This window comes from Amycolatopsis sp. NPDC005003, from assembly GCF_053600695.1.
Window position 1 is genome coordinate 113714 of the sequence record NZ_JBSGAI010000019.1, and the last position, 57003, is coordinate 170716.

47 protein-coding genes and 2 tRNA genes (2 of these 49 only partly in view) are annotated in these 57003 nt (G+C 72.8%); 27 read left to right on the top strand and 22 right to left on the bottom strand.

Going from position 1 to position 57003, the window contains the following annotated elements; genetic code table 11:
* Positions 1 to 145, bottom strand: partial view of an aldose epimerase family protein gene (locus ACWED2_RS22870; protein WP_449692513.1) — the 5' end (the start) only. It extends 947 nt beyond the left edge of the window; the window shows 145 of its 1092 coding nt (coding positions 1–145); its start codon is at positions 143 to 145; its stop codon lies beyond the left edge, outside the window.
* Positions 146 to 229: 84 nt separating this feature from the next.
* Positions 230 to 1486 (bottom strand): PucR family transcriptional regulator, encoded by a 1257-nt coding sequence (locus ACWED2_RS22875; protein ID WP_449692514.1) that lies wholly within the window; start codon positions 1484 to 1486, stop codon positions 230 to 232.
* Between the two features lie 283 nt (positions 1487 to 1769).
* Here ACWED2_RS22875 and ACWED2_RS22880 point away from each other — a divergent pair, with 283 nt between their 5' ends.
* The 7 genes from ACWED2_RS22880 to ACWED2_RS22910 all read left to right on the top strand — a co-directional run bounded on the left by ACWED2_RS22880 (position 1770) and on the right by ACWED2_RS22910 (position 17325).
* Positions 1770 to 3770: an MMPL family transporter gene (locus ACWED2_RS22880; RefSeq protein WP_449692515.1), complete on the top strand. Its 2001-nt coding sequence runs from the start codon at positions 1770 to 1772 to the stop codon at positions 3768 to 3770.
* Positions 3767 to 5152 (top strand): MFS transporter, encoded by a 1386-nt coding sequence (locus ACWED2_RS22885; protein ID WP_449692516.1) that lies wholly within the window; start codon positions 3767 to 3769, stop codon positions 5150 to 5152. The genes ACWED2_RS22880 and ACWED2_RS22885 overlap by 4 nt, the downstream gene beginning before the upstream one ends.
* 93 nt (positions 5153 to 5245) lie before the next feature.
* Positions 5246 to 6991 carry a fatty acyl-AMP ligase gene (locus ACWED2_RS22890; RefSeq protein WP_449692517.1) on the top strand — a complete coding sequence of 582 codons (1746 nt, stop codon included), beginning with the start codon at positions 5246 to 5248 and terminating at the stop codon, positions 6989 to 6991.
* Positions 6988 to 13524, top strand: a complete 6537-nt coding sequence (locus tag ACWED2_RS22895) for an SDR family NAD(P)-dependent oxidoreductase (protein WP_449692518.1) — start codon at positions 6988 to 6990, stop codon at positions 13522 to 13524. The genes ACWED2_RS22890 and ACWED2_RS22895 overlap by 4 nt, the downstream gene beginning before the upstream one ends.
* The gene (locus ACWED2_RS22900; RefSeq protein ID WP_449692519.1) at positions 13524 to 15101 is read left to right on the top strand and encodes an acyl-CoA carboxylase subunit beta; all 1578 of its coding nucleotides are present in this window, start codon (positions 13524 to 13526) and stop codon (positions 15099 to 15101) included. Before ACWED2_RS22895 ends, ACWED2_RS22900 begins: the two co-directional genes overlap by 1 nt.
* Before the next feature lie 9 nt (positions 15102 to 15110).
* A complete protein-coding gene (locus ACWED2_RS22905) occupies positions 15111 to 16085 on the top strand; it encodes an alpha/beta hydrolase (protein ID WP_449692520.1) in 975 nt (324 codons plus the stop codon).
* A gap of 19 nt (positions 16086 to 16104) precedes the next feature.
* Positions 16105 to 17325 (top strand): lipase family protein, encoded by a 1221-nt coding sequence (locus ACWED2_RS22910; protein ID WP_449692521.1) that lies wholly within the window; start codon positions 16105 to 16107, stop codon positions 17323 to 17325.
* Positions 17326 to 17368: 43 nt separating this feature from the next.
* Here ACWED2_RS22910 and ACWED2_RS22915 read toward each other — a convergent pair whose 3' ends face one another.
* Both ACWED2_RS22915 and ACWED2_RS22920 read right to left on the bottom strand, forming a co-directional pair.
* Positions 17369 to 18028 (bottom strand): cutinase family protein, encoded by a 660-nt coding sequence (locus tag ACWED2_RS22915; protein ID WP_449692522.1) that lies wholly within the window; start codon positions 18026 to 18028, stop codon positions 17369 to 17371.
* 178 nt (positions 18029 to 18206) lie between these two features.
* Complete coding sequence (locus ACWED2_RS22920) at positions 18207 to 18884, bottom strand: TetR/AcrR family transcriptional regulator (RefSeq protein ID WP_449692523.1); 678 nt, start codon at positions 18882 to 18884, stop codon at positions 18207 to 18209.
* Between the two features lie 140 nt (positions 18885 to 19024).
* Between ACWED2_RS22920 and ACWED2_RS22925 the strand changes: the two genes are divergently transcribed.
* The 8 genes from ACWED2_RS22925 to fgd all read left to right on the top strand — a co-directional run bounded on the left by ACWED2_RS22925 (position 19025) and on the right by fgd (position 26347).
* On the top strand, positions 19025 to 20239 hold the full coding sequence (locus ACWED2_RS22925; protein WP_449692524.1) for a PucR family transcriptional regulator: 1215 nt from the start codon (positions 19025 to 19027) through the stop codon (positions 20237 to 20239).
* Positions 20240 to 20317: 78 nt separating this feature from the next.
* A complete protein-coding gene (locus tag ACWED2_RS22930) occupies positions 20318 to 21085 on the top strand; it encodes an SDR family oxidoreductase (protein ID WP_449692525.1) in 768 nt (255 codons plus the stop codon).
* A complete protein-coding gene (locus ACWED2_RS22935; RefSeq protein ID WP_449692526.1) occupies positions 21082 to 21966 on the top strand; it encodes an SDR family oxidoreductase in 885 nt (294 codons plus the stop codon). Before ACWED2_RS22930 ends, ACWED2_RS22935 begins: the two co-directional genes overlap by 4 nt.
* Positions 21966 to 22706, top strand: coding sequence for an enoyl-CoA hydratase family protein (locus tag ACWED2_RS22940; protein WP_449692527.1), 741 nt, complete (start codon positions 21966 to 21968; stop codon positions 22704 to 22706). The genes ACWED2_RS22935 and ACWED2_RS22940 overlap by 1 nt, the downstream gene beginning before the upstream one ends.
* Entirely contained in the window at positions 22696 to 23559 is an 864-nt protein-coding gene (locus ACWED2_RS22945) for a CoA transferase subunit A (RefSeq protein WP_449692528.1), read from the top strand. Before ACWED2_RS22940 ends, ACWED2_RS22945 begins: the two co-directional genes overlap by 11 nt.
* Entirely contained in the window at positions 23556 to 24287 is a 732-nt protein-coding gene (locus ACWED2_RS22950) for a CoA-transferase subunit beta (protein WP_449692529.1), read from the top strand. Before ACWED2_RS22945 ends, ACWED2_RS22950 begins: the two co-directional genes overlap by 4 nt.
* Complete coding sequence (locus ACWED2_RS22955; protein WP_449692530.1) at positions 24284 to 25339, top strand: NAD(P)H-dependent flavin oxidoreductase; 1056 nt, start codon at positions 24284 to 24286, stop codon at positions 25337 to 25339. Before ACWED2_RS22950 ends, ACWED2_RS22955 begins: the two co-directional genes overlap by 4 nt.
* Positions 25340 to 25342: 3 nt before the next feature.
* On the top strand, positions 25343 to 26347 hold the full coding sequence (gene fgd / locus ACWED2_RS22960) for a glucose-6-phosphate dehydrogenase (coenzyme-F420) (protein ID WP_449692531.1): 1005 nt from the start codon (positions 25343 to 25345) through the stop codon (positions 26345 to 26347).
* On the opposite strand, the gene ACWED2_RS22965 is transcribed toward fgd, so the two are convergent.
* The 3 genes from ACWED2_RS22965 to ACWED2_RS22975 are packed head-to-tail and all read right to left on the bottom strand — an operon-like array spanning position 26348 to position 29420.
* Complete coding sequence (locus ACWED2_RS22965) at positions 26348 to 27499, bottom strand: acetyl-CoA C-acetyltransferase (RefSeq protein ID WP_449692532.1); 1152 nt, start codon at positions 27497 to 27499, stop codon at positions 26348 to 26350.
* A gap of 8 nt (positions 27500 to 27507) precedes the next feature.
* Entirely contained in the window at positions 27508 to 28278 is a 771-nt protein-coding gene (locus ACWED2_RS22970) for an SDR family oxidoreductase (RefSeq protein ID WP_449692533.1), read from the bottom strand.
* On the bottom strand, positions 28275 to 29420 hold the full coding sequence (locus tag ACWED2_RS22975) for an acyl-CoA dehydrogenase family protein (RefSeq protein ID WP_449692534.1): 1146 nt from the start codon (positions 29418 to 29420) through the stop codon (positions 28275 to 28277). The genes ACWED2_RS22970 and ACWED2_RS22975 overlap by 4 nt, the downstream gene beginning before the upstream one ends.
* An 82-nt stretch (positions 29421 to 29502) precedes the next feature.
* Between ACWED2_RS22975 and ACWED2_RS22980 the strand changes: the two genes are divergently transcribed.
* The 5 genes from ACWED2_RS22980 to ACWED2_RS23000 are packed head-to-tail and all read left to right on the top strand — an operon-like array spanning position 29503 to position 34970.
* On the top strand, positions 29503 to 31035 hold the full coding sequence (locus tag ACWED2_RS22980; RefSeq protein WP_449692535.1) for a FadD3 family acyl-CoA ligase: 1533 nt from the start codon (positions 29503 to 29505) through the stop codon (positions 31033 to 31035).
* Positions 31032 to 31877 (top strand): enoyl-CoA hydratase, encoded by an 846-nt coding sequence (locus tag ACWED2_RS22985; protein ID WP_449692536.1) that lies wholly within the window; start codon positions 31032 to 31034, stop codon positions 31875 to 31877. The genes ACWED2_RS22980 and ACWED2_RS22985 overlap by 4 nt, the downstream gene beginning before the upstream one ends.
* Positions 31877 to 33007 carry an acyl-CoA dehydrogenase family protein gene (locus tag ACWED2_RS22990; RefSeq protein ID WP_449692537.1) on the top strand — a complete coding sequence of 377 codons (1131 nt, stop codon included), beginning with the start codon at positions 31877 to 31879 and terminating at the stop codon, positions 33005 to 33007. The genes ACWED2_RS22985 and ACWED2_RS22990 overlap by 1 nt, the downstream gene beginning before the upstream one ends.
* Positions 33004 to 33924, top strand: coding sequence for an acyl-CoA dehydrogenase family protein (locus tag ACWED2_RS22995; protein WP_449692538.1), 921 nt, complete (start codon positions 33004 to 33006; stop codon positions 33922 to 33924). The genes ACWED2_RS22990 and ACWED2_RS22995 overlap by 4 nt, the downstream gene beginning before the upstream one ends.
* Complete coding sequence (locus ACWED2_RS23000; protein ID WP_449692539.1) at positions 33921 to 34970, top strand: acyl-CoA dehydrogenase family protein; 1050 nt, start codon at positions 33921 to 33923, stop codon at positions 34968 to 34970. Before ACWED2_RS22995 ends, ACWED2_RS23000 begins: the two co-directional genes overlap by 4 nt.
* A 155-nt stretch (positions 34971 to 35125) precedes the next feature.
* On the opposite strand, the gene ACWED2_RS23005 is transcribed toward ACWED2_RS23000, so the two are convergent.
* Positions 35126 to 35866, bottom strand: a complete 741-nt coding sequence (locus tag ACWED2_RS23005) for a sigma-70 family RNA polymerase sigma factor (RefSeq protein WP_449692540.1) — start codon at positions 35864 to 35866, stop codon at positions 35126 to 35128.
* Positions 35867 to 35963: 97 nt separating this feature from the next.
* Positions 35964 to 36386: a VOC family protein gene (locus tag ACWED2_RS23010; protein ID WP_449692541.1), complete on the bottom strand. Its 423-nt coding sequence runs from the start codon at positions 36384 to 36386 to the stop codon at positions 35964 to 35966.
* Positions 36387 to 36430: 44 nt separating this feature from the next.
* Between ACWED2_RS23010 and ACWED2_RS23015 the strand changes: the two genes are divergently transcribed.
* On the top strand, positions 36431 to 37087 hold the full coding sequence (locus ACWED2_RS23015) for a GntR family transcriptional regulator (RefSeq protein ID WP_449692542.1): 657 nt from the start codon (positions 36431 to 36433) through the stop codon (positions 37085 to 37087).
* A 3-nt stretch (positions 37088 to 37090) separates the two neighbouring features.
* Here ACWED2_RS23015 and ACWED2_RS23020 read toward each other — a convergent pair whose 3' ends face one another.
* The 3 genes from ACWED2_RS23020 to ACWED2_RS23030 all read right to left on the bottom strand — a co-directional run bounded on the left by ACWED2_RS23020 (position 37091) and on the right by ACWED2_RS23030 (position 41376).
* Positions 37091 to 39016 (bottom strand): DNA/RNA non-specific endonuclease, encoded by a 1926-nt coding sequence (locus ACWED2_RS23020; RefSeq protein ID WP_449692543.1) that lies wholly within the window; start codon positions 39014 to 39016, stop codon positions 37091 to 37093.
* Between the two features lie 129 nt (positions 39017 to 39145).
* On the bottom strand, positions 39146 to 40771 hold the full coding sequence (locus ACWED2_RS23025) for a CocE/NonD family hydrolase (RefSeq protein ID WP_449692544.1): 1626 nt from the start codon (positions 40769 to 40771) through the stop codon (positions 39146 to 39148).
* Positions 40768 to 41376, bottom strand: coding sequence for a TetR/AcrR family transcriptional regulator (locus ACWED2_RS23030; protein ID WP_449692545.1), 609 nt, complete (start codon positions 41374 to 41376; stop codon positions 40768 to 40770). Before ACWED2_RS23030 ends, ACWED2_RS23025 begins: the two co-directional genes overlap by 4 nt.
* Positions 41377 to 41456: 80 nt before the next feature.
* Between ACWED2_RS23030 and ACWED2_RS23035 the strand changes: the two genes are divergently transcribed.
* Positions 41457 to 42470, top strand: coding sequence for a zinc-dependent alcohol dehydrogenase (locus ACWED2_RS23035; protein WP_449692546.1), 1014 nt, complete (start codon positions 41457 to 41459; stop codon positions 42468 to 42470).
* 87 nt (positions 42471 to 42557) lie between these two features.
* Here the strand turns inward: ACWED2_RS23035 and ACWED2_RS23040 are convergent, their stop codons facing one another.
* Complete coding sequence (locus ACWED2_RS23040) at positions 42558 to 44114, bottom strand: adenylate/guanylate cyclase domain-containing protein (RefSeq protein WP_449692547.1); 1557 nt, start codon at positions 44112 to 44114, stop codon at positions 42558 to 42560.
* 107 nt (positions 44115 to 44221) lie between these two features.
* Between ACWED2_RS23040 and ACWED2_RS23045 the strand changes: the two genes are divergently transcribed.
* The gene (locus ACWED2_RS23045) at positions 44222 to 45124 is read left to right on the top strand and encodes an AurF N-oxygenase family protein (protein WP_449692548.1); all 903 of its coding nucleotides are present in this window, start codon (positions 44222 to 44224) and stop codon (positions 45122 to 45124) included.
* 1 nt (position 45125) lies between these two features.
* The gene (locus ACWED2_RS23050; protein ID WP_449692549.1) at positions 45126 to 46592 is read left to right on the top strand and encodes an FAD-dependent oxidoreductase; all 1467 of its coding nucleotides are present in this window, start codon (positions 45126 to 45128) and stop codon (positions 46590 to 46592) included.
* Between the two features lie 160 nt (positions 46593 to 46752).
* Here the strand turns inward: ACWED2_RS23050 and ACWED2_RS23055 are convergent, their stop codons facing one another.
* The 3 genes from ACWED2_RS23055 to ACWED2_RS23065 form a co-directional block, all read right to left on the bottom strand.
* Complete coding sequence (locus ACWED2_RS23055; protein ID WP_449692550.1) at positions 46753 to 48966, bottom strand: hypothetical protein; 2214 nt, start codon at positions 48964 to 48966, stop codon at positions 46753 to 46755.
* A 25-nt stretch (positions 48967 to 48991) separates the two neighbouring features.
* Positions 48992 to 49064, bottom strand: a tRNA-Asn gene (locus ACWED2_RS23060).
* 8 nt (positions 49065 to 49072) lie between these two features.
* Positions 49073 to 49142, bottom strand: a tRNA-OTHER gene (locus ACWED2_RS23065).
* A 136-nt stretch (positions 49143 to 49278) separates the two neighbouring features.
* Here ACWED2_RS23065 and ACWED2_RS23070 point away from each other — a divergent pair.
* Positions 49279 to 49887 carry a TetR/AcrR family transcriptional regulator gene (locus tag ACWED2_RS23070; RefSeq protein WP_449692551.1) on the top strand — a complete coding sequence of 203 codons (609 nt, stop codon included), beginning with the start codon at positions 49279 to 49281 and terminating at the stop codon, positions 49885 to 49887.
* Here ACWED2_RS23070 and ACWED2_RS23075 read toward each other — a convergent pair.
* The 3 genes from ACWED2_RS23075 to ACWED2_RS23085 are packed head-to-tail and all read right to left on the bottom strand — an operon-like array spanning position 49841 to position 51222.
* Positions 49841 to 50716 (bottom strand): class I SAM-dependent methyltransferase, encoded by an 876-nt coding sequence (locus tag ACWED2_RS23075; RefSeq protein WP_449692552.1) that lies wholly within the window; start codon positions 50714 to 50716, stop codon positions 49841 to 49843. The two genes, ACWED2_RS23070 and ACWED2_RS23075, sit on opposite strands and share 47 nt — an antisense overlap.
* Before the next feature lies 1 nt (position 50717).
* On the bottom strand, positions 50718 to 51062 hold the full coding sequence (locus ACWED2_RS23080) for a VOC family protein (protein ID WP_449692553.1): 345 nt from the start codon (positions 51060 to 51062) through the stop codon (positions 50718 to 50720).
* A 1-nt stretch (position 51063) separates the two neighbouring features.
* On the bottom strand, positions 51064 to 51222 hold the full coding sequence (locus tag ACWED2_RS23085) for a ribbon-helix-helix protein, CopG family (RefSeq protein ID WP_364281141.1): 159 nt from the start codon (positions 51220 to 51222) through the stop codon (positions 51064 to 51066).
* A 136-nt stretch (positions 51223 to 51358) separates the two neighbouring features.
* On the opposite strand from ACWED2_RS23085, the gene ACWED2_RS23090 reads away from it, so the two are divergent.
* A complete protein-coding gene (locus tag ACWED2_RS23090) occupies positions 51359 to 53266 on the top strand; it encodes an RICIN domain-containing protein (protein WP_449692554.1) in 1908 nt (635 codons plus the stop codon).
* On the opposite strand, the gene ACWED2_RS23095 is transcribed toward ACWED2_RS23090, so the two are convergent.
* Positions 53263 to 54381, bottom strand: a complete 1119-nt coding sequence (locus ACWED2_RS23095) for an alpha/beta hydrolase family protein (RefSeq protein ID WP_449692555.1) — start codon at positions 54379 to 54381, stop codon at positions 53263 to 53265. The two genes, ACWED2_RS23090 and ACWED2_RS23095, sit on opposite strands and share 4 nt — an antisense overlap.
* Before the next feature lie 298 nt (positions 54382 to 54679).
* Here ACWED2_RS23095 and ACWED2_RS23100 point away from each other — a divergent pair, with 298 nt between their 5' ends.
* Complete coding sequence (locus ACWED2_RS23100) at positions 54680 to 56356, top strand: SIR2 family protein (RefSeq protein ID WP_449692556.1); 1677 nt, start codon at positions 54680 to 54682, stop codon at positions 56354 to 56356.
* Positions 56357 to 56373: 17 nt separating this feature from the next.
* On the opposite strand, the gene ACWED2_RS23105 is transcribed toward ACWED2_RS23100, so the two are convergent.
* Entirely contained in the window at positions 56374 to 56532 is a 159-nt protein-coding gene (locus ACWED2_RS23105; protein ID WP_449692557.1) for a hypothetical protein, read from the bottom strand.
* Positions 56533 to 56978: 446 nt separating this feature from the next.
* A protein-coding gene (locus ACWED2_RS23110; protein WP_449692558.1) for a snapalysin family zinc-dependent metalloprotease crosses the window boundary here: on the bottom strand, positions 56979 to 57003 show its final stretch. It continues 527 nt past the right edge of the window; 25 of the gene's 552 nt are visible here — the last part of the coding sequence; its start codon lies beyond the right edge, outside the window — the gene reads right to left on this strand; its stop codon occupies positions 56979 to 56981.

Here is a 57003-nt window from a genome sequence, read left to right on the forward strand (position 1 = left end):
GGTCCGGCGCCTCCAGGGACTGGATGACGCCGCCGTAGTCGAGCACGCGCACGACCGGCCCGCCGGGACGGCCCAGCGTGTACCGGTGCACGTCGGTGCCGTCGGCCTGGCCGAACAACTCCCGGGTGAGTTCGGGTGCGGTCATCGGTGGCTCCTCCCGCCGACTGTTAGCGCTAACAGTCTGGACCGACCTTAGATTCGCCGCCGCGCACGGTCAAGGACGCCCCGGTCAGCCCTGGTCGCGGCCGGCCGCCGGCGGGTGGGTGCCGAGCAATTGGTGGGCGCGCAGCGCCATCTGGATCTCCAGGCGCCTGGCCGGGTCCGCCAGCCGGTCGCCGAACAGCTCGCTCAGCTGGCTCACGCGGTAGCGGACCGTCTGCGGGTGGATCCGCAGCGCCTGCGCGATGTCCGGCGTGTTCCCGTTGTGCTCCAGCCAGCTCAGCAACGTTTCCGACAGCCTCGTCCGCTGCTTCACCGTCAGGCCCGCGAACGGGGCGAGCGCCGTCGCCGAAAGCTCGTCCAGCAGGAAGCGGTCGATCAGCAGCCAGTGCGTCGCCAGGTGGTCGGCGGTGTGCGTCACCACGTTGTCGCCGGCCACGCCGCGGCGGACCAGGTCGAGGGTGCGGCGGGCCCACCGCAGTGACGTCGCCGCCTCCGCCGGGCGGACCCGGGGGCCGACCGCGGCGCGCCAGCCCGGGAGGCGGACGTCCAGGCCCCGCAGGTCGCGGTCGGGGTTCGGGGTCAGCAGGCACGGCTCGGGGCCGTCGAGGTCCAGCAGCACGTCGGCGGGCAGCTGCGGGGACGGCGGCGGCTGCTGGTCGGTCCGCGGGTCTAGGGCGACGACCGCGACCCGGTCGGGGATCGCCCACTGCGCCGCCGTGGCCATCGTCGCCAGCGTGGCCGGGGACGACGGCGGGGTGGCCAGCAGCAGTTCGAGGAGCCGGCGTCGCCGTCGTTCGAGCGTGCCGGCCGCCATCGCCTGCGCCAGGGTGTACCCCTCGACCGAGTACGAGGAAATCTCTTCGACGTAGGCGAAGATCGCCTCGGCGCCGACGCACAGCACGGCCGTCGGGAACCGGTGGGCCTGCCCCAGTTCGGCCACGTAGCGCCACGCCGCCCGCCCGCCGGCGCGGTAGGCGGCCTGCAGGGAGTTGAGGCTGCCGCCGTCGTGGTGCACGCGCTTGCCGACCTCGACGAACAGCTCCGCCCAACCGTCCTGTGTGGACGCCAGGTTCTCGATGCTGTCGATGCAGGCGAGCACGGCCTGCTCGATCGCGAGCACGATCATCTTGCCGAATTCGCCTTCGAGGGGCTTGGCGTACTCGGGGACGGACTTCTGGACCTCTTCGAGGATCCGCCGGGCGAGCGGGTCGGCGTGCGCCCGGAAGCGCCCGGCGAGTTCCGTGGGCAGCGAGCACCACAGCTGGCGCGCGCGGCCGGTGCCCCGCGGGTGCGGGATCGCCGCCTGCGTGATCGTCCGGCTCATCGCTCACACCCCTTGCCGCGCCGCGTGGAGAGCTCGCGCCGCCGTCGGCGCGAACGTCATGTACTCACACGGGATCGGACTTGGCAACCGGCGTCCCTGCCCCGGGAGCGGGTTCTGTCACGCCGGGACCAACGGCCGCACCGGAGTTTGTCACCTGCCCGACAAAGCCGGAACACTAACCGCGGCAAAGGTTTCCGGGATCCGATTTGTGAACTCAGGCGGTATCTTCGCGCCCCGGCCGGTTGTTAGCGTGATCAACCGGCATGCGTGAGGAGAAAACCCGATGACGGCGCTTGTTTCCTGGTGTTTCCGCCGGGCCGGCGTCGTGATCGCGGTGTGGCTGCTGGCGCTGGGCGCGCTGGTTTCCGCCGCGCTGCACACCGGCACGGCCTTCCGCGACACGGTCGTCCTCCCCACCGCCGACAGCACCCTGGCGGCGAACCTGCTGCGCGCCGGCGGTGCCGGTGGCGCCGCGGAACGCGTCGTGGCGTACTCCCCGGACGGCCCGATCGACAGTGGTACGGGCCTGTTCCGGCTCGACGCGCTGGCCGCCCGGCTGGCGGCGCTGCCCCACGCGGTGTCCGTCGATCCGGCGCCCGGGCAGGTGTCCGCCGACCGGCGGACCGCGGTGCTCACCGTGCGCTTCGACGCCCCGGCCGCGGAGCTCGGGCAGGGGACGGCCGACGCGCTGGCCGCCGCCGTCCGCGACGGCGGGGGCCTCACCGCGGGGGCGTCCGGCGAACTCGCCGCGATGACGGCCGCCGCGCCCGGCCTGGGCAACGCCGGGCTCGGCCTGCTCGCCGCGGCCGTGGTGCTGCTGATGGTCTTCCGCTCGGTGACCTGTGTCCTGCTCCCGCTGGCCACCGCGGCGGTTTCGGTCGGCTGCGCGCTGGCCGCGGTGACCCTGTTGTCGCACGTCATGACCGTGCCGAAGATCAGCACCGAGATCGCCGCGCTGCTCGGGCTCGGCGTCGGCGTCGACTACGCGCTGTTCGTGCTCACCCGCTACCGCCAGGGCCGCCGGGACGGCGCGGCACCGGCGTCGGCGCTGGCCGTGGCGGCCGCGACCTCCGGCCGCAGCGTGGTCTTCGCCGGTGTCACCGTGTGCGTGTCGCTGGCCGGGATGCTGACCGTCGGCCTGCCGTTCCTGGACGGGATCGCGGCCGCCGCCGCGGTCTCGGTGCTGCTGACCGCGTTCGCCGCGCTGACCCTGCTGCCCGCGTTGCTGCGGTGGCCCGCCCGCCGGATGCGCGTGCGCCCGGACGGCGGGGACGGCCGGTGGGCCCGGCTCGCGCGGTCGGTGACCGCGCGCCCCGGCCCGTACACCCTCGCCGCCCTGCTGGTCGTGGCCGTGCTCGCACTGCCGATGGCCGGGCTGCGGCTCGGCGTTCCGGATGCCGGCCTCGACCCGCCCGGCAGCGTGACGCGGACCGCCGCCGAGCTGCTCGAAGCGGGGTTCGGGCCGGGTGCGGACGCCCCGCTGCTGGTGGCCGGGACCGACGGTGACGCGGTCGGGCTGTTGCGGGGAGCGCTGCTCGCCAGCGCCGACGTCGGCCCGCCTGCCACGCTGCCCGGGGGCGGCTGGCTGCTCACGGTCGTCCCGCGGACCGCGCCCGGCGATCCGGCCACCGGTGCACTGCTCGCTTCGACGCGGGTGATGGCCGGAGAAATCGCCGGCCCGGACACGTACGTCGGCGGGGTCGTCGCGGCCCGGGCCGACTTTTCCGCGGCGATCACCGCGCGCCTGCCGCTGTTCCTCGCCGCCGTCGTCGGGATTTCGGTGCTGCTGCTGGCGTGGGTGTTCCGCAGCGTGCTGATCCCGCTCACCGCGGCGGTGATGAACCTGCTGACCGCGGCCGCGACCACCGGCGCGGTGGTGTTCGCCTTCGGTGCCCCGGTCGAGCCGTACCTGCCCGTGTTCCTGTTCGCCGGGCTGTTCGGGCTGTCGATGGATTACGAGGTCTTCCTCATCGCCCGCATCCAGGAGGCGTGGCGCCACCACGGCGACACCCGCGCGGCCGTCGTCGACGGCGTCGCGGCGACCGGCCGGACCATCACCGCGGCCGCGCTGATCATGGCGCTGGTGTTCGTCTCGTTCGCCTTCGTCGACGCGCGGGTGGTGCGCGAAGCGGGCGTCGGGCTGACCGTCGCCGTGCTCCTGGACGCCGTCGTGGTCCGGTGCGTGCTCGTGCCCGCGGTGATGGCCCGGCTCGGGGCGGCGAACTGGTGGTTCCCGCGCCGCCCGGCCGCGGCGGCCGCCGACCTGGTGGGGAGCACGCGATGACCCGGCGCACCCTGGCCGTGCTCGCGCTGGGCGCGTTCGTCACGACACTGGACAACACGATCGTCGCCGCGGGCGCGCCCTCCGTCGCGCGAGACCTCGCCCTCGACGTCGGCGCCCTGCAATGGATCGCGCTCGGGTACATGCTCCCGTTCGCCGGGCTGCTGCCGGTGGCGGGCGCGCTGGTCGACCGCTGGGGCCGTCGCCCGGTGCTGACCGGTGCCCTCCTCGCGTTCGGTGCCGGCGCGGCGGCGGGCGGGCTGGCGGGTTCGGCGTGGCTGCTGGTCACCGCGCGGGTGCTCCAGGGGCTGGCGGCCGCGTTCCTCGTGCCGGGCCTGCTGAGCCTGCTGCGGACCAACCTCGACGCGCGCGGCCGGACGCTCGGCGCGGCGGTGTGGACGGCCTGCCTGGCGGCCGCGCTGGCGCTGGGCCCCGCGCTCGGCGGGGTGCTGAGCGAATACTGCGGCTGGGGCTGGATCTTCTTCGTCAACCTGCCGTTCGTGGCCGCGATGCTGGTGCTGCTGCCGTCGACCGTGCCGCCCGGCCGCGACGAGGGGACCCGCGCGCCACCGGTGTCGGCGATGGTCCTGGTGACGGCGAGCCTGGTGCTGGTCACCACGGCGCTGGCCGAGCCCGGGCTCCGGGTTCCGCTGCTGGCCGCGGGTGCGGCGGCCGGGGTGGCGTTCCTCGTCCGGGAACGGCGGGCGCGGGCCCGGCTGGTCCCGCCGGCCCTGACCGGGAACCGCGTGTTCGTGGGCTCGCTCGGCCTGCAGCTGCTGTGGGGGCTGGGGATCTCCGGGATCTTCTTCTTCACGCCGTTGCTGCACCAGGAGTTCCTCGGTCTCGGCCCGGCCGGCGCCGGGCTGCCGCTGGTCCTGGTCGCGGCGGCCGTCGTGGCCGCGACGCCGCTGGTGCCGGCCGCCGCGGCCCGCCACGGTCCACTTCGGACGGTGGCGGCCGGGCTGGTCGTGGTGGGCGCGGGGCTGCTCGCCCTCGCCGCGGTGAACCACGTGCCCACGCTCTGGCCGCGGCTGCCCGGCATGGTCCTGATCGGCGCCGGCGCGGCGTTCACCGTCCCGATGACGTCGCACGCGCTCGACGTGGTGGCGCCGCGGTATTCCGGCACGGCGTCGGGATTGCTCACCGCGGCCCGGGAACTGTCGAGCGCGCTCGGCGTGGCGTTGATCGGCGCGGTGCTCACGTCGGTGCGCGCGGTGCGGCTCGACGCGGGTGTCCCCGCCGGGGCGGCGCTGGCCGGCGGCTACACCGCGGGCCTGCTCACCGCGGCCGGGTTGACGTTCGCCGGCGCGCTGCTGGCCGTGCGCGTGCCGGCGGCCCGGCTCGCCGAGACCTCGTCGCCACATGACAAACGTGCTGTCCCGTAACCCGTTTCCCCATGAGTATCCGAGTTCGAATCGTTGACAACCGCACCGGGGCGGATATTCACTGCGCCGGTAAACGCTCTCTGCGAGGATGCATTGGAAACCATTCCCCGGCCGGTTCCCGTCACCGGTGCCCCCGTCGCCGCGGGCGAATCGTTCGCGACCCTGCTGGGTCACTGGGCGCGCCGCCTCGGCGACCGGATCGCCGTGACCCACCTCGACCACCGCGACGGCGGCGACGGCCGGGCCGTCACGCTCACCTGGCGCGAACTCGACGAGCGGGTCGAGGCGGTCGCGGCCCGGCTGTCCGAAGTGGCCGGTCCGGGCGAGCGGGCGGCGGTGCTGGCCGGGCAGTCCACCGGGTACGTCGTCGCGTTCCTCGGCGCGCTGCGGGCGGGACTGGTCGCCGTGCCGTTGTTCGCGCCCGGCCTGCCCGGGCACGCGGGCCGGCTGGCCGCGGCGCTCGCCGACTGCGGCCCGCGCGTCGTGCTGACCACGGCCGGGGAACACGAGGCGGTCGCCCGGTTCCTCGCCGGGGCCGCGGTCGACCCGGTGGTGGTCGACGTCGACGCCGTGCCGCCGGCCGGGGCGCGCGAGTGGCCCGAGCCGGAGCCCGACGCCCCGGCCTACCTGCAGTACACGTCCGGCTCGACGCGCTCGCCGGCCGGGGTCGTGCTGACCCACCGCAACGTGCTCGCCAACGCCCGCCAGGCGTGCGCGGCCTACGGTGCCGAGAGCGGGACCACGTCGACGGTCAGCTGGCTGCCGCTGTTCCACGACATGGGCCTGATCCTCGGCATCGGCGCCCCCATGGCCGGCGGGCTGGAGGCGGTCCTGATGGACCCGCTGGCGTTCCTCGAACGGCCCGCGCGCTGGCTGCGGGCGCTCTCGGCCAGCCCCGGCGCGATCAGCGCGGCCCCCAACTTCGCCTACGCCTACTGCGCTTCCCGCGTCACCGAGGCCGACAAGGACTACCTCGAGCTGAGCCGGGTCGTCTCGCTGATCAACGGCAGCGAGCCGGTGCTGCCGGCGACGATCGCGAAGTTCCACGACGCCTTCGCCGGGTGCGGGCTGCGGCCGGAGGTGCACCGCTCCTCCTACGGCCTGGCCGAGGCCACCGTGCTGGTTTCCGTGACGGACGCGGGAAAGCCGCCCCGGCAGGTCACGTTCGACCGGGCCCGGCTCGCCGCCGGCTACGCGGTGCCGTCCGCCGCGGGCGCGTCCGCCACGACGCTCGTCTCGTGCGGTCACCCGGCCGGCCAGCGGGTGCTGATCGCCGATCCGGGCACCGGGCGGCCCGCCGGACCGGGCGAGGTCGGCGAAATCCGGGTGAGCGGCCCGAACGTCGGCCGCGGTTACTGGGGCCGGCCCGAAGCGTCGGCGGCCACCTTCGGCCTGCCCCCGCTCGATCCGGAGACCGGGGAAGGCTGGCTGGCGACCGGCGACCTCGGCGTCGTGTTCGACGGCGAGCTGTTCGTGACGGGCCGGCTGAAGGACCTGGTCGTCGTCGACGGCCGCAACCACTACCCGCAGGACATCGAGCAGACCGTCGAGGCGCACCCGGCCGTCCGGCCGCACTCGGCCGCGGTCTTCGCGATCGACGGCGACGACGGGGAAGCCGCGGTCGTCGTCCTGGAACGCGCGAAGGACACCGATGCCGATCTCGGGGAGGCGGCGGCGGCCCTGCGGGCGGCGGTGTCGGCCGGGCACGGCCTGCGCCTGCACGACGTCGTCTTCCTGGCCCCCGGCGAGGTGCCCCGCACCTCCAGCGGCAAGATCAGCAGGGCCCGGTGCCGGGCGTCCTACCTGGACGGTTCGCTCACCGCGCGGCGGCTCGGGTGAACGCGCCGGACGCCGCGGCGATCCGCGCCTGGCTGCTCGCCCGGCTCGGCGACCTGGACGTCGACCGGCCGTTGCACGAAACCGGGCTGTCCTCACGGGATGCGACGAGCCTGGCGGCCGACCTCGGCGAGTTCGCCGGACGGCCGCTGTCGCCGACCCTGGTGTGGCAGTACCCGACGATCGCCGCGCTCGCCGACCACCTGTCCACTGTGGATGGCGGCCCGGCGTACGTGTCCCCGCTCGAGGAAGGCGAACCGATCGCCGTCGTCGGCCTCGGCTGCCGCCTGCCGGGCGGGATCGAGTCGCCGGAGGCGTTCTGGCGCTTCCTGGCCGAGGGCGGCGACGGCATCGGCGCCGTCCCCGAAGGCCGGTGGGAGACGTTCGCCTCGGTGGAGGATCTCGCCGGGGTGCCGTCGCGGGGCGGTTTCCTCGACGACGTCGCCGGGTTCGACGCCGGGTTCTTCGGCATCTCCCCGCGGGAAGCCGAGGCGATGGATCCGCAGCAGCGGATCCTCCTGGAGGTCGCCTGGGCGGCCCTGGAGCACGCCGGGATCCCGCCGGCCACGCTGCGCGGCACGCGGACGGGGGTGTTCGTCGGGCTGTCGGCCACCGAGTACGGCTCGCTGACGATGACCGACGTCGCCGGGGTCGACGTCTGGGCCGGCACCGGCGCGGCGGCGAGCATCGCGGCGAACCGGCTCTCGTACCTGCTCGACCTGCGCGGGCCCAGCCTGACGCTGGACACCGCGTGTTCGTCGTCGCTGGTCGCGGTGCACCAGGCGGTGCAGAGCCTGCGGCGCGGCGAGAGCGAGACGGCGCTGGTCGCCGGGGTCAACGTGCTGCTCTCGCCCGGCATCACCGCCGGCTTCCACCGGGCGGGCGTGCTGGCCGCGGACGGCCGCTGCAAGCCGTTCGACGCCGGCGCCGACGGGATCGCGCGCGGCGAGGGGTGCGGCGTGGTCGTGCTGAAGCCGTTGCGGGCGGCGCGGGGCGACCGGGTGCTGGCGGTGATCCGCGGCAGCGCGGTGAACTCCGACGGCCGGTCGAACGGCTTGACCGCACCCAACCCGCACGCCCAGGCGGCGTTGCTGCGCGACGCCTACGCGACGGCGGGCGTCGATCCGTCCTCTGTGGACTACGTCGAGGCGCACGGGACCGGGACACCGCTGGGCGATCCGCTGGAGGCGGGCGCGCTGGCCGCGGTGCTCGGGGCGGGACGCGCGCCCGGCCGCCCGTTGCTGCTGGGGTCGGTGAAGAGCAACCTCGGGCACCTCGAAGGCGCGGCCGGGATCGCCGGGCTGCTCAAGGTGGTGCTGGCGATGACGCACCGGCGGTTGCCGCCGAGCCTGCACTTCCGCGAGCCGAACCCGCGCATCGACTTCACGGGGCTGCGGGTGGTGGCGTCGGCGACGGACTGGCCGCGCTATTCCGGGACGGCGCGGGCCGGGGTGTCGGCGTTCGGCTTCGGCGGGACGAACGCACACGTGGTGGTGGAGGAGTGGCCGGCGGCATCGTTCCCGCCCCGGGCCGGTGCCGGCGGGCCGCAGGTGTTCGCGCTTTCGGCGCGGTCGGCGGACGTGCTGCGAGTGCGGGCCGGTGAGCTGGCGGACTGGCTGGCGGAGGATTCGGCGCCGCTCGACGCGGTCGCGGCGACGCTGGCGCACCGGCGGGAGCACCTGCCGGTGCGCGGCGCGGTGGTCGGGGAGAGCCGGGCCGAAGTGGTCGCGGCCCTGCGAGACCTGGCCGCCGGACGGGGCATCGTGGGCGGGCCGGCCGGCGGGCCCGGTGGCTCGGCCGCCGGTGCGGGGCGCTCGGGAGCCGGTGCCGAGCGCCCCAATGTGGCGTTCGGTGCGTCACATGCACCCAATGCCACATTGGGGCGTTTGGGAGCCGGGGCGGGCCCGGGTGATCCGGGGGTCGTCTTCGTTTTCTCCGGCTACGGCTCGCAGTGGTCCGGCATGGGCCGCCAGTTGCTGCGCTCGGAGCCCGCGTTCCGGGCCGAAATCGAGGCCCTCGATCCGGTGTTCCGCGCAGGAGCCGGGTTCTCCCTGCGCGAAGCCCTCGAACACGACCTGCCCGACCTCGCCGCGACCCAGCTGGCCCTGTTCGGCATGCAGCTCGCCCTCGCCGCCCTCTGGCGGGCGCACGATGTCGTCCCCTCCGCCGTGCTGGGGCACTCGATGGGCGAGGTCGCCGCCGCCGTCGTGGCCGGGGCGCTCGAGGTCGCCGACGGCCTCAGGGTCATGGCCGCCCGGGCGCGGCTGCTCGCCGAACTCGACGAACGCGGTGGCGGCGCGATGGCGCTCGTCGAGCTCTCGCCCGCCGAACTCGCGGAATTTCCCGACGTCACCATCGCGGTGTACGCCTCGCCTACCCAGTGCACCGTCAGCGGGGCCGCCGAGCACGTCGAAGCCGTGGTCGCGCACGCCGAAGACCTCGGCAGGCTCGCCCGGCGGCTGCCGGTCGGGGGCGCCGGGCACTCCGCCGCCGTCGAGCCGGTGCTCGGCCCGTTCCGCGCCGCGGTGGCCGGGCTGGTCCCGAAACCGCCCGGAATCCGGTGCTACAGCAGCGTCCACGACGACCCGCCCTCCTTCGACGTCGAGTACTGGGCGGCGAACATCCGCCGTCCCGTGCGGTTCAGCCAGGCGCTGGCCGCGGCGGCCGGTGCCGGGCACACCGTCTTCGTCGAGATCTCGCCGCACCCCGTGGCGCTGGCCGCGATCGAGCAGTCCGGTGCGCTCGGCCTGCCCTCGGCGAGCCGCCGGATCGACGAGCGGACGGCGTTCCTGACCAGCCTGGCCCGGCTGCACGTGCTCGGTGGTGACAACCGGAGCCATCCGGGCGTGCTGGCCGGCCGGCCGCAGACGCCGCCGGTCGAGCTGCCCGGCCCGGTCTGGCGGCACGACCGCTTCTGGCCGCGCCGGCCCGTCCGCACCGGCGGCGCCCATCCGCTGCTCGGCGTGCACATCGAAGACCCCGCCGGCGGCGGCCTGTGGCGCGGCGACGTCGGCACCGGCGCGCTGCCGTGGCTGGCCGGCCACACCGTCCGGGACGTCCCGGTGTTCCCGGCCACCGGCTTCCTCGAGCTCGCGCTCGCCGCGGCCGGGCCGGGCGGCCGCGTCCACGACCTCGAGCTGCGGGAAGTCCTGCCACTGGGCGAACACACCGAGGTGACCACGACGCTGCGCGGCACCGAGCTGAGTGTCCACACGCGAGCCGGGACGCAGTGGGTCCGGCACGCCACCGCGCGGATCGGCACCGGCGGCACGCCGTCGGCGCCGTTCGGGGAAACCACCGGCGAACCGGTCGACGTCTACCGGGCGCTGGCCGAGCTGGGACAGTCCTACGGCCCGGCCTTCCGCGGCCTGCGCCGGGTGACCGCCGCGCCCGGCCGCGCGTCGGCGTCGATCGCGCAGCCGGAAGCCGACCACCCCGCCTACGTGCTGCACCCGGCGCTCGCCGACGCCTGCCTGCACGCGCTGGCCGCGGCCGTCGGCGAGGCGGAGGCCCTCCACCTGCCGCTCAGCATCGGCGAAGTGGTGGTCGCCGGCGACCCCCGCCGTGGCGTGCGGGTGGACGCCGTGCTCGCGGAGTCCGGCGACGGCGTGCTCGGCAGCGTCCAGCTGGTCGGCGCCGACGACGTCGTCCTGGTCGAGTTCCGTGACGTCTACTGCCGCCCCTACCGCGAAGCGGCGACGGCCCGGTTGCTGTTCGAGGCCGCCTGGCGGCCGGCACCGCTGCCCGCCGCGCCGGAATTGTCGGTGCCGGCCGGTAGTGTGGAAAACGGGGGGCGCCCCCGCGGGCCGCGCTGGATCGTGCTTTCCGACGGCGATGTCAGCGCGGAGTTCGCGGGCGTCGACGTCCGCACCGCCCGGCTCGGCGATCGGGCCGAGCTGGCGAAGCTGCTGCGCGACGGGGAACCGGCCGCGGTCCTCGCGATGCTCGGCGACGCGGCCGAGCCCGATCCGGCGCGCGGGGCGCGGCTGGTCGAGACGCTGTCCGGGGTCGTCGCCGAGCTGGCCGAACTGCCCGTGGCGCCGAGGTTGTGGCTGGTGAGCGCCGGGGCGCACGCCGTCGGGCCCGGCGAGCGGGGCGACCCCGGCCTGGCCGCGGTGCGCGGGCTCGTGCGCGTGCTGGCGTTCGAGCACCCCGAACTGCGGGTCAGCCAGGTCGACGGCACGGACCGGCTGCGGGACGAGGTCCGCGCGGACGGGCCGGACGACGAAATCGCCTGGCGTGACGGCGTCCGCTACACACGGCGCCTGATCCGTCCAGCGCTGGGCGAGCCGGTGCGCGAGCCGGTGCGCGACGGCGCGTACATCATCACGGGCGGCCTCGGCGGCCTCGGTCTGGCGGCGGCGAAGTGGCTGGCCGCGCGGGGCGCCACCCGGCTGGTGCTGAACAGCAGGCGCGCCGCCGATCCGGAGCTGGACATCGACGTCCGGGTGGTGCCCGGCGACATCGCCGCCCCCGGCACGGCCGAAGCCCTGGTCGCGGCGGCCGTCGAAGGGGGCGTGCCGCTGCGCGGGGTGCTGCACGCCGCCGGCGTCCTGGCCGACGGCGCCGCGATCAGCCTCGACGCCGACGCGCTCGAAGCGGTCTGGCGGCCGAAGGCGCTGGGCGCGTGGCGCCTGCACGAGGCGACGGCCGGGCACGACCTCGACTGGTGGCTGGTGTATTCGTCGGCGGCCGCGCTGTTCGGTTCGCCGGGCCAGGCCGCGTACGCGACGGCGAACGCGTGGGCCGACGCCTTGGTGGCGTGGCGCCGCGCCCACGGCCTCCCGGCGGCGACGATCGGCTGGGGCGCGTGGGGCGAGGTGGGCGCGGCGGCGGGCTCGGCCAACCCGGTGCTCGACCCGCTCGGCACCGAGGAAGCGCTGTCGGCGCTGGAGTTCGTGCTGGCACGGGACCGGGTGACGACCGGAGTGGCCCGGGTGGACGCGCCGACGGTGCTGGAGCTTTTCCCGAGGCTGGGCGAGCGGCCGTTCTTCACGCTCTTCTCGCCGAAGGTGGCAGCGTCCACTTGGGACGGTCTGGAGGCCCTGCGCTCGGCGACACCGCAAGCAGCCCGCACGGCGATCGCCGACCACCTGGCCGGTCTGGTCGCGGACCTGCTGGGGCTGGCGGAGATCGACCGGACGGTCCCGCTCACCCGGCTGGGGCTGGACTCGCTGTCGGCGATGCGGGCGCGCGGCGCGGTGGAACGCGACTTCGGCCTGCCGTTGCCGATCCCGCTGCTGCTGCGGGGCGCGAGTTTGGCGGAGCTGGCCGGGCACCTGGCCGAGCAGGCGGGTTTCGGGCCCGCTGCGGACGCCGGTGCCGAGCCGCCGGGCTTGGTTGGGCGGGCTGGCGGGCTTGCGTCGCCGGATGGCGCTGGGTCGGCGGGCGTAGCCGAGCTGGCTTCGCCTGCCGGTGCTGGGCCGAGGGACTTGCCTGGGCGGGCTGGGGGCGGACCGGTGGCCGTCGCCGAGCCGGCTGGGCAGGCCGGTCCCGCGACCTCGCCGGCCGGCACCGGGCCGCGGGATCCCGCCGAACGCTGGGTGGCCCGGCATTGGCGAGCCGTCCTCGGCGGTCCCGAACCGGGTGTCCACGACCGCTTCGGCGGCAGCCCCGCGCAAGCCCGGAAACTGCGCGCGGTCTTCGCCGAGCACCTCGCCGCCGTTCCCGGCGAAGACCGGCTCTTCGCCACCCCCACCGTCGCCGCGATGGCCGATCTGCTGCGCGCCGAGCTCGAAGGGCACGGTGGCGGGCCGGTGCGGCTGCTGCGCGATGGCGTCGACGACGAGCCCGTCTTCCTCTTCCACCCGGCCGGCGGTACCGCGAGCGTCTACCGCGAACTCGCCCGGCTCCTCCCGGAAGGCCGGCCCGTCTACGGTTTCGAACGCCTCGACGCGGAGACCACCGTCGAAGGCAAAGCCGCCCGGTACGCCGAGCTGATCCGGGACATCCAGCCCCACGGCCCGCACCGGCTGGGCGGCTGGTCGTTCGGCGGCTGCCTCGCCTACGAAACCGCACGTCACCTGGACGGCGCCGAAGTCGTCTTCCTCATCGACACCATCCTGCCGCTGCCCGCCGCCGGTACCCCGGCGGACCTGCTGCTGGACCGCTTCGACCGGTTCGCCGCCCACATCTCCCGGACCTACGGGGTGCCCTTCGCCGTGCCCCGCGAGGAACTGGCCGAGCTGGACGAAGACGCGCAGCTCCGGTGGGTGATGGCCGAGCTCACCGAGCAGGTGCCGGACCTGGGCGCCGGCGTCCTCAAGCACCAGTACGAGTCCTATGTGGACGCCCGGGTGGCCGAGCGGTACCTCCCGGAGGAATACGACGGGCGGGTGGTGCTGCTGCGCGCCCAGGACCCGCACCCGCTCACCACCGCGCTGGACCCGCGGTACCTGCGCACCGACGACGCCCTCGGCTGGGACGCGTACTGCCCGGCCCTCGAGGTCGTCCGGGTTCCCGGCGATCACGTGTCGATGATCGATCCACCGCACGTGGGCGTGCTGGCCGAACGGCTCGGGGCGGTGGTGCGGTGATGGACGAGCTGACCCCGACCACCGCGTTCCGGATCGCCGACCTCGCCGCCCGGCAGGACGAAGCCGTGCGGATCGCCGAAAAGCGGGCCGTCGACCGGCAGCACGCCAAGGGGAAGCTGACCGCGCGGGAGCGGATCGGGCTGCTGCTGGACCCCGGCTCCTTCGTGGAGCTCGACCAGTTCGCGCGGCACCGCTGCACCGAGTTCGGGATGGACGCGAACCGGCCGTGGGGCGACGGCGTCGTCACCGGGCACGGCACCGTCGACGGGCGGCAGGTCTGCGTGTTCTCCCAGGACTTCAGCGTCTTCGGCGGCAGTCTCGGCGAGGTCTCCGGCGAAAAGGTCCTCAAGCTGATGGACCTGGCCATGACCATCGGCTGCCCGGTCGTCGGGATCAACGACTCCGGCGGCGCCCGGATCCAGGAAGGCGTCGTTTCGCTGGCCTACTACGCCGAACTCGGCCGCCGGACCGCGCACGCCTCCGGGGTCGTCCCGCAGATCTCGATGATCATGGGACCGTGCGCCGGCGGTGCCGTCTACGCGCCGGCGATGACCGACTTCACCGTGATGGTCGACGACACCTCGCACATGTTCGTCACCGGCCCGGACGTCGTGCACGCCGTCACCGGCGAGCGGGTCACCGCGCAGGAGCTCGGCGGCGCGGCCGTGCAGAGCGAGGTCGCCGGCAACGCCCACCACCGGGCCGTCGACGAGCAGGACGCCGTCGACTGGGTGCAGACGCTGCTCGGGTACCTGCCCGCGAACAACCTCGACCCCGGGCCGTCCTACGCCGACGACACCAGCCCCGGGCTCACCGCCGCCGACCTCGCACTCGACCGGCTGGTGCCCGACTCGCCGCACGAGACCTACGACATGGCCGAGCTGATCGCCGCGCTGGTCGACGACGGCGAGTTCACCGAGGTGCACAGCGCCTTCGCGGCCAACGTGATCTGCGCGTTCGGGCGGGTGCAGGGCCACACCGTCGGCATCGTGGCCAACCAGCCGCGCCACCAGGCCGGCGTGCTCGACATCGACGCCTCGGAGAAGGCCGCGCGGTTCGTGCGGTTCTGCGACGCCTTTTCGATCCCGCTGCTCACCCTGGCCGACGTCCCCGGCTACCTGCCGGGCACCGGCCAGGAACGCGGCGGGATCATCCGCCGCGGCGCCAAGCTGATCTACGCCTACGCCGAGGCGACCGTGCCGAAGGTGACCGTGGTGGTCCGCAAGGCCTACGGCGGCGGCTACGCGGTGATGGGCTCCAAGCACCTCGGCGCCGACGTCGTGCTGGCCTGGCCCACCGCGGAGATCGCGGTGATGGGCGCCGAAGGGGCGGTGCAGGTGCTCTACCGGCGCGAGCTGGCCGGGCTGCCGCCGCGGGAGCGGGAGGCGGCCCGGCGGCGGCTCACCGACGAGTACCGCAAGCACCACGGCGGCCCGTACCTGGCCGCCGAACGCGGCTACGTCGACGACGTCATCACGCCGTCGCAGACCCGCCTCCAGGTGGCGCGGGCCCTGCGGATGCTGCGCACCAAACGCCAGAGCCTGCCCGCCCGGAAACACGGGAACATCCCCCTCTGAGGAGCTCTCATGAAGCGGATCGCCTTGCTGGCGCTGTCCGTCGTCCTCCTGCTCGGCGGTGCCGTGGCGCCCGCGCAGGCGGCGAGCCCGGCCGTGGCCGACGACGGGGCGAAGGTCGTCCAGGAGACCTGGCTGGACGCCCGGACCGTCGACCTGCAGATCAGCTCGCCCGCCCTGGGCACCACCGGGATGGTGCGGCTGATCGTGCCGTCCGGCTGGGCCGCGCAGCCGACCCGGACCTGGCCCGTACTGTACCTGCTGCACGGCTGCTGCGAGCCGGTCGACTACCGCTCGTGGGACCAGTTCACCGACGTCAAGGCGTTCACCGCGGCCAAGGACGCCCTGGTCGTGATGCCGACGGACGGGGCGGCGGGGATGTACACGAAGTGGTGGAACTTCGGCCTCTGGAACACCCCCGACTGGGACACCTTCCACACCGCCGAAGTGCGCCAGATCGTCGAACGCGGCTACCGCGGCGGCACGCGGCGCGCGGTCGCCGGGCTCTCGATCGGCGGCTACGGCGCGATGGCGTACGCGTTCAAGCACCCGGGGATGTTCGGTGCGGCCGCGTCCTACAGCGGGGTGCCGAACACGCTCTACCCGGGGCTCCCGATCTGGATCATCGGCATCCTGGCGCGCGCCGGGTTCTACAGCTACCTCAACCTCTGGGGCGACGCGTTCGGCAGCCCGGTGCTCTGGTCGGCGAACAACCCGTACGACCACGTCGACCAGCTGCGCGGCACCGCGCTCTACGTCTCCTGCGGCAACGGGCAGACCGGGCCGCTCGACCCGCCGAACCAGGCGGACTTCCTGGAGTCGACGGCGGAAATGTCGTCCCGCAGCTTCACCGACCGCCTGCGGACGGCCGGCATCCCGGTGACCGTCGACTACTACGGGCCCGGCACCCACAGCTGGCCGTACTGGCAGCGGGCCCTGCACCAGTCCTGGCCGGTCCTCGCCGGCGCGCTCGGCCTCCCGGCCTGAGCGCAGGTCCCTTTCCCCGATGGAGGTTGTGGTGAAGCATGCCCGACGTCGCGCCGTGCTTTCGGCGCTCCTGACCTGCTGCCTGGTCGCGCTGGGCGTCGCGGCCGCGAGCCCGCCGGTCGGCGCGGCACCGCTGCTGCCCGGCCCGTTCGACGACTCCTTCTACACCCCGCCGTCCCCGCTGCCGGCCGGCAAGCCGGGTGACGTCATCCGCTGGCGGCCCACGGTCCCGCTGCTGAACGCGCTCAACGCCGACGCCTGGCAGGTCATGTACCTGTCGACCAACGCGCTCGGGAACCGGAACGCGGTGACCGGGACGATCCTGGTGCCCAAGGGCGTGGACCCGGCCAAGGCGCAGGTCATCGGCTACGCCGTCGGCACCCAGGGCCCGGCGTTCAAGTGCACGGCGTCCAAGGCGATGGAACGCGGCACGCTCTACGACCAGCCCGCCATCAACGACTCGCTCTCCAGCGGCTACGCGGTCGCGGTGACCGACTACGAGGGCTACTCGCCGACGACCGTGCCGACCTACATCACCGGGCAGTCCATGGGGCCCGCCGTGATCGACTCGGTGCGGGCGGCGCAGGACCTCCCGGCGGCCCGGCTTTCGAAGAGCGCCAAGGTGATCTTCCAGGGCTACTCGCAGGGCGGCGGTGGATCGATGTGGGCGGGCGAGAAACAGCCCACGTACGCGCCCGAGCTGAACGTCGTCGGCGTCGTCGCGGGCGGCGTGCCCGCCGACCTGACCGAGGTTGCCAAGGGCCTCGACGGTTACCTCGGCTTCGGGTTCCTGGCCTTCGCCTCGGTCGGGCTCGACGCCGCCTACCCGGATCTGAAGCTGGATTCGTTCCTCAACGACACCGGCCGTCAGCAGCTGGGTGACGCGAAGAAGAACGCGTGCACCGCGGAACTGCTGCTGAACTATTCCTTCAAGAAGATCAGCGATTTCACGACGTCGAATCCACTGGGGACGCCGCAGTGGCAGGCGCGGCTGGCGCAGAACAAGCTGGGTGCCCACCCGCCGCGGGTGCCGGTGTTCCAGTACCACGCGAGCATCGACGAGATCGTCAACACGCCGCAGGCGGAAACGCTGCACCGGGCGTACTGCGCGGCCGGGGTGCGGGAGCAGTGGACCACCTACCTGGCCGACCACGCGAGCGGGATCCTCGCCGGCAACGCCGACGCGCACCAGTGGATCGTGAAGCGGTTCAACGGGGACCCGGCCCCGGCGAACTGTTGAGGAACCGCGTGGGGCCACCTCGAGGTGGCCCCACGCCGTTCCGTCAGACCTTGCCCGCGGCGAAGGCCGCCGCGTCGTTCGCCTCGCCGCCGTAGCTCAGGTGGGCCAGGATGTCGAGCCCACCCGCCTGGCAGATCGGGTCGCCGGAGGCGCAGTAGTCCTTGGTGCGGCCGGCGTAGGTGCCGGTGACCGAGCGGCCGATCGCGCGGATCGGGTTGCCGAACAACAGGATCGCGGCGATCCGGGGTGCGAGGTCCGCCGGGATGGTCGCGACGATCGGGCCGCCGACAATGGCGCCGTCGCTGCTGATGCCGATCGAGTTGTCGACGACGTTGGCGCCCTGGGAATAGCCGACCAGGACGAACCGCTGGGCCGGACAGGCCGCGGCCTGCGCCCGCACGTGGGCGACCAGGTCGGTGTTGCCCTTCTGCACCGAGGCCGGCTCGCCGAGGTCGGCGGGGTAGTCGACGCGGTAGCTGCTCACCGTCCGCGGCCGCAGCCGGTTCTGCACGGCCGCGAAGACCGGGTCGCCGACGATGAGGCCGAGCGTGCCGGGCTCGCCCGTGCCGCGGGCCACCGGGACGTCGATGTCGGTGCAGGGTGCGGCCGAAGCGGCGGGTGCGGCGGCCACGGAGAGCCCGGCGACGGCGAAACCGACCGTGGCCGCGGCGGAAAGCAGGCGTTTCTGGGGGAAGCGAATCATGGCTGAGCACACCTCGTTGTGTGGGAAAAGGGGTCGGCAAGCGCTTTCCGCGGGGGCGGAAATGCGTGCTTCGCTTGCGGTGATCGCAGCGTCGCAGTGGTTGCCGAACCCGGCAAGAGGTGATTTCCCGGTGTGCCGGGAATTGTTCAGCCGGTGACAAACAGTCCGGTGTGGACGCTCAAGTGGCGGACTGTCCGGCCGGGTGCGGGGCGTCGAGGCGCTCCAGCAGCGCCGGGTCCAGCCCGCGCAGGGCGGCCATGACGAACCCGGTGGCCAGCTCCCCGGCGGCGATCGGGTCGAGGCCGGGGGAGTGGGAGACGCGCATCGCGGCCCGCCCGACCAGGCCGACCATCATTTCGCCGAGCAGGTCCGCGCCGGGGCCGACCGGGCGGCCGTGCGTGAGCAGGTGCTCGCGCACCTGCCCGATCACGTGCGTGGCGATGGAATCGGCCAGCGCGCGGCGCTCGTTCGACATCTCGTCGACGGCCGAATCGAACAGCAGCCGGAAGCTTTCCGGATGGGCGCCGGCGTAGCCGAACATCGCCATCACCGAGATCCGGACGCGCTCCTCCAGCGGGTGCGCGTTCGCCGTTTGGTGCGCGCTGATCACCCAGGCCCGCAACGCGGCGACTTCCCGGCGGACCGTGGTGCGGAAAAGGGCGGCCTTGTCGCCGAAATGCGCGTAGAGGGTGGGCTTGGTGGAATCGGCGCGGTCGGCGATCAGGCCCATGGTGGCCTGGGCGTAGCCCCGCTCGGCGAACACGGCGCGGGCGGCGTCGAGCAGCTCGTCGTCGGTGGGCCGGGCGGCCGGGCTGCGGCGAGCGCTGGATCGATCAGGAGGACTCTGCCGGCTCATGGAGGTGTACTGTACGGTCTCCTTGCTTTACTGTCCGGTAAAGCAAGGGCATGACATCCGGGGCTTCGCCCCGGGCCGGGGGCTCCGCCATCCGGACCCCCGAAAGAGCTCCGATCGCCGTCCCCGGTGGAGGAACCCTGGTGTCCCGCGACAGTGCTCGGCAACCGGTCCCGGCGCCCCGGGACGTCGGCGAAGAAGTCGTCCGGCGGAAAGAGCTGGCCGCGCTCATGCGTCCGGCTCTACCGGCCCTGGTCGACGGAATCGTCCGGGAGATCCTGCGGGCGGTCCCCGTCTACGCCCGGCCGGGCGACGGATCCTACGGCCGCACGACCCGGCACGCCGTCGATTGCGCCGTCGCGCTCTTCGTCGACCTCGTCGAGGATCCACTGGCTTCGCGTGACGAGCTGTACGAGACGTGCCGCCGGCTCGGCGCGGGCGAGGCCCGTGAGGGCCGGACGCTCGACGACCTGCAGGCGGCCTACCGCGTGGGCACCCGGGTCGGCTGGCGCTGGATCATGCGGCTCGGCCGGCGGCACCGGCTGTCGTCGGCGGTCATGGCGCAGCTGGCCGAGATGCTGTTCGGCTACGCGGACGAGCTCGCCCGGATGTCGAGCCGCGGCCACCGCGAGACGTGGGCGCAGATCGAGGGCACCCGGGTGGGCCTGCGGCGGCGGCTGCTGCGGCTGCTGACCGGGCCGGGCGCGATCCCGGACGCGGTGCTCGCCGAACTCGCGGCCGCGGCGGGCTGGCCGGTGCCCCGCGAGGTGGCGGCGGTCGCCGCCGAAACGGCGGTCGGGACGTCGTGGGGATCCGACGTCCTCGCCGACCTCGACCCACCGCAGCCGTACCTGCTGCTGCCCGCGCCGGTGGACGCGCGGACGCTGGCGCGGCTCGGCACCCGCGTCGCGGTCGGGCCGCCGACGGACGTGAGCGCGGCGGCGCATTCCCTGCGCTGGGCGCGCACCGCGCTGCGGCTGGTGGCCGAAGGCGCGCTCCCGGACACGCCGGTGACGTGGTGCACCGACCACCTGACGGAGCTGTGGCTGCTGTCGGACTCGCCGCTGGCCGAGCAGGTCGCCCGGCAGGAACTGGCCCCGCTGGAACAGTTCCCGGAGCGGACGCGCCGCCGGCTGGCCGAGACCCTGCTGTCCTGGCTGCAGAACGGCGGCAACTCCGAGAAGATCGCGGTCGACCTTTCGGTGCACCCGCAGACGGTCCGCTACCGGGTGCGCCAGCTGAAGCAGGCCTTCGGCGATCGCCTCGACGACCCCGACACGCGGTTCGCCATGCAGGCCGCGCTGCGCGCGTCCGGGGTGCGGATCGCCCGGAACGAGTTCTCGTCCCCCGAAGCGTAGGAGCCCGCCCCGCCCACCTCCCGACCTTGTCCCCGGCGAGAACATGTTCTAGTTTTGGGGGCGGAAGGTGGTGTGCCGGTGAAGACGGAGCTGGGCCTGGCCGGTGCGGTCGTGCTGGTGACCGGCGGTGTCCGCGGGGTCGGCCGGGGCATCGCCGAGGTGTTCCTGGCCCATGGTGCCCGGGTCGTGGTCTGTGCGCGGCGGGAGGCGCCCACCCCGGCGGAGTTCGTCGGGTGCGACGTCCGGGACGAGACGCAGGTGGCGGCGCTGGTCGAGGGGATCGTCTCCCGGCACGGCCGCCTGGACGTCGTCGTCAACAACGCCGGCGGGGCGCCGTACGTGTCGGCGGCGGAGGCGTCGCCGCGGCTGCACGACAAGATCGTGCAGCTCAACCTGCTGGCGCCGTTGCTGGTCGCGCAGCACGCGAACGCGGTGATGCAGCGGCAGGAGTCCGGCGGCTCGATCGTGATGATCTCCAGCGTGAGCGGGACGCGTCCGTCGCCGGGCACCGCGGCGTACGGCGCCGCCAAGGCCGGGTTGGACAACCTGACCGCGAGCCTGGCGGTGGAGTGGGCGCCGAAGGTGCGGGTCAACGCCCTGGACGTGGGCATGGTGCGGACCGAGCAGGCGCACCTGCACTACGGCAGCGAGGCCGCGGTCGAGGCGGTCGGGAAGACCGTCCCGCTCGGGCGGCTGGCCGAGCCGGCGGAAATCGGGCACTGCGCCGCGTTCCTCGCCTCCGGCCTGGCTTCTTATGTGTCCGGCGCGACCCTGCGCGTGCACGGCGGAGGTGAGGTCCCGGCGTTCCTCGCCGCGGCCGACGTCAACCATCGGGAGGATTCGTGAGCGGGTTGTGCCAGGGCCGGGTGGTCGTGGTGACCGGCGCCGGGCGGGGCATCGGGCGGGCACACGCCCTCGCCTTCGCGGCCGAAGGGGCGTCGGTGGTCGTGAACGACGTGGACGCCGACGCGGCCGCGGAAGTCGTCGGGGCCGTCGGTGAGAGGGCCGTCGGGGGGAGGGCGGTGGCGAACTCCTCGGACGTGGCCGATTGGGCGGGTGCGAAGGAGCTGATCGACACCGCGCTCGAGCGGTTCGGGCGCCTGGACGTGCTGGTCAACAACGCCGGGTTCGTCCGGGACCGGATGCTGGTCAACCTCGGCGAGGACGAGTGGGACGCGGTCGTGCGGGTGCACCTCAAGGGGCATTTCGCGCCGCTTCGGCACGCGGCGGAGCACTGGCGGGCCGAAGCGAAAGCCGGGCGCACGCCGCAGGCCCGGGTGATCAACACCAGTTCCGGGGCCGGGCTGCTGGGCAGTGTGGGGCAGGGCAACTACTCGGCGGCGAAGGCGGGGATCGCCGGGCTGACCGTGGTCGCGGCGGCCGAGTTGGCCCGCTACGGCATCACGGTGAACGCGATCGCGCCGGCCGCCCGCACCCGGATGACCGAGGGCGTGTTCGCGTCGATGGCGCGGCCGGAAGACGGGTTCGACGCGATGGCGCCGGAGAACGTCTCGCCGCTGGTCGTCTGGCTGGGCAGTGCGGAGTCCGGGCACGTCACCGGCCGGGTGTTCGAGGTCGAGGGCGGCAAGGTCTCGCTCGCGCAGGCGTGGCGGCACGGCCCGGTCGTGGACAAGGGCGACCGGTGGGATCCGGCGGAACTCGGTCCGGTGGTCAAGGAGCTGCTCGAGCAGGCGCCCGAGCCCGAACCCGTCTACGGAGCGAGCTGATGGCGATTCTCACGAAACGCGACGGGCACATCGAGGTGGTCACCGTCGATTTCCCGCCGGTGAACGCGTTGCCGGTGCAGGGCTGGTTCGACCTGGCCGACGCGATCACCCAGGCCGGGCGGGACCCGGAAGTGCACGTGGTGATCCTGCGCGCGGAAGGCCGCGGGTTCAACGCGGGTGTGGACATCAAGGAGATCCAGCGCAGCGAGGGCTATGACGCCTTGGTCGGCGCGAACCGCGGCTGTTACGCGGCATTCGGTGCCGTCTACGACTGCGAGGTGCCGGTGGTCGCGGCCGTGCACGGGTTCTGCCTGGGCGGCGGGATCGGCCTGGCCGGCAACGCCGACGTGATCATCGCCTCGGAGGATGCGACGTTCGGGGTCCCCGAGGTGGAGCGCGGGGCCTTGGGCGCGGCCACGCACCTGGCGCGGCTGGTGCCGCAGCACCTCATGCGCACGTTGTACTTCACCGCCCGCAAGATCACCGCCGCCGAGTTGCAGGCGCACGGTTCGGTCTACCGGGTGGTGCCGCGCGCGGACCTCGACGAGGCGGCTCTCGAGGTGGCCCGGGACATCGCGAAGAAGGATCCGCGGGTGATCCGGGCGGCGAAGGAGGCCCTGAACGGCATCGACACCCAGCAGGTGCACCGCAGCTACCGCTTCGAGCAGGGCTTCACGTTCGAGCTGAACCTGCTGGGTGCGTCCGACGAGGCTCGCGAGGAGTTCTTGAATGGCCGATAAGCGCACGACCGCCGACGAGGTGGCGGCCGAGCTGAAGGACGGCATGACGATCGGGATCGGTGGCTGGGGATCGCGCCGCAAGCCGATGGCCCTGGTCCGCGCGATCCTGCGCAGCCCGGTGAAGGACCTCACCGTGGTCTCCTACGGCGGCCCGGACGTCGGCTTGCTCTGCGCGGCGGGCAAGGTGAAGCGGGTCGTGTTCGGGTTCGTGACCCTGGATTCGATCCCGTACGACCCGTGGTTCGGCCGCGCCCGCGAGACCGGGGCGATCGAGGTGACCGAGTACGACGAGGGCATGTTCGGTACGGCGTTGTCCGCGGCGATGCAGCGGCTCCCGTTTCTGCCGACTCGCGCCGGGCTCGGCTCCGAAGTCATGCGGGCCAACCCGCAGCTGCGCACTGTGCGCTCGCCGTACGACGACGGCGAGGAGCTCGTCGCGGTTCCGGCGCAGCACCTGGACGTCGCGCTGGTGCACCTCAACCGCGCCGACGCCCGTGGCAACGCCCAGTACCTCGGCCCCGACCCGTATTTCGACGAGCTGTTCGGCCTGGCGGCCGAGAGGTGTTTCGTGTCGGTGGAAAAGGTCGTCGACACGGACGAGCTGACGGCCGGTGGGCCGGTGCAGTCGCTGCTGCTCAGCCGGGGAAGCGTGGACGGGGTCGTGGAGTCCCCGCGGGGGGCGCACTTCACCACGGCGGTGCCGGACTACGGCCGTGACGAGCGGTTTCAGCGGCACTATGCGGCCTGCGCCAAGGACCTCGACGCGTGGCCGGGATTCGTGGACCGGTTCCTGTCCGGCGGCGAGGAGCAGTATCTGTCCGAAGTGGACAAATTCGAGGCGGAGGCGGCATGAGCGCGACCCGGGCCGAGATCGCCGTGGTGGCGGTGGCCGAGCTGTTCCGCGGCGACGGCGAAATCCTGGCCAGCCCGATGGGTTTCGTCCCGCAGCTGGGTGCGAAGCTCGCGCGGCTGACGTTCGAGCCGGACCTGCTGCTGTCCGACGGCGAGGCCCGCCTGCTGACCACCGACGGGGTGGTCGAGGGCTGGCAGCCGTTCCGCAAGATGCTGGACACGATCGTCCCGCACGGCCGGCGGCACGTCGTCATGGGCGCCAACCAGATCGACCGGTACGGCAACCAGAACATCTCCGCCATCGGCGACCACGCCCGCCCGGCGAAACAGCTGCTGGGCGTGCGGGGCGCGCCGGGCAACACGATCAACCACCGCACGAGCTACTGGGTGCCCCGGCATTCCACCCGGGTCTTCGTCGAGAGCGTGGACGTCGTGTCGGGGGTCGGCTACGACAACGCGGCCAAGGCGGGTGCGTCGGCGCAGAAGTACCACGACGTGCACCGGGTCGTCTCCAACCTGGGTGTGTTCGACTTCGGCGGCCCCGATCACGCCATGCGGGCGGTGTCCCTGCACCCGGGCGTCACCCGCGACGACGTCACCGCGGCGACGACGTTCGAGATCGATTTCTCCGGCACGGGGACCAGCCGGGAACCGACCGGCGAAGAGCTGCGGCTGATCCGCGAGGTGCTGGACCCGAAGAGCCTGCGGGACAAGGAAGTCCCGGCGTGAAGACCGCGCTCACCCGGCTGGTGGGGGTCGAGCACCCGGTCGTGCAGACCGGGATGGGCTGGGTCGCCGGGCCGCGGCTGGTCTCGGCGACCGCGGAAGCCGGGGCGCTCGGCGTCCTCGCGTCCGCCACCATGACGTTCGGCGAGCTGGAAGCGGCGATCGCCGAGGTCAAGAAGCGCACGGAGAAGCCGTTCGGCGTCAACCTCCGCGCCGACGCGGCCGACGCCGGCGAACGCGTCGACCTGCTGATCCGCGAGGGCGTGAAGGTCGCTTCCTTCGCTTTGGCGCCGCGGAAGGAGATGATCGCCAAGCTGCGGGACCACGGCGTCGTCGTGATCCCGTCGGTCGGGGCCGCCCGGCACGCCGAGAAGGTCGCCGGCTGGGGCGCGGACGCCGTCATCGTCCAGGGCGGCGAAGGCGGCGGGCACACCGGAGGCGTGGCCACCACGCTGCTGCTGCCCTCGGTGCTGGACACGGTCGACATCCCGGTGATCGCCGCGGGCGGCTTCTTCGACGGCCGCGGGCTCGCCGCCGCCCTCGCCTACGGCGCCGCCGGCGTCGCGATGGGCACCCGGTTCCTGCTGAGCAAGGAAAGCACGGTCCCCGACGAGGTCAAGCGCCTCTACCTCGAGCAAGGGCTCACCGGGACGGTGGTCACCAAGCGTGTCGACGGCCTCCCGCACCGCGTCCTGCGCACCGAGCTCGTCGACCGGCTCGAACGCACCGGCCGGATCCGCGGCCTGGCCCAGGCCGCCCGCAACGCCCTGCGCTTCCGGAATATCACCGGACTGTCCCCGGTTGCGATGCTGCGAGAAGGCTTCGCGATGAAGCACGGCAACGATCTGACGTGGAGCCAGCTGGTCATGGCGGCCAACACCCCGATGCTGCTGCGGGCGGGACTGGTCGAAGGCCGGACGGACGCGGGAGTGCTAGCGTCGGGACAGGTGGTGGGCATGATCCACGACCTGCCCACGGTGGCGCAGATCGTCGAGGGCGCAGTCGCCGAGGCAGGTGAGATCCTGCGGCGGCTCGGCCGGGAAACGGGAGGATGAGCGGTGGCTTTGAAGGTCGGGTACAAGGCGTCCGCGGAGCAGTTCGGGCCGCGGGACCTGGTCGAGTACGCCGTGCGCGCCGAAGAGGCGGGGCTGGACTCGGTGTGGGTGTCCGATCACTTCCTGCCGTGGCGGCACGAGGGTGGGCACGCGCCGTGGGCGCTGGCGTGGATGCCGGCGGTGGCGGAGCGGACGAAGCGGGTGCAGATCGGGACGAGCGTGCTGACCCCGACGTTCCGGTACAACCCGGCGGTGATCGCGCAGGCGTTCGCGACGATGTCGCTGCTGTCGAACGGCCGGGTGATCCTGGGTGTCGGCACCGGTGAGGCGTTGAACGAGATCGCGGTGTCGGGGCGGGAGTGGCCGGAGTTCAAGGAGCGCTTCGCCCGGCTGCGCGAGTCGATCAAGCTGATGCGCGAGCTGTGGACCAAGGACAAGGTCGACTTCGAGGGCGAGTACTACACGCTGGTCAACGCGAGCATCTACGACCGGCCGGAGACGCCGGTGCCGGTGTACGTCGCCGCGGGTGGCCCGGTGGTGGCCAAGTACGCGGGCCGGTCGGGGGATGGGTTCATCTGCACCTCGGGCAAGGGCATGGATCTCTACACCGAGAAGCTGATGCCCGCCGTCAAGGAGGGTGCCGAGGCGGCCGAGAAGACGGTCGAGGACGTCGACCGGACGATCGAGATCAAGATGTCGTATGACCGCGATCACGAGAAGGCGCTGGAGAACACGCGGTTCTGGGCGCCGCTGTCGCTGACGGCCGAGCAGAAGCACACGGTGTCTTCGGCCGAGGAGATGGAGCGGCTGGCCGACGAGCTGCCGATCGAGCAGGTTGCCAAGCGCTGGATCGTCGCCTCCGACCCGGACGAGGCCGTCGCCCAGATCAAGCCGTACCTGGACGCGGGGCTGAACCACCTCGTCTTCCACGGCCCGGGCCACGACCAGGAGCGGTTCCTGACCCAGTTCTCCGAGGACGTGCTCCCGAAGCTGCGGGCCCTCGGCTGATCAGAGCCGCTCGATGATGGTGACGTTGGCGGTGCCGCCGCCTTCGCACATCGTCTGCAGCCCGTAACGACCCCCTCGGCGCTCCAGTTCGTGCAGGAGCGTGGCGAGGAGCTTGGTGCCGGTGGCCCCGATCGGGTGGCCGAGGGCGATCCCGCCCCCGTTCACGTTGACCCGGTCGGGGTCCGCGCCGGTTTCGTCCAGCCAGGCCAGTACCACGCTCGCGAAGGCCTCGTTGACCTCGAACAGGTCGATGTCGCCGACGGTGAGCCCGCTCTTGCGCAGGGCCTGCGCGGTGGCCGGGATCGGCCCGGTGAGCATCCAGACCGGGTCCGCCGCGCGCACCGACAGGTGGTGGATGCGGGCGCGCGGTGTCAGGCCGTGCTCCTTGACGAACGCTTCCGACGCGACGACGGCCGCGCTCGCGCCGTCGGAGATCTGGCTGGCGACCGCGGCGGTCAGCCGGGACCCTTCGCTCAGCGGCTTCAGGCCGCGCATGCGGTCCAGGCTGGTGTCCCGGCGCGGGCCCTCGTCGTGCCGGAACTCCTCCACCGCCACGGTTTCCGCGTCGAACCGGCCCTCGTCGATGGCGGACAACGCACGGTGGTGGCTGCGCAGCGCGTACTCTTCCATGGCCGCGCGGCTGATGTCCCAGTGCTCGGCGATCATTTCGGCGCTGCGGAACTGGGAAACCTCGGCGCTGCCGTAGCGCTCCTGCCAGCCCTTCGAACCGGAGAAGGGGTCGTCGAAGCCGTATTCGCGGCCGGCCAGCATCGCCGCGCTGATCGGGATGCGGCTCATGTTCTGCACGCCCCCGGCCAGCACCAGGTCCTGGGTGCCCGACATGACGGCCTGGGCGGCGAAGTGGACGGCCTGCTGGCTGGACCCGCACTGCCGGTCGACGGTCACGCCCGGGACGTGGTCACCGAACCCGGCCGCGAGCCACGCGGTGCGCGCGATGTTGCCCGACTGCGGGCCGAGGGTGTCGGTGCAGCCGAGGATGACGTCGTCGACCAGGTCCGGGTCGACGCCGGCGCGGTCGACGGCGGCTTTGATGACGTGCGCGCCGAGGTCGGCCGGGTGCCACCCGGCCAGTGCGCCGCCGCGCCGGCCGACGGGGGTGCGGACCGCGTCGAGGAGGAAGGCTTCGGGCACGGGGGCTCCTAGGGGTGCTGGCTGCTGACGGAGACGACTTCGCCGGTGAGGTAGGAGGCGTAGTCGCTGGCGAGGAAGACCATGACGTTGGCGACTTCCCAGGGTTCGGCGGCGCGGCCGAAGGCTTCCTTCTTGGTGAGGTCGTCGAGGAGTTCGTCGCTGGTCACCTTGGCGAGGAAGGGGTGCATCGCCAGGCTGGGCGCGACGGCGTTGATCCGGACACCGTGCTCGGCCGCGTCCAGGGCCGAGCACCGCGTCAGGGCCATCACGCCCGCTTTGGCGGCCGCGTAGTGGGCCTGCCCGGCCTGGGCGCGCCAGCCGATCACGGACGCGTTGTTGACGATGGCTCCGCCACCGCCCTGGGCGACGAACTGCTTGAGGGCGGCGCGGGTGCAGCGGAAGGTGCCGTTCAGGGTGATGTCGAGGACGCGCGACCACTCCTCGTCGGTCATGTCGAGCACCGACTTGGTGCCGCCGAGCCCGGCGTTGTTGACCATGACGTCGAGGCGGCCGAAGTGGTCCACGGCGCCGTCGATCAGGGCTTGGACGTGGTCTTCGCGGGTGACGTCGCAGGTGATGGCGTGGACCTTGCCCAGTTCGGCCAGCTCGGCGGCCTTTTCGGCGAGCCGGCGTTCGTGCCAGTCGCTGATCACGACACTCGCGCCTTCTTCGAGGCAGCGTTTGGCGACGGCCGACCCGATGCCGGTGCCCGCGGCGGCGGTGACCACCACGACTTTCCCCTGCAGCAGGTCGTGGCCGGGTGGGTAATGGGGGATCACGGGCGGGCCTCCCGGGGCAGGCCGAGCACGCGCTCGGCGATGATGTTGCGTTCGATTTCGTCGGAGCCGCCGTAGATGGTGTCGGCGCGGGTGAACAGGAACAGCCGCTGCCATTCGTCGAGTTCGGGGCCGTCGGCGACCAGCGAGCGGGCGCCGCGGGCGCGCATCGCGAGTTCGCCCAGCCCGCGGTGCCACTGCGCCCACAACAGCTTGCCCACCGCGACTTCCGGGCCCGCGGCCTGGCCGAGGGTGCGGAGGGCGTGGGCGCGCAGGACGCGCAGGCCGATGCGGGCGCGGGTGAGGTCGGCGCGCAGGAGCGGGTCCTCGTAGGTGCCGAGGCGTTGGGCTTCGGCGGTGATGTCGTCGAGTTCGCGGCGGAACCCGATCTGCTGGCCGAGGGTGGAGACGCCGCGTTCGAAGCCGAGGGTGGCCATCGCGATCCTCCAACCCTCGCCGGGTTCGCCGACGACGTGGCCGGCGGGGGTGCGGGCGTCGTCGAAGAAGACTTCGTTGAACTCCGAGGTGCCGGTGAGCTGCTGGATCGGGCGGATGGTGACGCCGTCTTGGCGCAGCGGGACCAGCAGGTAGGAGAGGCCGTGGTGGCGCTGGGAGCCGGGTTCGGTGCGAGCGACGACGAAGCACCAGCCGGCGACGTGGGCGAGTGAGGTCCAGATCTTCTGGCCGTTGATCACCCACTCGCCGTCCCGCAACACCGCGGAGGTGGAGACGGCGGCGAGGTCGGAGCCGGCGCCGGGCTCCGAATAGCCCTGGCACCACAGTTCCTCGACGGCGACGATCTTCGGCAGGAACCGTTCCTGCTGTTCAGGGGTGCCGAACGCGATCAGCGTCGGCCCGAGCAGCTGCTCGCCGATGTGGTTGACCCGCGCCGGAGCACCCGAAGCCGCGTATTCCTCGTGGAAGGCGACCTGGTCTTCGAGAGACAGCCCGCGCCCGCCGTGCTCCACCGGCCAGCCCACACACGTCCAGCCCGCCGCCGCCAGGTGGCGCTCCCACGCCAGGCGCAACTCGAACTCCTCGTGCTCCCGCCCCGGCCCGCCGAGACCGCGCAGCCGGGCGAACTCACCGGTCAGGTTGTCCGCGAGCCAGCCCGCGACCTCACGGCGGAATCCCGACGGTTCCACGCACGCCTCCTTGCTGCCAGGCCGGTCCGGCACCTAGGGTAATGAGAACACGTTCTACTTTGTCGGTCCAGAGGAGGCTGTGGTGGGACAGACCACGATCCCGGCCGTCGTCCGCGATGCCGCCGCGAAGTTCGGGTCCGCGGAGGCAGTGGTCGACGGCCCGGTGCGGCTCGGCTACGACGGGCTTCTGGAACGTGTTCGAACGGTGGCGCGGGCGTTCGCGGCCTGCGGTGTCCAGGCGGGCGACCGGGTCGCGATCGCGCTGCCCAACACCCACCACTGGGTCTGCGCGGCGCTCGGTGCCCTGTACGCGGGCGCCGTCCTGATCCCGGTCAACACCCGGTTCACCGCCGCCGAGACGGTGGACCTGCTCGTCCGCGGCCGGGCGAAGGCGCTCGTCGTGGCCGCCGACTTCCTCGGCACCGACCGCCACGCCGCCATCCGGGACACCGGCGCCGAGCTGCCCGACCTCGGCACGGTCGTCCGGGTGCCGCTGCAGGAGCCGCACCGGCCGGTCGAGGGCACGCTGGGCTGGGACGAGTTCCTGGCCCGCGCCGAGGACGTCACCGAAGCCGAAGCCGAGGCGCGGGCGGACGCCGTCGCCCCGGACGACGTCAGCGACATCCTCTTCACCTCCGGCACCAGCGGCCGCTCCAAGGGCGTGCTCTCGGCCCACCGCCAGACGGTCGACGTCGCCGCGGCGTGGGCCGAGTGCGGCCAGGTCACCGCCGACGACCGGTACCTGGTGATCAACCCGTTCTTCCACAGCTTCGGGTACAAGGCCGGCATCGTGGTCGGCCTGCTGACCGGCGCGACGATCGTCCCGCAGGCGGTGTTCGACGTCCGCAAGGCTCTCGAAGCGATCGAACGGGAGCGGATCTCCGTGGTCCCGGGCGCGCCGACGGTCTTCCAGTCGCTGCTGCACGAGCCGCGCAAGGGCGACCTCTCGTCGCTGCGGCTCGCGGTCACCGGGGCGGCCAGCGTGCCCGCCTCGCTGGTCCGGCGGATGGGGTCCGAGCTGGGCTTCGAGACGGTGCTGACCGCCTACGGCCTCACCGAAGCCGTCGTCGTGACGATGTGCCGCCCCGGCGACCCCGCGGAACTCGTCGCGAGCACGTCCGGCCGGGCGACCGCGGGCTTCGAAGTGGCGATCCACGGCTCGCCGGGGGAGATCGTGCTGCGCGGGCCGAACGTGATGCTCGGGTACCTCGACGACCCCGAGGCGACGGCCAAGGCGATCGACGAGGACGGCTGGCTGCACACCGGCGACGTCGGCGAGCTCGACGCCGGCGGCAACCTCACCATCACCGGCCGGCTCAAGGACATGTACATCTGCGGCGGCTTCAACGTCTACCCGGCCGAGGTCGAAAGCGCGCTGACCGAGCTGGCCGGCGTCCGCGACGTCGCCGTGGTCGGTGTCCCGGACGAGCGGATGGGCGAGGTCGGCAAGGCGTTCGTCGTCGGCACCGGGCTGACCGAGGAGGCGGTCCTCGCGTTCTGCCGCGAGCGCCTGGCCAACTACAAGAACCCGAAGTTCGTCGAGTTCGTCGACGCCCTGCCCCGCAACGCTTCCGGCAAGGTGCTGAAGCGGCTGCTGACCGAGGAGAACGCATGAGTGAATCGGTGGTCCGGTCGGAGCGGCGGGGGCCGGTCGCGGTGGTGACGATGAACCGGCCGGAGTACCGCAACGCCCAGAACTCCGCGATGACGTATGCCCTGGACGACGCCTTCACGGACGCGGTGAACGATCCCGAGGTGAAGGTGATCGTGCTGGCGGGGGAAGGCAAGCACTTCTCGGCGGGGCACGACATCGGGACGCCGGGCCGTGACGTGGACGTGCCCTTCGAGCGGCGGGCGGTCATGTGGTGGGACCACACCGACCGCGTCGGGGGTGACCAGCGGTTCGCTCGCGAGTCCGAGGTGTACCTGGGGATGTGCCGCCGGTGGCGGGAGATCCCGAAGCCGATGATCGCCAGCGTCCAGGGTGCCTGCATCGCCGGCGGGCTGATGCTGGCCTGGGTCTGCGATCTGATCGTGGCTTCCGATGACGCGTTCTTCGCCGACCCGGTGGTGCGCATGGGCATTCCGGGCGTCGAGTACTTCGCCCACCCGTGGGTCCTCGGTCCCCGCGCGGCCAAGGAAGTCCTCTTCACCGGCGAGCGGTTCACGGTGCAGCAGGCGAAGGAGTGGGGGATGGTCACCCGGATCGTCCCGCGGGCCGAACTCGAACAGCGCACCCTCGAACTCGCGGAGAAGATCAGCGGGATGCCGCCGTTCGGGCTGGCGCTGGCGAAGAAGGCCGTCAACCAGGCCGAGGACCTGATGGGGTTGCGGTCCGGAATGGACTCGGTGTTCGGCCTGCACCACCTGGCACACGCCCACAACGCGGAAACCTCGGAAGATTCCCTGGGCGGGCAGTCGGCGCGGTCGATGCGTGACGCGAACAAGGGGGCGTGATGGACCTCGAGGTCGACGAAGCCTCGGAAGCCTTCCGCGCCGAAGCCCGGGAGTGGCTCGCCGCGCACGTCCGGCCGCTGCCGTCGATGGACACCGCGGAAGGCTTCCAGGCCCACCGGGAGTGGGAGGCCGAGCTGGCGGAGGCGCGGTGGTCGGTGGTGTCGTGGCCGCGGGAGTACCACGGCCGGGACGCCTCGATGCTGCAGTGGCTGCTGTTCGAGGAGGAGTACTACGCCTCGGGCGCGCCGGGCCGGGTGTCGCAGAACGGGATCTTCATGCTCGGCCCGACGCTGTTCGCGCACGGCACGCAGGAGCAGCGCGACCGGATCCTCCCGCCGATGGCCCGCGGCGAGGAGGTCTGGGCCCAGGCGTGGTCCGAGCCGGAGGCGGGCAGCGACATCGCCGCGTTGCGGAGCACGGCCGTGCGCACCGAGGGCGGCTGGCTGCTGTCGGGCCAGAAGACGTGGAGCTCCCGGGCGACCTTCGCCGACCGGGCCTTCGGGCTGTTCCGGACCGACCCGGAAGCCCAGCGCCACCACGGCCTCACCTACTTCATGGTCGACCTGCGCGCCGAGGGCGTCACGGTCCGGCCGATCCCGCAGCTGGACGGCGAGCCCGGGTTCGCGGAGATCTTCCTCGACGGGGTGTTCGTGCCGGACCAGGACGTGATCGGGGAGGTCGGGCAGGGCTGGCGGGTCGCGATGACGACGGCGAACAACGAACGCGGCCTCTCGCTGCGCAGTCCGGGCCGGTTCCTCGCCGCGGCCGATCGGCTGGTGGATCTGTGGCGGGAACACGGGGAGCCACTGTCCACACGGGATCGGGTGGCGGACGCCTGGATCGGCGCCCGCGCCTACCAGCTGTACACGTTCGGCACGGTGAGCCGCCTGCAGGACGGGGGCGAGCTGGGGCCGGAGTCGAGTGTGAACAAGCTGTTCTGGTCCCACTTGGACGTCGAACTGCACGAAACCGCGCTGGACGTGCTGGGCCCGGCGGGGGAGACCGACCAGGCCTGGGTGCCCGGCTACCTGTTCTCCCTGGCCGGGCCGATCTACGGCGGCACCGACCAGATCCAGCGCAACACCATCGCCGAGCGGCTGCTGGGCCTGCCGAGGGAGGCCCGCCGATGAAGTTCCAGCTCTCGCCGGAGCAACGCCAGTTCGCCGCGACGCTGCACGAGCTGCTGGGCGGAGCGGACACCGCGGCCGCCGCCCGGGCCTGGGCGGCGGGCGAGCACGACCGCGGGCTCAAGCTCTGGCGTGCACTCGCCGACGTCGGGGTCTTCGCCCTGCTGGTGGACCAGGATCTCGGCGGCCTCGGCGCCGGCCCGGCCGACCTGGTGGTCGCCTGCGAAGCGCTCGGCTACCACGCCGTCCCGGGCCCGCTCGTGGAGACGGCGGCGGTCGCCCCGGCGCTGCTGACCGGGCATCGGCTGACCTCGCTCGCCGAGGGCGACCTGATGGCCACCGTCGTCGCGCCGCCGGAGGTGCCCCTGGCTCTCGATGCCGATGTCGCGGGCGTGGTCCTGGACCTCACCGGGGCGGAACTCACCGGCGTCGAACCCGGGCCCGTGCGCTCGATCGACCCGCCGCGGCGGTTGTTCCGCGTGCCGGGCGCGGCCGGGACATCGAGTGGCACCGCGTTCGACCGCGGCGTCCTGGCCGTGGCCGCCCAGCTCCTCGGGGCGGGGCAGTGGCTCCTCGACACGTCGGTGGCGTACGCGAAACAACGACGGCAGTACGGCCGGGCCATCGGCGAATACCAGGCGGTCAAGCACCTGCTCGCCGACGTCGTCACCCGGCTCGAACTGGCCCGGCCGCTGCTCTACGGCGCGGCCGTCGCCGGGGAGACCTTCGCCCGGGACGTCTCCGCGGCGAAGGTGCTGGCCGGGGACGCCGCGCTGCTCGCCGCACGGACCGCCCTGCAGGTGCACGGCGCCATCGGCTACACGGCCGAGCACGACCTCGGGCTGCGGCTGACGAAGGTGCGGGCGCTGGCCGGGGCCTGGGGCACCGGGTCGTTCCACCGCGCGCGGGTCCTGCGATGACCGACCCGATGGAGACCGAGGAGGCGCGGGCGCTGCGGGACGCCGTCCGGGCTCTGCTGACGCGCCGGTCCGGGCCGGAGGCGGTGCGGGCCGCGATGGCGTCGCCGCTGGGGTACGACGACAAGCTGTGGTCGACGCTCTGCGAGCAGATCGGCGTCGCCGCACTGGCGATCCCGGAGCACTACGGCGGCGCGGGTGCCGGGCTCGCCGAGGCGTGCGTCGTGCTCGCGGAACTCGGCCGGACGCTCACCCCCGCGCCGATGCTCGGCTCGGCCGTCCTGTCGGCCCAGGCACTGCTCCGCACCGGGAACGACGAGGCCTGCGCACGGCTGTTGCCGGGCATCGCCGAGGGCACCACACTGGCGGCGCTGGCCTGGTCCGATGGGGACGGATGGGGGACACCGGCCCTGCGCGCGTCGGAGGCCGGCCTCGACGGCCGCGCCCGCTACGTCCTGGACGGCGACCTCGCCGACGTCCTCCTCGCCGTGGCCCGCACCGGCGACGGGGTGGGGCTGTTCGAAGTGCCGCTCGAAGGGGTGCGCCGCTCGCGCGTGACGGGCCTGGACCCGGGCCGGCGGCTCGCGGTCGTCGACTGCGCGTCGGCCCCCGCGCGCCGCCTCGACACCGGCGGGTTCACCGAGGCGCTCCGGCAGCTGCGGGACACGGCGACGGTCGCCGTCGCCGCGGAGCAGGTCGGGGCGGCCGCGCGGGCGTTGGAGCTGACGGTCGAGTACACGAAGCAACGTCGTCAGTTCGGTCGCCCGATCGGGTCGTTCCAGGCGTTGAAGCACCGGATGGCCGACGTGCACGTCCACGTCGAAGCGGCCCGCTCGGCGCTCTACGCGGCGCTGGTGGACGGCGACCCCGAGGCCGTCGAGACCGCCGAGGTGGTGTGCGGCGAGGCCTTCGCCCACGCGGCGGCGGAGATGATCCAGCTCCACGGCGGCATCGCGATCACCTGGGAGCACGACGCCCACCTGTATTTCAAGCGGGCCCACGGAACCGCCCTGCTCTTCGGTGGCGCGGGTTCTCGGCTTGGCGGGTGAGCCGGGTGGCGGCCCCGGGGTCGTGGCGATGGTTGCCACGCGGGTCTGCCTGCTCTGCGGCTTCTCGGCTCGGCTGGTGAGCCGGTAGCGGCCCGAGGTCATGGCGACGGTCGCCGCGTGGGCCTGCCCGCTCTTCGGCGGCGCGGGCGCCGGGGTCAGCCGGTGAGCCGGGCGGCCGAGCCGGGCAGCTCGCGGTTCGCTTCGTCCAGGCCACGGACGACCAGCCGGCAGGCCGGGCAGCCGGCCACGTGCTCGGCGACGACAACCGCCCGGCGCGGCGGCAGGGCCCCGCGGACCCAGGCGCCCATCCGGCGGCGCGGCTCGCGGCATCCCGGCTCGGCCGCCTCGGGCACCTGGACCTGCAGGTAGGCCTGCCGCAGCCCTTCCCGCGCCCGCATGGCCAGCGCGGCCACGCTGTTCGGCGACAGCCCGAGCGCGAGCGCCACCTCCCTCGGGGTGCCGCCCTCCGCCTCGGTCCGCCACAGCACCGACCGCCACCGGCCGGGCAGCGTGCAGTAGGCCGACCACACGAGCCGGGCGTTCGACCGGTGCAGGGCGAGTTCGTCGGCACCGGCGGCGGCCGCCTCCGGGACCGTGGCCCGCGGCTCCACCCGGCTGTGCTGCCGGCCCCACCGGGACACCAGGTTGCGCAGGGTCACGACGAGGTAGGGCCGCAGGTCCCCGTGCGGCCCGCCGCCCGCGCGCACGACGGTCAGCACCCGGGCGAACGTCTCGGCCACGAGATCGTCGCGCTCGGCGGGCTGCCGGGCCCAGGCCCCGGCGGCCCGGCGCAGCGGCTCGGCGTGGCGGCGGAAGAGCCGCCCGGCGGCGTCGAGATCCCCGGCCCGCAGGGCGGCGAGCAGCACGGCGTCCGGCTCGTCGTCGGCTGGTTCCATCTGCTCTCCCCGGGGTCAGGCACGCTCCGCGCCCCGGGTACCCCCGGCGCGAGCCCGTGATCGCGGGTCGCCCGATCGGGTGGTTGCGCCGGCCGCCTCAGACCGCGAAGACCTGGGCGTCGTCGGCGAAGGCCTTGAACTCCAGGGCGTTGCCGGCCGGGTCGAGCAGGAACATCGTCCACTGCTCACCGGGCTCGCCCGCGAAGCGGACGTACGGCTCGATCACGAACTCCGTGCCCGCCGCCCGCAGCCGGTCGGCGAGCGCCTGGAACTGCGGGACGGTGAGGATCAGGCCGAAGTGCGGGACCGGCACGTCGTGGCCGTCGACGGGGTTGTGCACGCGCTCCGGCCGGGCCGGAGCCAGGTGGGTGACGAACTGGTGGCCGTGCAGGTTCCAGTCGACCCAGGTCTCGGCGCTGCGGCCCGGCTCGAGGCCGAGGACGTCGCCGTAGAACTTCCGGGCGGCGGCCAGGTCGTCCACCGGCATCGCCAGGTGGAAGCGGGGGATGGACAGGGTCATGGAACTCCCTTCGCCAGGTCTTGTCTTAATGTTAACATTGCGACATGAGTGGTTCGGTGGTTCCCGCCCGGCGCCGCGGGCTGGCCGACGAGGTCGCGGACCGGATCCGGGACGCGGTCTTCGACGGCAGCTACGCCCCCGGCAGCCAGCTGCGCGAGGTGGAGCTGGCGGAGGCGCTGGGCGTCAGCCGCGGGCCGGTGCGGGAAGCGCTGCTCAGGCTGGAGCGCGAGGGGCTGGTCCGCGGCGAGTGGCATCGCGGCACCACGGTGACCGCCCTGTCCGGCCAGGACGTCGCCGAGCTCGACAGCCTGCGGGCGGCCCTCGAGCACCTGGCCGTCGAGCTGGTGGTCGAGCGCGCCACCGAAGACGCCCTGGCCGCGATCGACGCCGTGGTGCTGCGGATGGAACGCGCGTTCGACGAGCACGAAATGGTCCGCTGCGACCTGGAGTTCCACGACGCGGTGTACGCGGCCACCGGCCACCGCCGGCTGGGCGAGGCCTGGCAGGCGATCCGCTCGCAGGTGCACCTGTTCCTGCTGACCCGGATCGGCGTCACCGCCGACGGGTACCTCGCGGCCATTCCCGCGGAACACCGCGAGCTCGCGGCGGCCCTGCGGGCGCGCGACCGCGCGGCGGCGCTCGAGCTCTTCGCCGAGCACCGCCGCCACGCCTTCGAGATCCTCAGTGGACGGACGGACTAGCCGTCAGAGCACCAGGTCCGCCGCCGTGCGGATCTCCTGGGCCGCGCTCGTGGACTCCAGGCCGCCGAGCGGGTCCGCGCCCGGCAGGTCGCCGAACGACAGGCCGGTCAGCTCGGCGATCCGCGTGACCGGGACCTGGAACGTGCGGTACGCGCCGTAGTCGAACTCGGTCGCCGCCTCCAGGCCCTGGATGAGTTCCGCCTGGCTCAGCAGGTACGCCGTCGCCGACAGGGTGCCGTCGGTCTTCACCATCGCGACGACCTTCCAGAACTGGCGCGGCAGCTGCACGCCGCGGTAGTGGTCGTCGTCGGCGGCCAGCACCGGGCCGGTCACCACGCTGACCTTGAGGTCGAAGTTGTCCGCGTTGTTCAGCACGTAGTCTTCGAGCCCGGCCCACGTCGTCTTGTTCTGGTTGAAGTCCTTGTGCTGCGGCGAGCAGTTCGTGAAGTGGAACGTGTCGTCGTTGCCCAGCTGCGCGATCGGCTCGGTCGCGCCCCACGCCGGGTCGAGCCGGCGGACCAGGTGCCCGCGGTCGAGGGGATTGTCCCGGTAGATCTCCTCGCCGATCTGTTCGGTCACGGCGACGCGCGGGTCGAGCGACCAGTGGTCGGCTTCGCGCCGCAGCGCCCGGCTCGTGCGGCCGTCGATGTTGACCGCGGTGAACATCGCCAGCCGTCGCTCCCGGTGCATGACCACGCTGAAGTGGTGATAGGGCAGGACGTACCGTGGTTCGCCGGCGGCCTGCCGGTTGATCGCCGCGAGCGGGAGCAGCGCGTCGGACAGGCCGGGCAGCGGGACGGTGTGCCCGGGCAGGAAGGCCGGGTCGTACCCTTCGCGGTTCGAGTAGTCGGGGTCGATCCGCCCGGCCAGCGGTTCCGCGCGCAGCCGGATGTCGAACGGCATCGAAAGCGTCAGCATCGGCGAAGCGCCGTTGGCGGCGGCCGGCAGTGCGCGCTCGGGCCGGGTGGCCAGCCGGTCGAGCAGCGCTCGTTGCGCCGGTTCGAGGGGCTGCTCCCGCAGGAACTTCAGCAGCTTGCTGACCCGGATGCCTTCGTTGAGGAAGCCGCCGTACTCCGCGTGGCCCGCCGCCGGGACGCTGGCGTGGTGCAGCGCCACGATCTCCCACTGGTCGTTGAACACCGGCGAGCCGGACGACCCCGGCTCGGTGTCGGTTTCGTAGTGCAGGAACTCGTCGAGGACGTCGACGACCCGGTTTTCCCGCAGGGCGATCTGTTTCTTGCCGCCGCCGGGGTGCTGCACGATGGTCACGAAGTCGCCGACGATCGCCTTGCCCTCGCTGGCGATCAGCCGGTTGAAGCCGAAGGGCCGCAGGTCGTCCGCGGCCGCCTTCACCGCGACGAGCGCGAAATCGAGTGCCCGGTCGGCGGCGAAGAAGCGGCCGGGGTCGAGCGGGAAGGCGCGCACCGGCCGGGGCAGGCCGTCGACGCCGTCCTGGTAGTCGAATTCGATCACGCTGACCCCGGCGGTTTCCGCGTCCGGCAGCACGTGGTGGTTGGTGAGCAGCAGGTCCGGCGACACCAGCGATCCGGTGCCGTAGCCGACCAGCCGGCCCTGGGCGTTGCGGATGTTCACCCGGCCGACGGCGGCCGACGCCGTGACCCCGCCTTCGAGGTAGCCGACGCCGAGGAGGTCGTCGGTGAGGACGATCCGTTCGAGGATCGCGCCCGCGGCCGTCATCGCGTCCGGGTCGCCGGCCGCGATCGCCGCCGGGCTCACCGGCCGGACGTCGGGGTAGTAGCGGCCGAGCCGGTCGATCCGGGTCGCCACCCGGCTCGGCTCGTCGGCCTCGGCGATCCCGCCGGGCTTGCGCAGCAACGCGATCTTGGCGTGCCGCTCGCCGGTGCGCTCCACGGCCCGCGCGGCCGCGGCCCGTTCCTGCTCGGACTGCCGGTCCGTCTTGACGTCCACGATGCCTCCCCGCGAGAGAGCCGGAAACATCGCGTTAGTCGCGTTCCCCGTGGGTGCGTTACACGATTTGCGGCGCGGCGCCGGGAATTCTTTTTCAATCCACTTCGCGGTATTTTCGCGGTATCGCCGTCATTTTCGTGAATCACGCACGGGAAGCACGATCGCCGAGGCGCGCGCGGGGTTGTGGTACACCTCCTGGTCCGCGGCGCGCAGCGTGACGGCGGCGGCGTGGGGCTCCCCGGTGCCGGGATTCCGGGCGTAGCGCGGGAAAGCGCCGCTGGAGACCTGCACCCGGATGCGGTGCCCGCGCTTGAACCGGTGCGCCGTCGGCCACATCCGGACCGTGACGGCGGCCGGCTCGTCCGCGTCGCGCAGGCTGGTGAGGCCGTCGCAGACGTTGACCGACCGGCCGTCCGGGCCGACGTCGCAGAGCCGGACGAAGACGTCGGCGAACCGCAGGCTCGACCGGAACCAGATCTCCGCGTGCACGTCCCCGATCACTTCGACGTCTTCCTCGAGCGCCGGCGTGGTGTAGGTGAGGACGTCGGCACGGGCTTCGAGTGCCGCGTTGTCCACCCGGCCCGCGTCGGGGGCCATGCGCACGCCACCGGCCGCCGGAGTCGGGTCCGCCGGGTCGTAGCGGTAGCGGTCTGGCGCTGACTCACCGGGGGCGTCCGTGGCCAACGTACCACCGGCTTGCAGGTGGAACCGTTGCGGCGCATAGCCTTCCGGCGGCCACGACGCGAAGTCGCGCCAGGCTTCTTCGCCCATGACGAAGAGCCGGACGGGTGCCCGCTCCGGCGGTTGTTCGCCGCGGGCGTGCGCGAGCCCGAACTCGAGGGCCTGCCGGAGCGTCTCACCCGTGCTGCCGAGCAGGCTGTCGCGGCCGGCGTGGGTCCACGGTCCGACCGTGAGCCGGGGCTCGCGGCCCGCGTCCTGCAGCGTGCGGAAGTCGCGCAGCTGGCCGGGCAGGAAGATGTCGTACCAGCCGGCGACCGAGCTGACCGGCACGGTCACGTCCGTGACGCGCTTCCGGTGGTCGATCTCCGCCCAGCGCGGGTGGTGCTCCGGGTGGGCCAGCACGTCCTGGATGTAGTCGGAGCGGTGGCCGATGGCGACGACGTCGGCCTGGGCGAGCGGCAGCGTGTTCAACGCCTGCTGCAGCTTCTTGGCCTGACCGCGCTGCCGGAGAAGGCCGAACCGGCGTTCCTGGACCGCGACCTGGACGCCCCACCCGAACGGGGTTTCCAGGGAAAGGCCGTCCTCGCGCAGGAATTCCAGCGTCAGCCCGGACTCGGTGACCTGGGGGACCATCGCCTTGACCTGCGGTGGCAGCCGGTCGGCCACCGCCCACTGCACGTACCCGAGGTAGCTGGCGCCGACGAGGACGACCGCGTCGCCGGACCACGGCTGCCGCAGCACCCAGTCCAGCGTCGCGAGGCCGTCCTCGCGCTCCTGCCGCAGCGGATCGAAGGCGCCGCCGGAGCCGAAGCCGCCGCGGGTGCTCTGGATCAGCACCTGGAAGCCGCGTTCCGCCAGGGGACGGCCCAGGATCGCCCCGAACGGGCCCCGGCGGCCGTAGGGCGTGCGCACCAAGGCGATCGGCAGCCCGTCTCCCCCGTCGCGCGGGGCCCAGCGGTCGGCGAGCAGCTCGGCGCCGTCGGGCATCGGGACCCGCAGGTCCCGCTGGACGGTGAGGCGCCGGGTGGCCGGCGTGGGCAGCTTCAGCAGGCGTTCGACGAGTCGGCTGATCATCGGCCGGCCTCCTTCGTGATCATCGCGGTGACGACCGAGTGCATCCGCTGCAGCCGGTCGGCGAACTCTTCCGGGTCGAGCGGGTCCGGCCCGTCGACGACCCACGTGGTGACGAACGCCCCGGCCCCGCCGGTCAGGAAGGTGGCCAGGTCCTCGACACCCTCGGCGTCGAGGCGGCCACCGAGCGCGCGCTCGAGGTTCTCCCGGTTGAACGGGAGGAACAGGCCGGTCAGGGCCTTGTTGAGGGCGTACGCGGACGCCCCGGTCTGCAGCGCGCGGTAGAAGCGCCGGTACCGGGCGAAGTGCCGGCCCAGCGCCAGCAGCGACGCGTGTTCGCCGTCGGGGGTCGCGAGGTCGGCGAGCTCGCCGAGCAGTTCGCGCCGGACGAGGTCGAGCGCGGCCTCCAGCAACAGCGTGTCGCGGTCGCCGAACTGCTGGTACAGCACCTGGCGGCTGACGTCCGCGGCTTCGGCGATCTCGGACACCGGGACGGCGGTGGTGTCGCGTTCGGACACGAGCTCGACCGCGGCCCGCATCAGCGCCGCGCGCGACCGGCGCACCCGCCGGTCCTTGGCGGGTGCTTCGGTCGTCCAGTCGTCAGGCACAGCGCCGATAATGAACAGCTGTCAAGAAAATAGCAAGTGTTCGACAAGTGGGTGCCCCTCGGGGATGCGAGGATGCCGCCATGTCTTCGACCATGCGGGCGTTCGTGCTCACCGGGCCGCGGGAATGTTCGGTGCAGGAGGTCCCCGTGCCGCGGGCCGTCGCGGGCGAGGTCGTCGTCGACGTCGACCGCGCCGGGGTGTGCGGCACCGACGTGGAGTTCTTCACCGGGGCGATGGCCTACCTCCACCAGGGGCACTCGGCGTACCCGATGCGGCTCGGCCACGAGTGGGCGGGCACGGTCACCGAGCTGGGGGCGGGCGTGGACCCGGCCTGGCTCGGCCGCCGGGTCATGGGCGACACCATGCTCGGCGACCGGACGTGCCGCCGCTGCCGCAAGGGGCACCAGCACACCTGCGAGCGGCGCGAGGAGGTCGGCATCCGCGGCGGCCGGGCCGGCGCGCTGGCCGAACGGCTCGCCGTGCCCGCGTGGTCGCTGCACGCGCTGCCCGATCCGGTGGACGCCGTCCTCGGCGCACTGGTCGAGCCGGGCGGCAACGCCCTGCGCGCGGCCCGCGCCGCCGGTGTCGGCGTGGGCGACCGGGCGCTGGTGCTGGGCCCGGGGACCATCGGGCTCCTCACGGCGATGTTCCTGCGCGCGGCGGGCACCGAGGTGCACCTGCTGGGCGTCGACGACGGCGCGTTCGCCCGAGGCCTCGGCTTCGCGCACGTCTGGACCCGCGCCACCCTCCCGGACCTGCCGTTCGACGCGGTGGTCGACGCGACCGGCGCCGCCGGCTCACCCGCGCTGGCGGTGGAGCTGGTGGAGCCCGCGGGCCGGGTCGTCTACATCGGACTGTCCGGGCAGCCCAGCCGGCTCGACACCCGCGCGCTGGTGCTGAAGGACGTCACGGCGGTCGGGGTCCTCTCCGGATCGCCGGGCCTGGCCGAGACGATCACGGCGTACGCGAGCGGCACCGTCGACCCGCGCCCCCTCGTCGCGGCGACCGTCGGCCTCGGTGACGTCGGAGCCGTGCTGGCTGGGGAGCGGCCCGGCGGCGCGGGCCCGAAAATCCACATCGACCCGCGCCGCTAGCGCCCTCCGATCACGCGAGTTCCGCCTTCGAGCACGCGAGTTCCGGGCCTGGACACGCGAGTCCCGCCTCCGGGCACCGTGCGGGTGTCAACCGGCCGCGCCCGGAAGCGGCGAAGCGAGCGTGGTCGGCCGGGTGCGGCCGCGCAGGGTGACCTCTTCGGTCGCCGTCCAGCGGGCGGCTTCGGCCGGGGCCGCGGCCTCGACGGCCGTCCACGAGGCGAGCAGGCGGCCGGGCGCGTTCTTCGCCAGTTCGGTCAGCCGGGCGGCTTCGTTGACCGGGTCGCCGATCACCGTGTACTCGAAGCGGCGCGGGTCGCCGACGTTCCCCGCGACCGCGTCCCCGGTCGCCACGCCGATCCCGGCCGGGCCGTCGGGCACCTCGGCGGCCAGCCGCCGGGCGATCGCGCGGCCGGCGGCCAGCGCGCAGGTGGCGTGGTCGCCGAGCGGCGCGGGCGCCCCGAACACGGCCAAGGCGGCGTCGCCGACGAACTTGTTGACCAGGCCGTGGTGCCGGTCCACCTCGTCGACCACCACCGCGAAGAACCGGTTGAGCAGGCCGACGACCTCCTCCGGCGGGCGGCTGGCGGCCAGCGCCGTCGACCCGACCAGGTCGACGAACAGCACCGAGACCGTCCGGACCGTGCCGCCCAGCTCGGCCGACGTCCGCATGGCTTCGACCGCGACTTCGTGGCCGACGTGCTTGCCGAACAGGTCGCGCAGCCGTTCGCGTTCGGCCAGCCCGGCCGTCATGTCGTTGAACCCGGCCTGCAGCAGGCCCAGCTCGGTGCCGTCGTAGACCGGGATCGCGACGCTGAAGTCCCCGGCTCGGACCCGCCCCAGCGCGTCGCGCACCGAGGAGATCGGGTTGACCACCGAACGGGCGGTGAACACGGTGACCAGCAGCCCGAAGCACAGCACGACCAGCCCGAGCGCGATCACCGACACGGCGAGCTTCGTGGTGGAGACGTCGCCGCGCGCCCAGGCCAGCGCCGCGGTGACGACCAGCCCGGCGACCGGCACCCCGGTGCCCAGGCACCAGAACAGCAGCATCCGCCGGTTGACGCCGCCGTTGACCGGCCGCGGCGGCGTGGTTCCCGCCAGTGCCAGCGCCGCGTACGGCCGCATCGCGAACTCGCCGAGCAGGTAGGCGATCGCGCAGACGACGACCGCGGCGAAGGCCACGACGAGGAACTGGGTGAGCACGACCGCCGGCTGCACCAGCGCGGCGAGCCCGCTGAAGACCAGCGTCGCGATGCCCCACAGCACGGCCTGGACGTACGTCAGCCGCAACGGGACGCGCAGGCTCGCCGCGCGTTCGGCGCCGGTCGGCTGTCTTCCGTCGGCCGCCCAGCGCAGCGTGCGGAGTGCTCCGCGGGTGCCCCACAGCGTGCCGGCGACGACAGCCGAAACGACGTACACGGGTACTGCGACCGCGGTGACGCGCACGAGTTCGCCGGACATCCCAGGCGTCGGCATGAGCAGCACCGCGAGCCCGGCCACGACCAGTGCGCCGATCACGTTGGTGGCGATCAAAGTGGCCGTGAGCAGGCCCTGGACCCGCCGTCGCAGCGCGGGGGCGTGCTGGTCGAGCGGTCCGAGCAAGCCGGATCCGAACGGCTCCGCGGGGGCGCGTCCTGGGGTCACCATTTGAGTGTACGGTCGTTCACTGAAATGACCGGAGGCGGGTGCCGCAAGTATGTGTTACGGTTGGTAACAGTGAACTTCGGTAACACCTGACGAGGAGGTCGGTCGTGACGAGCATCAGCGAATCGGGCGTGTCGGACCGGGAGACCGTGGCGCGGCGGCTGCTCGACTCGTCGGAGCAGCTGTCGTACGACCCCGTCAAGGAGGTCGACTGGGAGACGCCGCTGGACACGGGCTACCACGGCGCGAGCCCGGAGTGGAGCACGCTGTACGGCACCTCCTACTGGGCGGACATGACGCCGGAGCAGCAGCGCGAGCTGACCCGCCAGGAGGCGGCGTCGGTGGCCAGCACCGGGATCTGGTTCGAAATGATCCTGCAGCAGATGGTCCTGCGCGACTTCTACGCCAAGGACCCCACCGACCCGGCGTTCCAGTGGGCGCTGACCGAGATCGCCGACGAGTGCCGGCACTCGATCATGTTCGCCCGCGGCGCGGCGAAGCTGCGCGCCCCCGCCTACCGGCCGCGCCGGTTCGTCGTGGAGCTGGGCCGCGTCTTCAAGGCGACCGCGACCGGCGAGGCCGCCTACGCGGCGATCCTCGTCGCCGAAGAGGTCCTCGACGTCATGCAGCGCGACTGGATGCGCGACGAGCGGGTGGTCCCGTTCGTGCGCACCATCAACAACATCCACGTCGTGGAGGAGTCGCGGCACATGAAGTTCGCCCGCGAGGAGACCCGCGAGCGGCTGCGCGGTGCCGGGTGGCTGCGCCGGCAGGTCAACGGCCTGGTCGTCGCGATCGCGTCGTACTTCATCGTGACGAGCATGGTGAACGGCAAGGTCTACGAGAACGCGGGCCTGGACGGCAAGCGCGCGCGGCGCGAGGCGAAGGCCAACGAGCACCACAAGTCGATGCTGCGCTCCAGCTGTGCCGGCCTGATGGAGTTCCTGCACTCGGCCGGGCTGCTCACCAAGCCGTCGCTGTGGTTCTACAAGCGTGCGAACCTGATCTGAGATGGCCTTCGCGATCACGCAGACCTGCTGCGCCGACGCGTCCTGCGTGTCGGTCTGCCCGGTCAACTGCATCCACCCGACGCCGGACGAGCCGGACTTCGGCACGACGGACCTGCTGTACATCGACCCCGCCACGTGCATCGACTGCGGCGCCTGCGCCGACGCCTGCCCGGTCGACGCGATCTTCCCGGCCGGCGACCTGACCGGGCCGTTGCGGGCGTACGAGCAGCTCAACGCCGAGTACTACGCGGGCCGGGACGTGCTGGCCGACGTCTCGGTCGCGCCGAACTTCCACCGGTGGGCCCCGCCGTCGTTCGCGCGGGTGCTGCCGAGCGACTTCGCGCCGCTGGACGTCGCCGTCGTCGGCACCGGCCCGGCGGGCATGTACGCGGCGGAGGACCTGCTGCTGCACACGAACGCCCGCGTCACGCTGGTCGACCGCCTGCCGGTGGCCGGCGGGCTGATCCGCTACGGCGTCGCGCCGGACCACCCGTCGACGAAGAAGATCGGCGAGACGTTCGCGCGGTTCCACGACCACCCGCGGCTGCGCCTGCGGCTCGGCGTTCCGGCCGGCGCCGAGCTGGCCGATCGCCATGACGCGGTGATCTACGCGGTGGGGGCGACCGAGGCCCGGCGCCTCGGCGTGCCGGGCGAGGACCTGCCCGGCAGTCTCCCGGCCGCGACGGTGGTCGGCTGGTACAACGGCCACCCGGACGTCGAGCCGGACGCCGTCGACCTGTCGGCGGAACGCGTGGTCGTCGTGGGCACCGGCAACGTCGCCCTGGACATCGCCCGCATCCTCACGGCGGACCCGGAGACGCTTGCCGCGACGTCGATCGCGCCGGCGGCGCTGGCGCGGTTGCGGTCGGCGAAGGTCCGCGAGGTGGTGCTGCTGGCCCGCCGCGGCCCGGAGACGGCGGCCTACACGCGCCCGGAGCTGCTGGCGCTGGCGGCCCGCGGCGGCTTGGTGGTGGACGCGCACTCGTCGGTGGCGGAGACGATCGACGGCGCCGGGCCGGGGGACAAGGCGGCCTGGCTGCGGGGCGTGCCGCGCGAGCGGGTGGACTGGTCTTCGCCGCCGCCGGAGGGACGCCGCATCGTGCTGCGGTTCGGTTCGGCGCCGGTGGCGTTCGCCGGGGACACGGAGGTCCGCGCGGTGGTGGCGACCGGGCCGGAGGGCGACGTCGAGATCCCGGCGGGCCGGGTGGTCCGGGCGGCGGGGTTCCGCGGGGTGCCGGTGCCGGGCCTGCCGTTCGACGAGGAGGCGGGGATCGTGCCGAACACGGCGGGCCGGGTTCCCGGGCGGCCGGGGGTGTACGTGGCGGGGTGGATCAAGCGCGGCCCGTCGGGCGGGATCGGCGCGAACAAGGCCTGCGCGCGCGAGACGGTGGGGGCGCTGCTGGAAGACGCGGTGGCCGGACGGCTGCCGGTGCGGCGGCGGGGAGCGAGGTTGTTCGGCCGCGCCTGAGCTGCCGCCGGGGCGGTGGGATCGGGTGCCGCCGCTGTTCGGCCGCGCCTGAGCTGCCGCCCAAAGCGGCGGCGGAACGGGCGCCGCCGCTGTTCGGCCGGGCCGGAGCTGCTGCCGGAAACCGTGGTGCGTAACGGTTTCCGGCAGCTTCACGTCCGGCTCAGCGGCACCAGTGCGGGCCGGTCGTCCAGCCCAGCAGCCGTCGTCCCGGTCCGTCCGGCAGCGTGCCGTCCGGTGCGAACCGGGCGCCGTCGAGCACCGCCGCCAGGCCCGTCACCGCCGGGCCGAACCGGTCCTGCAGACCCGCCTGCGCCACCAGCTCGCCGAGCCGGGTCACCGCCGCCCGCTGCTCGCTCTCCCCGGAGAAGCTCAGGAAGAAGATCGCCTGCCGCCAGGCGTACGCGACGTTCTTGAGCAGCTGCCGGTTCCACGAGCGCTGTCCCGCGAGGCGGCGCACCACCCACGTGAACACCTGGCCGGCCAGGTCGGGGCCCAGGCGCGACCGCAGCTCCAGGGGCTCCGCCAGCACCGCCAGGTTGTGCGTCGTGAGGATCTGGCTCTGCTCGATCACCATCCCGTTGCCCGCCACCGAACGCCGCCGCCGGCCGGCTCGGGCCTCGCAGACCGCCGCGAAGTCGTCCGCCGTGCGTCGCAGCAGCTTGCGCGGCGGTGGCGGCCACTCGTCCGGCAGGTCGTAGTACCGGGCGTACAGCGTGCCCGCCATGACCCGGCTCGCCGTCGCCGCCGCGGTGCGCCACTTCTCCGTGAACGTGCCCACGAAGATGTCGGCCGCCAGTTCCTCCAGCAGCGGCATCGGCAGCCCCGCCTGCACGGCCAGCGCGCCGAGCTCGCGCACCAGCGGGTTCGGCAGGATCGCCTGCGGGAACGAGCCGAGCGCCAGCAGCACCGTCTGCGTCAGCGTCTGCCGCGCCGCCCTGGCGACGTCGGGACGCCGGGCCCGGAACGGCTCCAGTGCGCGGATCCACGGCAGCTCTTCGAGCCGGACCTGGTGCGCGAGGTCGAGCAGCAACAGTCCCCGGCGCCGGCGGAACGCCGCGTACGTCTGCGCGTACAGCGCCGCCAGCCGCTCGTCCTCGACGTTCGCCGCCATCAGCTGCGCGGTGATCTGTGGCAGCACCGCCGCGAGCACGTCACCCGAAGTGATCACCCCGCGCGCGACCAGCTCCTCGACCGGCGCCTCCAGCGCGCGGGCCACCTTCGCGACCAGCTGCCGCGGGACGACGTCCGCCTCGACGACCGGTTCGAGCGCCGGGAGACCGCTGTCGCCGGGGTAGGCGTCGAGCCGGCCGGCCAGGACAGCCGCGAGCTCGGCGTGCGTCGGGCGCGCGGCCACCACCGCCTGCACCGCCCGCAGCGCGGCCCGGCGCTCCGAGCCCGGCTCGCCGTGCTTGGTGATCGTGTTGGCCAGCGCCCGGCGGATCCAGCCGACGTCCCGGCCGGTGAGCCGCGCGCTCGCGAACTGGCAGAGCGTCAGCGCCCGGTACAGCCGCGCGAAGTTGCTCTTCGGCTGGAGGTGGGCGGTCGACGCCTTGTGCCGCGCGCTCGCCTTCGCGTAGTCCGCGAGCCACGCCGCCCGCCGCGATCCCCACCCCTCCGGCCACGTCCGGCACGGCCAGCCACCGGTGACGCCGTCGGCGGTCAGCCGGGGGAGTTCGCCGTCGACCGTTTCCGCCCAGAGGGCGACCAGCCGGTCGTACAGCGGGTGCCACACCCGCAGCGTCTCCAGCATCGCGGCGATCGCCGGCCTGGTCGTCGCCGACCGCAGCGTCTCGCGGACCTCGCCGACCGTGGCCAGCCGCACCAGCGCGCCGGACGGCCGCGGAGCCGCGCCGGGCAGCGGGGCCAGGCGCAACCGGTGCAGCAGCGGCCGCAGCTCGGCGACCAGGTCGAGGGCGGCTTCGGCGTGCCCGCGGTCGAGCAGCCAGGCGACGACCGGGAGCGCGGCGTCTTCCGGGAACTCCACCCGGTAGGCCTCGGTGGCCAGCGCGGCGCGCAGGGCGGCGAGCCCGGCGTCGGTGAGGTACCCGAGGTTGACGCGTTCGCGGTCGGTGCGGCCCGGCGTGCGGGGCACGGCGGCGAGTTCCTCCGGGCGCACCGGGGTCTCGGCGAGGTACCGGCCGGTGGCGAACCCGCCGTGCGCGACTTCGAGGGTCACCCAGGCCGGGGTGTCCTTGACCGGGGTCCGCGAGCCGATTTCCAGTGCCCCGCCCGCCATCCCGGCGAGCACCGCCTGCCACCGCCCGGCCTTGGCGCGGGCGCGACGGCGGACGGCGAGATCCTTTGTGGACGAAGCGGTGCGCAGTGCGCGTTCGAGCTGCCCGTAGGCGTAACCGGGTGACGCCTCCTGTGCCATGTGGACTCCCCCTGGTGCAGACGAGACTTGGAGGCAGGAATCGAACCTGCGCCTTCCCGGAGAACAGCCGGGTGTTCTGCCTGCTGAACTACTCCAAGCTGCGGGGACATGGAGGCGGGACTCGAACCCGCGCCCCCCGGTCCGAGCCGGGCGATCTGCCGCTGATCCACTCCATGCGATTTCCCGCACGGCCAGGGTAATCCGCGGTGGCGGGCGAGGCGACCGACTTTCCGGACGGCGATCGATTCGCCGGTGCCGGCCGGCGGGGCTAGGATGAAACCGAATCAAAGTCACATTCAGGTTGGGGACCGGATGACCGACAGCCGGCTGCGCCGGGTGCCGCGCCAGGCGCGCTCGCGGGAGAAGGTGGCCAAGGTGCTCGCGGCCGCCGACCGCCTGCTCGGCGAGGAAGGCGTCGAAGCGCTGACGACGACCCGGGTCGCGGCCGAGGCCGGCGTCTCGGTGGGCGCCCTCTACCAGTACCTGCCGGACCGCGACGCCATCACCGAGGCGCTGGGCGAGCTCTACCTCGCCCGGCTGGAAGACCTGATGGACTCCTTCGCCGAGCAGGCGGCGCGGGAGGTCTGGACCGATCCCGTCGGCCTCCTCGTCGACGCCTTCGCCGGGCTCTACCGCGCCGAACCCGGCTTCCGCGCCCTGTGGTTCGGCCGCGGCCTCACCGACGGGACCCGGGAAGCCGACCTGGCGCACAAGCGCGTGATGGCCACCGGAGTGCACCGCATCCTCGTCGCGCAGCGCCTGCTCTACGACGACTACGAGGCGGCGGTGGCGTGCCGCACGGCCTTCCTCGCCGCCGACGCCGTGATCCAGGAGGCCTTCCGCGGCGACGGTGCCCCGGAACTCCTGGAGCCGGTCAAGACGATGCTGCGGGCGTACCTCGGCCGGCAGCCCCGGCCGTAGCGACGAGGAATTCCTCGCCGGGCACGACCCGCAGCCCGTCGGTGCGGTCCGCGAAGTACCGCGCGTCCAGCTCGGCACCCGAGACGTGGACGACGTCCCGGAACCCCGCCTCGCGGGCCATGGTCAGCATTTCCGCGGGGGAGAACGCGCTGACGAACGGCGTCCCGGCCGCTTCCGCCTGGCGCGCGGTGGCCTGGTGGCGAGCGCGTTGCCCTTCGTCGAGGAGCTCGGCCGGCAGCATGAAGGTCATCGCCAGCGTGGAGCCGGGGGCGAACCCGGCGACCCGGCGCAGGGTGGCCGCGTTCGCCTCCTTCGTCAGGTACATGCTGACGCCGGTGGACGCCACCACCGCCGGTTCGTCCGGAGCGAAACCCGCCGCCGTGAGCCGGTCCCACCACGACGTCGTCTCGAAGTCGACCGGCACGAAGCGGAGCCCGTCCGGCACGGGGAGGCCGAGTTCTTCCAGGCGGGCGCGCTTCCAGGACTGGGGCTCCGGCCGGTCCACTTCGAACACCCGCAGCCGCGCGGCGGTTTCCGGGCGGCGCTGGGCGAAGGTGTCCAGCCCGGCCCCGAGGAGCACGTACTGCCCGACACCGCGGCCCGCCTGTCCGGTGACCAGGTCTTCGACGAACCGGGCCCGGGCCACCATGCCGGCCCGGTAGCGGCCGGCGGTGGCCGGGTCCATGTCGTCGCGGTGCCGCCAGGCAGCACCCGGATCGGCCAGGCGCAGGCCGAGCTCGTCGGTGAACACGTGCGGCGGCGGATCGACCGCGACGTGCAGGGCCCGCCACAACGCGGTGCGCACCGCCGTGCTGTCCGGCGCGGCCACGTCAGGCCGCGCCCGGCGCCGACAGCGTCCACGTCCGCCCGTCGGGATCGCGGACGGTCATTTCCCGGGTGCCGTAGTGGGTTTCTTCGAACGGGGTGACCACTTCGACGAGGTCGCCGGCCTCGAACTTCTCCGCGTCCGGGACCTTGAAGACGATCTGCGTCCGCGACTCCTGGCTCTCGGGCACCTCGGCGATGAACAGCCAGGGGCCGTCGCCGTTGCGCAGCTGCCCGGAGTTGTGGCCGGTCGCGAAGTCGATCTCGTAGCCCAGCGCCTGGAAGAACTTGGCCGCCTTGCCCCAGTTGTGCGTTTCCAGGTACATCGCCTCGATGCCCTCGGTGCTCATGTCAGTGCTCCTCTTCGGGTTCGGTCTCGAGGTAGGCGCGCAGCGCGTCGGCGACGAGCGCCGAGAGCGACCGCTCGGTCTCGATGGCCCGGTGCTTGACCTGCCGGATCAACCCGATCGGCAGGTACACGTTGAACTGCTTGACGTCGTCATCGCCCACCGGTCGAGGCTAGCATGCTAGCAAGCTAGCCGCGCAAGTCCCGCCGTCCGGACCTTGACGTGTGGCCGCCGGTCGCCGAAGATCCAGACCGGCTGTTAGCGTTAACAATCCTCGACGACGAAGTCGGAGCGATGCCATGAAGCTGCGTCACGGTTTGTCCGCGCTCGTGCTGATCGCCGGAACGCTTCCCGGGTTCGGGGCCGCCGCCGCGAGCGCGACCGCCGCGGAGGTCGCCGTTCCGCCGCCGGTGATGGGCTGGGCGTCGTGGAACACCTTCGCCGCCAAGATCGACTACAACACGATCAAAGCGCAGGCCGACGCGCTCGTTTCGACCGGGATGAAGGACGCCGGATACCGCTACGTCAACATCGACGAAGGCTGGTGGCAGGGCACCCGCGACAGCGCCGGGAACATCACCGTGGACACCGCCGAGTGGCCGGGCGGGATGCAGGCGATCGCGGATTACCTGCACAGCAAGGGGTTGAAGGCCGGGATCTACACCGACGCCGGTCGCGACGGCTGCGGCTACTACTTCCCGACCGGGCGCCCCGCGGCGCCCGGGAGCGGCAGCGAAGGCCACTACCTGCAGGACATGCTGCAGTTCCAGCGCTGGGGCTTCGACTTCGTCAAGGTCGACTGGTGCGGCGGCGACGCCGAGGGCCTCGACCCGCAGAGCACCTACCGGGCGATCAGCGACGCCAACCAGGCCGCGACCGCGCAAACCGGGCGCACGCTCACGCTGTCGATCTGCAACTGGGGCAGGAAGAACCCGTGGAACTGGGGCGCCGGCACCGCCCCGATGTGGCGCACCAGCACGGACATCATCTACTACGGCCAGACGGCGGACCTCGGTCAGGTGCTGACGAACTTCGACCAGGCGCAGCACCCGGTTTCGCAGCACACGGGACACGTCAACGACCCCGACATGCTCACCGTGGGCATGCCCGGCCTCACCGACGCGCAGGCGCGCACCGAGCTGAGCCTGTGGTCCGTCTCGGGCGCGCCGCTGCTGGCGGGCAACAACCTCGCCACGATGAGCGCGGCCACCCAGGCGATCCTCACCAACCGGGAGGTCATCGCCGTCGACCAGGACCCGCGCGGCCTGCAGGGTGTCAAGGTGGCCGAGGACGCCGCCGGGCTCCAGGTCTACGGAAAAGTCCTCAGTGGATCCGGGAAGCGCGCGGTGGCGCTGCTCAACCGGACGTCGTCGGCGGCGACCATGAACGTCCGGTGGGCCGACCTCGGCCTGACCCCGGCCGCGGCGAGCGTCCGGAACGTCTGGGGCGCCGGCAATGCCGGGAGCTTCGCGACCGGCTACAGCGTCACCGTCCCGGCCGGCGACTCGGTGCTGCTGACCGTGCAGGGCACCGACGCCGCGGCGGCGAGCTACCCGGCCGCCGGCTCCCGGTTCACCGGCGTCACCGCCGCCGCGACCGGCCTCGCCGTCGCGAATTTTTCGTACACCGCGTCCGCCACGCAGACGGCCACTCTTGCGGTGAACGGCCAGCAGCCGACCGTCCTCGCCTTCCCGGCCACCGGCGGAACGCCGAAGACCGTCTCCGCCGTCGTGTCGCTGGGCAAGGGGAACGCCAACACCCTCACGTTCTCCGGCACTCCGCCGCAGCTCTCCGGCGTCTCGATCCTGCCCCTGCCCGGCAGTGCCGGGGTCCAGCTCGCCGGCGGCCAGTCCGGACGGTGCGCCGACGTCGACGACAACGGCATCGCCAACGGCATCCAGGCGCAGCTGTGGGACTGCGCCGCGGGCCCGAACCAGACCTGGGTGCCGACTCGCGGGCAGCTCGTCGTCAACGGAACCAAGTGCCTCGACGCCTACGACAGCGGGACGGCGAACGGCACCGCGGTGGTCGTCTGGGACTGCAACGGCCAGCGCAACCAGCAGTGGGCGTTCACCGCGAACGGGACCATCACGAACGCGGTGTCCGGGCTGTGCCTGGACGCGAGCGGCGCGGCCACCGCGAACGGCACGAAGCTCATCCTCTGGAGCTGCACCGGCGGCGCCAACCAGCAGTGGACCCGGCGCTAGGCGGTGCACCGGTTGAGATATCGGCCGAAGAACGCGCCGAGCGTCGCCCGCTGACCGGCCATGCTCCGGGCCGGGTCGACGGTCCCGACGAACGGCGCGATCGCCGCCGGGCCGAGGCCGAGGCTGGGGAGGAGCACCTGGTAGTCGGTGTAGCTGAAGTGCTCGCCGTCCGGCTGGTGCTGCGTGCGCACCGGCCCGCGCTGGTGGGCGAGGAACTCCTGCCACGACGGATCGGACGCCGCACTGTGGTTGCCCGCGCTCAGCAGCAGGAACGGCCGGTCGAGCCCCTCGTCGGCGGCGCGGCCGAACTCGCGGGCCGGCTGGGAGTACGCCATGCTGCCGTCGAGGTCGGCCCCGGCGGCCACGCGGGGGTCCGACACCATCGTTTCGGCGGTGGTGAACCCGCCCGCGGAATGGCCGAACATGCCGGTGCGGGAGACGTCCGGGGTCAGCCCGGCCGGGAGCGCCCGGCGCTCGGCGTCCGGATTTCCGCCGCGGGCCAGGGTTTCCAGCGCGTCGAGGACGAACCGGGTGTCGGCCACCCGCGTGGCGATGAGCTGCCGCCCGGCGCCGGGGCCGGAGGGCAGCACCCGCCGTTCGACGCGGCCGCCGGGGAACTCCACGGCCGCGGGCTCGTGCGTGTGGTCGATCGCCACCGTCACGAAACCCTCGCTCGCGAGCTGCTCCAGCTGTGCGGTCCCGACCGAGCGCGGGTACTTGGCGCTGGGGGAGTAGAGCACGACCGGCCGCCGCCCACCGGCCGCGGGAACGCCGGCGCGGGCGTGCGTGGGGAAGGTGTAGCCGAGCCGGTCGGCGGCGATGCCGAGCGTCCGCGCATCTTCCTCGGCGATCAGCTGGGCCGCTTCCGGTGCCAGGTAGGGAGTTTTCGGGCCGCCGCCGGAGCGGGCGGGGTACCGGACGGTCACCATGAGCTCGCGGCTCATCCCGGCGACCCAGGGATCCGGCCGCGCGTGGTCGACGAGGTGCAGATCGACACTGCCGACGGCGTACGGCCCGGTGGGGGCGGGCAAGGCGAGCCGGGTGGCCGCGTGGGCGGGGAGCGCGGTCAGCAGCAGAGCGCCGGCGAGTCCGGCGGCAAGAAGGGGTTTTCGCATGGTTTGACCGTATTGACGGCCCGGGTGCGTGACATCGGGGTGATCACCGAGATCGACCCGGACAGGGCTGTGGCCCGGGCGCCGGCCCGGGCCAGAAGTCTTCGCGGATTCGCTGTCGCTGGTGATCGTGACGATGGGGCCGTTGCGAGCCCTGGTCCGGCCAGCGTCCCCCTGAACGATTAACGGTCTTGCTTCCGGTGCGAGAATCAGTTTTTCGTCGTAACAGACCTCCGATGGTGAACGACCTAGCGGGGAGCAGTTGGTTGAAGGGTGCCGCCGGACGCATAGAGGTCGTTCCATGGAAGAAGGTTCTCCGTCGAGAATTATCGACCCTGACGTGTTCGATCGAGGAGACACTTTCTCCTTCAGTGCGCAGCCGTACCTGAACGACCTGTTCGAAACCGTTCGCAGCCGTGAGAGGCCGTTGACCGTCGTCGTCGGCGCGGGAGTGTCGATGAACTCCAGCTTGCCATCCTGGCGGGAGCTTATCGACAACATGACCAGGAAGATCCGGGACGCGGGCACGCGGAAGATTGCTCTGCGCGACGGCTCCGACCTGATGAGGAAGGCCGAAATCGTCCTGCAGATCCTCATGGACGGCGGAACGGGGCGGGAGGATCACGAGTTCATCCGCCAGGCTCTTTACTCCCGCGACCTGGAAGTCACGCCGGGGGAACTGGCGAAGTCGATCGCGCGGCTGGTGTACGTGACTCGCCAGAACTCGCGTCTGCTCACGACCAACTTCGACGAGATCCTGGAAGGCGCACTGAAAACCTACTTCGATGAGGACGAGGTCCGCTCCTTCTCGTTGAAGTCGGCCGGCAGTGCGGAGTGGGCGGAGTGGGGTCGTTCCGACCGGGTCGGCGTCATGCATCTGCACGGCCTGGTCCGTCAAGCCGGCGCCACGGAAGACCCGATCATTCTGACGGAGTCCCAGTTCCTGAAGCACGGGGCTCAGGTGCGGGAGGTCATTTCGGACACGCTTGACGGCGCCTGCACGATCTTCATCGGATTGAGCATGTCGGATCCGAACCTCGTCGGCCCGCTCTACGAGAGCAGGGAAAGGCGAACTCCGCGCTTCTCCCTTGTAGTGCCACCCGCTGTCGACGGAGTGACATCTGCCCAGGCTGCGTGCTATGCCATCAGTTCGGCTCGCTACCTCGAGGAGAAGCTGGGGCTCAGTCCGATCTTCTTGAAGTCCTATTCGCAACTGAACCAGGTGATCGCGGATCTTGCGTTGGCCGTCCTGGAGCCGCGGCGGTACCGAATCGACATGAAGAGCAACGACTCGCTCGTGTACAGCCGACGGCTGGCCAAGGCATTGGACAACTGCTATGCGAGCATCGGTTGCCCACCCGATGTACATGTCCCGTCCGGTGGGGTCGCCGAGGATCTGACGACGAGACTGCACCAAGCGCTCGAAATTGAGGATGGCCCCCTGGAGGTGCTGCGAGATCTGGGGCGGCAGTACAACGATCACCCGCTGGGCGGCGCCACCGGTGAGAACTTCGGCCTGTTTCTGTGGCTGCGGAGCCGCGATCTCGAAGGCGGGCGGCACCGCTACATCCTCAATCTCGTCGGCACGTCTGTGTACGCCCATCGCGAGGATTGGTCACTCCGCCACCACGTGAAGATCGACCGGAATTCGGAATTCGCTGCGGCTCAGGCGGTCTTCACTGGGAACCTCCAGGCGACGAACCTCACGCCGGCTCCCATCGGCCAGATTTGGCGAGGGATCCTCGCAGCTCCGATCCTCATGTCAGGGATCGGCAGCGAGCGGACGATCGGCAGCGATCCCGTCGACGTGGTGACCGTGGGAGCTATCACGCTCAACTCCACGTTCGTGATCAAGACCAATGGTGAGCGCGTTCCGCAAGATGACCTGTCGCTGATCAGCAAGCTCGACTCGGTACGGCAGATCCGTCTGCTGGACAGCCTGCGGCGTGCTGCGCAATATGTGATCAACTCCGGCTGAGCATGGCTCGAGCGCGGTCAGTCTTTTTTGGTCCGCTTGGCCTTGATCACCGGCACCGGGCCTGGCACGGAGACGTAGACCGAGTTGCCGACCTTCCGTTTGGGAGACTGGCCGATGATCGGTTCGCCCGGCTGGCCGGAGGTCTCGCGCTCGCGGGCCGCCGCGTCTGTGCTCATGGCGTCATCCTTTCGCGTCGCATGACCTCTGCGCGGAGGATTTCACAGCGGCCTCGGGAGGTGGTTGAGGAACACACTCCGTTATCGACAATACTCCGGCTTGGCCTCGATGTCGCTGTTATGCGCAGTGAGGAGTCCATCTGATCGCCTCCGCATCTAGCCAGCCGACTTGTTGCCTCGAAGACCACCACTCCGCTCGCTCGTACTTGCAGCCTGCGTTGGTAATGCTACGGGCGGTAGTGCTATCGGTACAATCGATCAATAGGTGAAGTCGCCTGGCCCGGCTGAACCGTTACGCAAGGGGCCACGTTGACGCATCGAAACCGGCTAGGGGTGCGGTTCGGTCGAGCCGTTCGCGGGGGACAGCGTCGGTTCTCTCAGGGCAAAAGGTGCGGCCCCGGAGCCGAAGCCCTGGGGCCGCACCGCTGTTTTGTGCCGTCAGGGGCTCAGAAGCCGTAGACGGTTTCGTAG

Excerpts from the sequence above, each read along its gene's own strand:
- ACWED2_RS23095 (WP_449692555.1), bottom strand. The coding sequence starts at position 54,381 with ATGCGAAAACCCCTTCTTGCCGCCGGACTCGCCGGCGCTCTGCTGCTG.
- ACWED2_RS22940 (WP_449692527.1), top strand. The coding sequence starts at position 21,966 with ATGGCGATTCTCACGAAACGCGACGGGCACATCGAGGTGGTCACCGTC.
- ACWED2_RS22915 (WP_449692522.1), bottom strand. The coding sequence starts at position 18,028 with ATGATTCGCTTCCCCCAGAAACGCCTGCTTTCCGCCGCGGCCACGGTC.
- ACWED2_RS22950 (WP_449692529.1), top strand. The coding sequence starts at position 23,556 with ATGAGCGCGACCCGGGCCGAGATCGCCGTGGTGGCGGTGGCCGAGCTG.
- ACWED2_RS23055 (WP_449692550.1), bottom strand. The coding sequence starts at position 48,966 with ATGGCACAGGAGGCGTCACCCGGTTACGCCTACGGGCAGCTCGAACGC.
- ACWED2_RS23105 (WP_449692557.1), bottom strand. The coding sequence starts at position 56,532 with ATGAGCACAGACGCGGCGGCCCGCGAGCGCGAGACCTCCGGCCAGCCG.
- ACWED2_RS23010 (WP_449692541.1), bottom strand. The coding sequence starts at position 36,386 with ATGACCCTGTCCATCCCCCGCTTCCACCTGGCGATGCCGGTGGACGAC.
- ACWED2_RS22885 (WP_449692516.1), top strand. The coding sequence starts at position 3,767 with ATGACCCGGCGCACCCTGGCCGTGCTCGCGCTGGGCGCGTTCGTCACG.
- ACWED2_RS23035 (WP_449692546.1), top strand. The coding sequence starts at position 41,457 with ATGTCTTCGACCATGCGGGCGTTCGTGCTCACCGGGCCGCGGGAATGT.
- ACWED2_RS22920 (WP_449692523.1), bottom strand. The coding sequence starts at position 18,884 with ATGAGCCGGCAGAGTCCTCCTGATCGATCCAGCGCTCGCCGCAGCCCG.
- ACWED2_RS22880 (WP_449692515.1), top strand. The coding sequence starts at position 1,770 with ATGACGGCGCTTGTTTCCTGGTGTTTCCGCCGGGCCGGCGTCGTGATC.
- ACWED2_RS23050 (WP_449692549.1), top strand. The coding sequence starts at position 45,126 with ATGGCCTTCGCGATCACGCAGACCTGCTGCGCCGACGCGTCCTGCGTG.
- ACWED2_RS22875 (WP_449692514.1), bottom strand. The coding sequence starts at position 1,486 with ATGAGCCGGACGATCACGCAGGCGGCGATCCCGCACCCGCGGGGCACC.
- ACWED2_RS23090 (WP_449692554.1), top strand. The coding sequence starts at position 51,359 with ATGAAGCTGCGTCACGGTTTGTCCGCGCTCGTGCTGATCGCCGGAACG.
- ACWED2_RS23080 (WP_449692553.1), bottom strand. The coding sequence starts at position 51,062 with ATGAGCACCGAGGGCATCGAGGCGATGTACCTGGAAACGCACAACTGG.
- ACWED2_RS23025 (WP_449692544.1), bottom strand. The coding sequence starts at position 40,771 with ATGATCAGCCGACTCGTCGAACGCCTGCTGAAGCTGCCCACGCCGGCC.
- ACWED2_RS22985 (WP_449692536.1), top strand. The coding sequence starts at position 31,032 with ATGAGTGAATCGGTGGTCCGGTCGGAGCGGCGGGGGCCGGTCGCGGTG.
- ACWED2_RS22945 (WP_449692528.1), top strand. The coding sequence starts at position 22,696 with ATGGCCGATAAGCGCACGACCGCCGACGAGGTGGCGGCCGAGCTGAAG.
- ACWED2_RS23000 (WP_449692539.1), top strand. The coding sequence starts at position 33,921 with ATGACCGACCCGATGGAGACCGAGGAGGCGCGGGCGCTGCGGGACGCC.
- ACWED2_RS22910 (WP_449692521.1), top strand. The coding sequence starts at position 16,105 with ATGGAGGTTGTGGTGAAGCATGCCCGACGTCGCGCCGTGCTTTCGGCG.
- ACWED2_RS23100 (WP_449692556.1), top strand. The coding sequence starts at position 54,680 with ATGGAAGAAGGTTCTCCGTCGAGAATTATCGACCCTGACGTGTTCGAT.
- ACWED2_RS22990 (WP_449692537.1), top strand. The coding sequence starts at position 31,877 with ATGGACCTCGAGGTCGACGAAGCCTCGGAAGCCTTCCGCGCCGAAGCC.
- ACWED2_RS22905 (WP_449692520.1), top strand. The coding sequence starts at position 15,111 with ATGAAGCGGATCGCCTTGCTGGCGCTGTCCGTCGTCCTCCTGCTCGGC.
- ACWED2_RS23070 (WP_449692551.1), top strand. The coding sequence starts at position 49,279 with ATGACCGACAGCCGGCTGCGCCGGGTGCCGCGCCAGGCGCGCTCGCGG.
- ACWED2_RS22995 (WP_449692538.1), top strand. The coding sequence starts at position 33,004 with ATGAAGTTCCAGCTCTCGCCGGAGCAACGCCAGTTCGCCGCGACGCTG.
- ACWED2_RS23005 (WP_449692540.1), bottom strand. The coding sequence starts at position 35,866 with ATGGAACCAGCCGACGACGAGCCGGACGCCGTGCTGCTCGCCGCCCTG.
- ACWED2_RS22900 (WP_449692519.1), top strand. The coding sequence starts at position 13,524 with ATGGACGAGCTGACCCCGACCACCGCGTTCCGGATCGCCGACCTCGCC.
- ACWED2_RS23015 (WP_449692542.1), top strand. The coding sequence starts at position 36,431 with ATGAGTGGTTCGGTGGTTCCCGCCCGGCGCCGCGGGCTGGCCGACGAG.